General features: G+C 68.4%; 44 protein-coding genes and 1 tRNA gene (1 of these 45 running past the window's edge). 27 read left to right on the top strand and 18 right to left on the bottom strand.

The window, feature by feature from the left end:
• Positions 1 to 128 precede the first annotated feature (128 nt).
• The gene (locus AB0N61_RS08580) at positions 129 to 1,652 is read right to left on the bottom strand and encodes a DEAD/DEAH box helicase (RefSeq protein ID WP_363363140.1); all 1,524 of its coding nucleotides are present in this window, start codon (positions 1,650 to 1,652) and stop codon (positions 129 to 131) included.
• A 167-nt stretch (positions 1,653 to 1,819) separates the two neighbouring features.
• Here AB0N61_RS08580 and AB0N61_RS08575 point away from each other — a divergent pair, with 167 nt between their 5' ends.
• Positions 1,820 to 2,533, top strand: coding sequence for a ferritin-like fold-containing protein (locus AB0N61_RS08575; protein ID WP_167945032.1), 714 nt, complete (start codon positions 1,820 to 1,822; stop codon positions 2,531 to 2,533).
• 8 nt (positions 2,534 to 2,541) lie between these two features.
• Here AB0N61_RS08575 and AB0N61_RS08570 read toward each other — a convergent pair whose 3' ends face one another.
• Positions 2,542 to 2,829: a hypothetical protein gene (locus AB0N61_RS08570; RefSeq protein WP_363363138.1), complete on the bottom strand. Its 288-nt coding sequence runs from the start codon at positions 2,827 to 2,829 to the stop codon at positions 2,542 to 2,544.
• A 7-nt stretch (positions 2,830 to 2,836) separates the two neighbouring features.
• Positions 2,837 to 3,061, bottom strand: coding sequence for a DUF3107 domain-containing protein (locus AB0N61_RS08565; RefSeq protein WP_167945028.1), 225 nt, complete (start codon positions 3,059 to 3,061; stop codon positions 2,837 to 2,839).
• Between the two features lie 186 nt (positions 3,062 to 3,247).
• Between AB0N61_RS08565 and AB0N61_RS08560 the strand changes: the two genes are divergently transcribed.
• Both AB0N61_RS08560 and AB0N61_RS08555 read left to right on the top strand, forming a co-directional pair.
• Entirely contained in the window at positions 3,248 to 6,481 is a 3,234-nt protein-coding gene (locus tag AB0N61_RS08560; RefSeq protein WP_363363135.1) for an ATP-dependent DNA helicase, read from the top strand.
• Complete coding sequence (locus tag AB0N61_RS08555; RefSeq protein WP_363363133.1) at positions 6,445 to 9,924, top strand: ATP-dependent DNA helicase; 3,480 nt, start codon at positions 6,445 to 6,447, stop codon at positions 9,922 to 9,924. The genes AB0N61_RS08560 and AB0N61_RS08555 overlap by 37 nt, the downstream gene beginning before the upstream one ends.
• On the opposite strand, the gene AB0N61_RS08550 is transcribed toward AB0N61_RS08555, so the two are convergent.
• A complete protein-coding gene (locus AB0N61_RS08550; protein WP_363363132.1) occupies positions 9,870 to 11,207 on the bottom strand; it encodes a phosphotransferase in 1,338 nt (445 codons plus the stop codon). The two genes, AB0N61_RS08555 and AB0N61_RS08550, sit on opposite strands and share 55 nt — an antisense overlap.
• 64 nt (positions 11,208 to 11,271) lie before the next feature.
• Between AB0N61_RS08550 and nudC the strand changes: the two genes are divergently transcribed.
• On the top strand, positions 11,272 to 12,171 hold the full coding sequence (nudC, locus tag AB0N61_RS08545; protein ID WP_167945022.1) for an NAD(+) diphosphatase: 900 nt from the start codon (positions 11,272 to 11,274) through the stop codon (positions 12,169 to 12,171).
• Entirely contained in the window at positions 12,168 to 13,889 is a 1,722-nt protein-coding gene (locus tag AB0N61_RS08540; protein WP_167945020.1) for an ATP-dependent helicase, read from the top strand. The genes nudC and AB0N61_RS08540 overlap by 4 nt, the downstream gene beginning before the upstream one ends.
• An 803-nt stretch (positions 13,890 to 14,692) precedes the next feature.
• On the opposite strand, the gene AB0N61_RS08535 is transcribed toward AB0N61_RS08540, so the two are convergent.
• Positions 14,693 to 16,099, bottom strand: a complete 1,407-nt coding sequence (locus AB0N61_RS08535; RefSeq protein ID WP_363363129.1) for a zinc-dependent metalloprotease — start codon at positions 16,097 to 16,099, stop codon at positions 14,693 to 14,695.
• 117 nt (positions 16,100 to 16,216) lie between these two features.
• Here AB0N61_RS08535 and AB0N61_RS08530 point away from each other — a divergent pair, with 117 nt between their 5' ends.
• A complete protein-coding gene (locus AB0N61_RS08530) occupies positions 16,217 to 17,311 on the top strand; it encodes a PDZ domain-containing protein (RefSeq protein ID WP_363363128.1) in 1,095 nt (364 codons plus the stop codon).
• Between the two features lie 46 nt (positions 17,312 to 17,357).
• A complete protein-coding gene (locus tag AB0N61_RS08525; protein ID WP_167945014.1) occupies positions 17,358 to 20,255 on the top strand; it encodes a UPF0182 family protein in 2,898 nt (965 codons plus the stop codon).
• Positions 20,256 to 20,501: 246 nt separating this feature from the next.
• Here AB0N61_RS08525 and AB0N61_RS08520 read toward each other — a convergent pair.
• Positions 20,502 to 20,575: transfer RNA gene (locus AB0N61_RS08520), tRNA-Met, on the bottom strand.
• 79 nt (positions 20,576 to 20,654) lie between these two features.
• Between AB0N61_RS08520 and AB0N61_RS08515 the strand changes: the two genes are divergently transcribed.
• The gene (locus AB0N61_RS08515) at positions 20,655 to 21,476 is read left to right on the top strand and encodes a carbon-nitrogen hydrolase family protein (RefSeq protein WP_363363127.1); all 822 of its coding nucleotides are present in this window, start codon (positions 20,655 to 20,657) and stop codon (positions 21,474 to 21,476) included.
• 13 nt (positions 21,477 to 21,489) lie between these two features.
• Here the strand turns inward: AB0N61_RS08515 and AB0N61_RS08510 are convergent, their stop codons facing one another.
• A complete protein-coding gene (locus AB0N61_RS08510) occupies positions 21,490 to 22,689 on the bottom strand; it encodes an aminotransferase class I/II-fold pyridoxal phosphate-dependent enzyme (protein ID WP_363363125.1) in 1,200 nt (399 codons plus the stop codon).
• A gap of 100 nt (positions 22,690 to 22,789) precedes the next feature.
• Between AB0N61_RS08510 and AB0N61_RS08505 the strand changes: the two genes are divergently transcribed.
• From AB0N61_RS08505 to AB0N61_RS08495, 3 genes are read left to right on the top strand one after another with little or no spacing between them, the layout of a single operon-like run.
• Positions 22,790 to 24,373: a trypsin-like peptidase domain-containing protein gene (locus AB0N61_RS08505; protein ID WP_363363124.1), complete on the top strand. Its 1,584-nt coding sequence runs from the start codon at positions 22,790 to 22,792 to the stop codon at positions 24,371 to 24,373.
• A gap of 53 nt (positions 24,374 to 24,426) precedes the next feature.
• Positions 24,427 to 25,680, top strand: coding sequence for a CDP-glycerol glycerophosphotransferase family protein (locus AB0N61_RS08500; protein ID WP_363363122.1), 1,254 nt, complete (start codon positions 24,427 to 24,429; stop codon positions 25,678 to 25,680).
• Positions 25,677 to 27,113: a CDP-glycerol glycerophosphotransferase family protein gene (locus AB0N61_RS08495; RefSeq protein ID WP_363363120.1), complete on the top strand. Its 1,437-nt coding sequence runs from the start codon at positions 25,677 to 25,679 to the stop codon at positions 27,111 to 27,113. The genes AB0N61_RS08500 and AB0N61_RS08495 overlap by 4 nt, the downstream gene beginning before the upstream one ends.
• A 25-nt stretch (positions 27,114 to 27,138) precedes the next feature.
• Here the strand turns inward: AB0N61_RS08495 and AB0N61_RS08490 are convergent, their stop codons facing one another.
• On the bottom strand, positions 27,139 to 28,164 hold the full coding sequence (locus AB0N61_RS08490) for a glycosyltransferase (RefSeq protein ID WP_363363186.1): 1,026 nt from the start codon (positions 28,162 to 28,164) through the stop codon (positions 27,139 to 27,141).
• A 153-nt stretch (positions 28,165 to 28,317) separates the two neighbouring features.
• Here AB0N61_RS08490 and AB0N61_RS08485 point away from each other — a divergent pair, with 153 nt between their 5' ends.
• The 6 genes from AB0N61_RS08485 to AB0N61_RS08460 all read left to right on the top strand — a co-directional run bounded on the left by AB0N61_RS08485 (position 28,318) and on the right by AB0N61_RS08460 (position 34,220).
• Positions 28,318 to 29,601 carry a CDP-glycerol glycerophosphotransferase family protein gene (locus AB0N61_RS08485; protein WP_363363118.1) on the top strand — a complete coding sequence of 428 codons (1,284 nt, stop codon included), beginning with the start codon at positions 28,318 to 28,320 and terminating at the stop codon, positions 29,599 to 29,601.
• 1 nt (position 29,602) lies between these two features.
• On the top strand, positions 29,603 to 30,367 hold the full coding sequence (locus AB0N61_RS08480) for a biotin--[acetyl-CoA-carboxylase] ligase (RefSeq protein ID WP_363363116.1): 765 nt from the start codon (positions 29,603 to 29,605) through the stop codon (positions 30,365 to 30,367).
• A 57-nt stretch (positions 30,368 to 30,424) separates the two neighbouring features.
• Complete coding sequence (locus AB0N61_RS08475; protein WP_363363114.1) at positions 30,425 to 30,979, top strand: PH domain-containing protein; 555 nt, start codon at positions 30,425 to 30,427, stop codon at positions 30,977 to 30,979.
• An 88-nt stretch (positions 30,980 to 31,067) separates the two neighbouring features.
• Positions 31,068 to 32,192, top strand: a complete 1,125-nt coding sequence (locus AB0N61_RS08470) for a 5-(carboxyamino)imidazole ribonucleotide synthase (RefSeq protein ID WP_363363112.1) — start codon at positions 31,068 to 31,070, stop codon at positions 32,190 to 32,192.
• A gap of 109 nt (positions 32,193 to 32,301) precedes the next feature.
• Positions 32,302 to 32,769: a 5-(carboxyamino)imidazole ribonucleotide mutase gene (gene purE, locus AB0N61_RS08465; RefSeq protein WP_167945271.1), complete on the top strand. Its 468-nt coding sequence runs from the start codon at positions 32,302 to 32,304 to the stop codon at positions 32,767 to 32,769.
• Positions 32,770 to 32,849: 80 nt separating this feature from the next.
• Entirely contained in the window at positions 32,850 to 34,220 is a 1,371-nt protein-coding gene (locus tag AB0N61_RS08460) for an LCP family protein (protein ID WP_363363109.1), read from the top strand.
• Between the two features lie 180 nt (positions 34,221 to 34,400).
• Here AB0N61_RS08460 and AB0N61_RS08455 read toward each other — a convergent pair whose 3' ends face one another.
• Both AB0N61_RS08455 and AB0N61_RS08450 read right to left on the bottom strand, forming a co-directional pair.
• Positions 34,401 to 34,931, bottom strand: a complete 531-nt coding sequence (locus AB0N61_RS08455) for a hypothetical protein (RefSeq protein ID WP_363363107.1) — start codon at positions 34,929 to 34,931, stop codon at positions 34,401 to 34,403.
• Positions 34,932 to 35,124: 193 nt separating this feature from the next.
• Positions 35,125 to 36,885 carry a DUF4012 domain-containing protein gene (locus tag AB0N61_RS08450; protein WP_363363106.1) on the bottom strand — a complete coding sequence of 587 codons (1,761 nt, stop codon included), beginning with the start codon at positions 36,883 to 36,885 and terminating at the stop codon, positions 35,125 to 35,127.
• Positions 36,886 to 36,994: 109 nt separating this feature from the next.
• Here AB0N61_RS08450 and AB0N61_RS08445 point away from each other — a divergent pair, with 109 nt between their 5' ends.
• Positions 36,995 to 38,068, top strand: coding sequence for a glycosyltransferase (locus tag AB0N61_RS08445; protein WP_363363105.1), 1,074 nt, complete (start codon positions 36,995 to 36,997; stop codon positions 38,066 to 38,068).
• 41 nt (positions 38,069 to 38,109) lie between these two features.
• On the opposite strand, the gene AB0N61_RS08440 is transcribed toward AB0N61_RS08445, so the two are convergent.
• Positions 38,110 to 38,853 carry an ABC transporter ATP-binding protein gene (locus AB0N61_RS08440; RefSeq protein WP_363363104.1) on the bottom strand — a complete coding sequence of 248 codons (744 nt, stop codon included), beginning with the start codon at positions 38,851 to 38,853 and terminating at the stop codon, positions 38,110 to 38,112.
• Complete coding sequence (locus tag AB0N61_RS08435) at positions 38,837 to 39,670, bottom strand: ABC transporter permease (RefSeq protein WP_167945268.1); 834 nt, start codon at positions 39,668 to 39,670, stop codon at positions 38,837 to 38,839. Before AB0N61_RS08435 ends, AB0N61_RS08440 begins: the two co-directional genes overlap by 17 nt.
• Positions 39,671 to 39,901: 231 nt before the next feature.
• Here AB0N61_RS08435 and AB0N61_RS08430 point away from each other — a divergent pair, with 231 nt between their 5' ends.
• The 4 genes from AB0N61_RS08430 to AB0N61_RS08415 are packed head-to-tail and all read left to right on the top strand — an operon-like array spanning position 39,902 to position 45,307.
• The gene (locus AB0N61_RS08430) at positions 39,902 to 41,587 is read left to right on the top strand and encodes a glycosyltransferase (RefSeq protein WP_363363102.1); all 1,686 of its coding nucleotides are present in this window, start codon (positions 39,902 to 39,904) and stop codon (positions 41,585 to 41,587) included.
• A complete protein-coding gene (locus AB0N61_RS08425; protein ID WP_363363100.1) occupies positions 41,584 to 42,483 on the top strand; it encodes a glycosyltransferase family 2 protein in 900 nt (299 codons plus the stop codon). The genes AB0N61_RS08430 and AB0N61_RS08425 overlap by 4 nt, the downstream gene beginning before the upstream one ends.
• Positions 42,480 to 44,417 (top strand): DUF6541 family protein, encoded by a 1,938-nt coding sequence (locus AB0N61_RS08420; RefSeq protein WP_363363098.1) that lies wholly within the window; start codon positions 42,480 to 42,482, stop codon positions 44,415 to 44,417. Before AB0N61_RS08425 ends, AB0N61_RS08420 begins: the two co-directional genes overlap by 4 nt.
• Positions 44,417 to 45,307: a glycosyltransferase gene (locus AB0N61_RS08415; RefSeq protein WP_363363096.1), complete on the top strand. Its 891-nt coding sequence runs from the start codon at positions 44,417 to 44,419 to the stop codon at positions 45,305 to 45,307. Before AB0N61_RS08420 ends, AB0N61_RS08415 begins: the two co-directional genes overlap by 1 nt.
• 34 nt (positions 45,308 to 45,341) lie before the next feature.
• On the opposite strand, the gene AB0N61_RS08410 is transcribed toward AB0N61_RS08415, so the two are convergent.
• Both AB0N61_RS08410 and AB0N61_RS08405 read right to left on the bottom strand, forming a co-directional pair.
• Positions 45,342 to 46,109: a glycosyltransferase gene (locus tag AB0N61_RS08410; RefSeq protein WP_363363094.1), complete on the bottom strand. Its 768-nt coding sequence runs from the start codon at positions 46,107 to 46,109 to the stop codon at positions 45,342 to 45,344.
• On the bottom strand, positions 46,106 to 47,371 hold the full coding sequence (locus AB0N61_RS08405; protein ID WP_363363092.1) for a hypothetical protein: 1,266 nt from the start codon (positions 47,369 to 47,371) through the stop codon (positions 46,106 to 46,108). Before AB0N61_RS08405 ends, AB0N61_RS08410 begins: the two co-directional genes overlap by 4 nt.
• Before the next feature lie 110 nt (positions 47,372 to 47,481).
• On the opposite strand from AB0N61_RS08405, the gene AB0N61_RS08400 reads away from it, so the two are divergent.
• A complete protein-coding gene (locus AB0N61_RS08400) occupies positions 47,482 to 48,483 on the top strand; it encodes a glycosyltransferase (protein WP_363363091.1) in 1,002 nt (333 codons plus the stop codon).
• Between the two features lie 7 nt (positions 48,484 to 48,490).
• Here the strand turns inward: AB0N61_RS08400 and AB0N61_RS08395 are convergent, their stop codons facing one another.
• Genes AB0N61_RS08395 through AB0N61_RS08380 form a run of 4 tightly spaced genes read right to left on the bottom strand, consistent with a single transcriptional unit; the run spans position 48,491 to position 52,908 of the window.
• Positions 48,491 to 49,438: a glycosyltransferase gene (locus AB0N61_RS08395; RefSeq protein ID WP_363363089.1), complete on the bottom strand. Its 948-nt coding sequence runs from the start codon at positions 49,436 to 49,438 to the stop codon at positions 48,491 to 48,493.
• Positions 49,435 to 49,833, bottom strand: a complete 399-nt coding sequence (locus tag AB0N61_RS08390; protein ID WP_167944972.1) for a DUF2304 domain-containing protein — start codon at positions 49,831 to 49,833, stop codon at positions 49,435 to 49,437. Before AB0N61_RS08390 ends, AB0N61_RS08395 begins: the two co-directional genes overlap by 4 nt.
• Positions 49,830 to 50,585: a glycosyltransferase family 2 protein gene (locus AB0N61_RS08385; RefSeq protein WP_167944970.1), complete on the bottom strand. Its 756-nt coding sequence runs from the start codon at positions 50,583 to 50,585 to the stop codon at positions 49,830 to 49,832. Before AB0N61_RS08385 ends, AB0N61_RS08390 begins: the two co-directional genes overlap by 4 nt.
• A gap of 37 nt (positions 50,586 to 50,622) precedes the next feature.
• Positions 50,623 to 52,908: a hypothetical protein gene (locus AB0N61_RS08380; RefSeq protein ID WP_363363087.1), complete on the bottom strand. Its 2,286-nt coding sequence runs from the start codon at positions 52,906 to 52,908 to the stop codon at positions 50,623 to 50,625.
• A gap of 104 nt (positions 52,909 to 53,012) precedes the next feature.
• Here AB0N61_RS08380 and rfbA point away from each other — a divergent pair, with 104 nt between their 5' ends.
• The 4 genes in view from rfbA to AB0N61_RS08360 are tightly spaced (at most 4 nt apart) and all read left to right on the top strand, a layout consistent with a single transcriptional unit that may run on beyond the window.
• Positions 53,013 to 53,882, top strand: a complete 870-nt coding sequence (rfbA, locus tag AB0N61_RS08375) for a glucose-1-phosphate thymidylyltransferase RfbA (RefSeq protein WP_363363085.1) — start codon at positions 53,013 to 53,015, stop codon at positions 53,880 to 53,882.
• On the top strand, positions 53,882 to 54,880 hold the full coding sequence (gene rfbB / locus AB0N61_RS08370) for a dTDP-glucose 4,6-dehydratase (protein WP_363363083.1): 999 nt from the start codon (positions 53,882 to 53,884) through the stop codon (positions 54,878 to 54,880). The genes rfbA and rfbB overlap by 1 nt, the downstream gene beginning before the upstream one ends.
• 4 nt (positions 54,881 to 54,884) lie before the next feature.
• A complete protein-coding gene (gene rfbD, locus AB0N61_RS08365) occupies positions 54,885 to 56,300 on the top strand; it encodes a dTDP-4-dehydrorhamnose reductase (protein WP_363363081.1) in 1,416 nt (471 codons plus the stop codon).
• Positions 56,297 to 57,541, top strand: partial view of an acyltransferase family protein gene (locus AB0N61_RS08360; protein ID WP_363363079.1) — the 5' portion only. 900 nt of this gene lie beyond the right edge of the window; only the first 1,245 of its 2,145 coding nucleotides appear in the window; it begins with the start codon at positions 56,297 to 56,299; its stop codon lies beyond the right edge, outside the window. The genes rfbD and AB0N61_RS08360 overlap by 4 nt, the downstream gene beginning before the upstream one ends.

The raw sequence follows: 57,541 nt of genomic DNA, 5'->3' as shown, positions 1-57,541 counted from the left end.
GGGTCCGCCCGCCCACCGCCGTCCCGGGCCCCTCGCCCGCGGGGTTGGGGGGGGGGGGCCGACCGCCGTGGGGGTGCTGGGCCCGCTCCAGCACCCGCCCCTCTGAGCTGATGAGTCGAGAGAATCGATCAGGCGCCGACGACCGGAGCCGCTCCCGCCCCGCCCGAACCTCCGCGACGGCGACGGCGGCGACGGGCCGGGGCCGGCTTGCCGTCGTGGTGCTCCTTGCCTGCGCCGTCGTGCGTGCCGGCGCCCTCGGCGCTGCGGTCCGCTGACTGCGAGGACTGCGCGTCTGCGGAGGCAGCGTCGGCAGTGCCGTCGGCGAAGGTGGAGCCCACAGGGGTCGATCCTCCACGACGACGACGGCGACGGCGCGTGCCGCCTTCATCCGTGCCCTGCTCCGCGGCGTCAGCCGCACGCTCGGGACGCGGGGCGCGCGCGGTCTTGACCGCCTGGGTCTTCGGCGCCGAGACGAGACGGCCCTTCGTGCCCGCCGGGATGTCGAGATCGGTGAACAGGTGCGGGCTCGACGAGTAGGTCTCGACCGGTTCGGGCTGCCCGAACTCGAGGGCCCGGTTGATGAGCGCCCACTTGTGCAGGTCTTCCCAGTCGACGAAGGTCACGGCGGTGCCGGTCTTGCCGGCGCGTCCCGTGCGACCGGCGCGGTGCAGGTACGTCTTGTCCTCGTCGGGGATCGTGTGGTTGATGACGTGCGTGACATCGTCGACGTCGATACCGCGGGCGGCGACATCGGTCGCGACGAGCACGTCGCGCTTGCCGGCTTTGAACGCGGCCATCGACCGCTCACGCTGGTCCTGCCCCATGTCGCCGTGCACGCCGCCGACGTTGAAGCCGCGGTCGCTGAGCTCGTCGACGAGGCGCTGCGCCGCACGCTTGGTGCGGGTGAAGATCACCGTCTTGCCGCGACCCTCCGCCTGGAGGATGCGGGCGATGATCTCGTCCTTGTCGAGCGAGTGCGCGCGGTAGACGAGGTGCTTGATGTTCGCCTGCGTCAGGCCCTCGTCGGGGTCGCTCGCGCGGATGTGGATCGGGTTCGTCATGAACCGTCGAGCCAGCGCGACGATCGGTCCCGGCATGGTCGCCGAGAACAGCTGGGTGTGACGGACGGCGGGGACCTTCTGGAAGATCTTCTCGATATCCGCGAGGAATCCGAGGTCGAGCATCTTGTCGGCCTCGTCGAGCACGACCTCGGTCGCGTTCGAGAGGTCGAGCAGACGCTGACCGGCGAGGTCGATCAGACGACCGGGCGTGCCGACGACGATCTGCGCGCCGGCCTTGAGCTGGTCGATCTGGCCCTCGTAGGCCTTGCCGCCGTAGATCGCGACGACGCTGGTGGGACGGTTGCTCGTCAGCAGGTCGATGTCTTCGTACACCTGCACGGCGAGCTCGCGCGTCGGCACGACGATCAGCGCCTGGACGCCGGGCTCGGGGGTGAGGCCGAGCCGCTGCACGACGGGGATGCCGAAGCCGAAGGTCTTGCCCGTTCCGGTCTTGGCCTGGCCGATGATGTCCTGGCCCGGGAGGCCGAGGGGGATGGTCTGCTCCTGGATGGGGAACGCGTCGACGATGCCCTTGGCGGCGAGTGCGTCGACGATGTCCCGATCGATTCCGAGATCAGCGAAGGTTGTCAATGTTCAGATGCCTGTCCGGCGACCTGCGAGGATCGCCATGTTCACGGATCCACGCCGTCTCTTGTGCCACAGGCGCGGGCCCCGCTCCGACGGCGGGGACAGGGACAGCCTACCCGAGGGGGTGGCGGCGCCCGAGAATATCGCGTCTCCCCGGTAGTGTGAACCCCGTGGTGAACTGGTTCTGGAAGCGTAGGACGCCCCGGCGCACGATGACGTTGCGCAGTCGGGGGGATCAAGGCACAGCGACGCGGGTCGACTTCGCCGAACTCGCGCCGGAGCTGCCGCGATTCCTCGGGCAGGCGGCGTATCTGCAGCTGGGGTACTTCGAGACGCTCACTCGGCTGATCAGGGCGACCCCTGAGCTCTCCGAGAAGGAGGCTCTCTCGCGAGCGGCCGGTGCGGCGCTGACCAAGCATCGGGCGATCGTCGAACTCATCTCGGAGCGCGGCGACGATCCGACTCAGCTCATGCTCCCCTTCCGGGAGAACCTCGACGCCTTCCGCCGGAAGACCATCGGCGCGCGTCCGCGGGAGACGCTCCTGGCGGTCTACACCACGGCGGGGATGCTCGACGACTTCTACTTCGCGCTGGCCTCGAGCTACGGGGAGACGGGGGAGAGGGTCGCGGAGATCCTCGCGGAGGACGATGCGCGCCACGAGATCGTCGCCATCATCCAGGAGACGATCGACGGCGACGGGGAATGGCGGTCGCTGCTGTCGATGTGGGCGCGTCGGCTCGTGGGTGACACGATCCTCGTGTGCCGGTCGGCGCTGCGTCAGCCCGAGCTCGCGGCGATGAGCGAGGATCGCGTCGAACTGGTCTACACCGAGCTGATGGGCGCACATGCGCGTCGCATGGACGCGATGGGACTCGCCTCCTAGCCGACGGCTCAGATGCCGAGCGCTGCCTTTGCGGAGGCGTCATTGCGACGGCGAGCCGCTACGATCGCGACGGTGACAACTGCCGCGATGCCGACCGAGCCCACGATGCTCGCGAGCCACAGCCAGATGCTGTCCTCGCCGACGCCGAGCCACTGCAGAGCGGTGTAGATGATCGCCGCGAGAGCCGTGGCGACAGCGGGGGTGAGAGCGACTCCGCGCAGCTCGCGCCCGCCGATCATGTAGTGAGCCGCGATGCCGAGCGCGCACGCGCCCACGAGCGCGAGGAGGATGTACATCGTCGCGTCAGGCGAAGAAGCCGACGCGACGAGACTCCTCGGTGCCGAGCTCGATGTAGGCGAGGTTCGCGGTCGGAACCAGGTAGGAGTTGCCCTTCACATCGGCGAAGCTCAGGTGCGAGGCGCTCTGCTCGAGTGCCGAGGAGACCTGCGTGCGGATCTCGTCCGCGCTCGATGCGGTCTCGAAGCTGAGCTCGCGGCCGGTGTTGATGATGCCGATGCGGATTTCCACGCGTACTCCTGTTTTCCAGTCGACGATGCTGTGGTCGAGTCGACCTCGGAGGTCGACGACTGAGCCCAACTCTACCGGTCGGCGAGGCGACAGGATCCGCGGTTCGAGCCGGTTTCGCCCTGAGCGCACACCGTCGCGGGTCGCCGTCGCCCGGCGATGTCGGCGCACCGCAGTAGCGTGGAAGGCATGACAGAGGATGCCGCGCAGAACGCCGTGATCGGTGCGGACGTCGCGGCGTCAGGCGTCATCATCGGTGCACCCGGGACGGGCAAGACCCGCACCCTTACCGAGCGCGTCGTGCACCTGCTCGACACCGTGGGGATGCGTCCCGAGCAGGTCCTCGTCCTCACTCCGAGCAGGCAGGCGGCGACCGCGCTCCGCGACCGGATCGGAGTGAGGATCGGTCAGGCCACTCCCGGGCCGTTGGCCAGGTCGCTCGGCTCGTTCGCGTTCCAGGTGGTGCGCGGAGCGATGGTCCGCGCAGGGGCAGAGCCTCCCGCGCTGCTGACAGGCGCCGATCAGGACCGCCTGATCGCCGATCTCCTCGCGGGCGATTCCGAAGACGAGCACATCGACTGGCCGCAGGCGCTGAGCCCCGCCGTGCGGGCTTCGAAGGGCTTCCGGTCCGAGCTTCGAGCGTTCCTCGCGGAATGCGTCGAGCTCGGTGCGCAGCCCGATGAGCTGCGCGCGGCCGACGTCGCGGCGTGGTCCGCCGTCGCCGAGTTCCTCGTCGAGTACCGTGCCGTCCTCGATCTGGCGCGGGCCGCGCATCGAGATGCCGCCGATCTGCTCGCCGAGGCGAGCGCCATCCTTCAGAGCGCCGAGCCCAGCGCTCTCGGCGCTCTCGCCGACCTCCGGGTCGTGCTCATCGACGACGCCCAGGAACTTACGCGTGGCGGCATCGCGGTGGTCGAGGCGCTCCGGGCGCGAGGCACGGCGGTGCTCGCCTTCGGCGATCCCGACATCTCGTCCGGAGCGTTCCGCGGGGCGAGCCCCGAGCTGTTCGCCCAGCTCGCGACGGCGCTGGGGGAGGTCCACGTGCTGGACGCCCCTCATCGCCAGGTGCCCGCGCTCACCGGGCTGACCCGCACGGTCACACAGGCCATCGGGGTGTCAGGGCGCGTCGACCACCGACGCCCGCCCGAGCCGGTCGCAGCGCCGAGACCGGGCGCCACGAGTGACGTCAGCACTTTCATCGCCCCGTCGCCGCATGAAGAGCTCGACCGCATCGCCGGTGTCATGCGCGAGTGGCATCTGGTCGACGGCGTCCCCTGGGATCGCATCGCGGTGATCGCGCACGACACCAGACAGGTCACGCAGCTCGAAGCAGAGCTCGCGGTGCGCGAGATCCCGACGAGGGCCGCCGGCGTGCAGCGTCCGCTCGGATCCGAGCCGATCGTGCGCGACATAGTCGGCATCGTGCGTCTGGCCCTGACGCCGCCCGAGGAGAGAACCCCCCAGGACTGGGAGGAGGCGCTGCGCACGCCGTTCGGGGGCATGGACGCGATCGGGCTCCGCCGCCTTCGGGCCCGTCTGCGCCACATCGAGCTTGACCTCGGAGGATCCACCCCGGCGCGCGAGCTGCTGCGCCAGGCGCTGGCGTCGCCCGACCATTTCACCCTCATCGACGCCCACGAATCCCGCCTTGCGGCGCGCTTCGCCTCGACTGTCGCAGATGTCGCTGCCGCCGCGGCAGACGGCGAGACCATCCACGACCTGCTGTGGAGGGTCTGGGAACAGGCGAGAGCGGTCGACGGGCGCAGGCTCCAGATCGCCTGGCGAGAGATGTCTTCGCAGCCCAGCGGCGCCGAGACCGCGAGGGCCCTCGACGCTCTCGTCTCCCTGTTCGGCGCAGCGAAGCGATTCGTCGAGCGCACCCCGAACGAGAGGCCCGAGGTGTTCGTGCGCGACATCCTCGACAGCGAGGTGCCGGAAGACTCCCTGTCGAGTCCCGACCGGCCGGGGCGGGTGACCCTGCTCACACCGGCGACCGCACTCGGAACGGAGTTCGACGCTGTGGTGGTCGCCGGCGTGCAGGACGGCATCTGGCCGAACGTGCGTCTGCGCGGCGGGATGCTGCAGACCTGGCGTCTCGCCGACGCGCTGCTCGCTGCCCGCGCCGGAACCGTTGAGCACCCGCCCGAGGCTCTCGACAGGCGCCGCGCAGCCCTGCATGACGAGCTGCGTCTTTTCGTCCGAGCCATCTCCCGCTCGCGGCGCAGGCTGCTCATCACTGCGGTCGACGACGACGATATGACGCCGAGCGCGTTCTTCGGATTCCTCCCGCCCCCCGATCCGCCCGAGCTGCATGCCTCCGCAGAGCACCCGCTCACGCTGCGAGGACTCGTCGCGCGGCATCGCCGTGTCCTGACGACCTCGACGGCCCGTGCCGCCCGTGAGCATGCGTCCGCGCAGCTGGCCGTGCTCGCGCGCGAGGGCGTGCCCGGTGCCGACCCGGCCGAGTGGTACGGGGTGACGCCGCCGACGACCGACGCACCGCTGCACGATCTGGCAGCCGACGCCGCCCGGGTCTCGCCGTCGCGGATGGAGTCCTTCGAGGAGTGCGAGCTCAACTGGGCGGTGTCCGCCCTCGGCGGCGACTCCGTGATGCCACCGTCGGCCGGGATCGGGACGATCATCCACGAGGCGATGGAGCAGGTGCCCGACGGCGAGCTGGACCGACTGCGCGACGTCCTCGCCGCACATTGGCCCGAACTCGACTTCGAGACGGCCTGGATCGGTCGCAAGGAGAGGCGTCGCGCCGATCTGTACATCGATCGACTGCACAGCTACCTGTCGGACGTGGCAGACGAAGGCGGGAGGGTGATCGCCGGCGAGGTCGAGTTCCGATTCGCGGTCGACGTGCCCGAGCAGGGCGACGTCGCGCCCGGGGTGCGCCCCGCGAGGACCGATGGCGAGCCGCATCCGCACCACGCGGTCGTTCACGGCTTCATCGATCGCGTCGAGGCGTATACCGCGGGTGGCGGAGAGCACGCGAAGGCGCGGGGGCAGAAATGGACGCGCATGGCCGATATCCAGAGCGGGGAGCGCGTCGTGGTCGTGGATCTGAAGACCGGCAAGTACGAGCCCGAGAGTGAGCAGAAGGTGGCGGACCACGCCCAGCTCGCCGCGTATCAGGTGGCGGTGCAGGAGGGACTCGTCGCGGGAGTGGATCCGGCGGCGCTCGCCGGCGCACGGCTCGTCCTGGTGGCAAAGACACTGGCCGGAAGCGATTTCCGCGTCGCGCATCAGCACACCCTCGCCGGCGAGGAGCGAGTGCAGTTCCTGGGGAGGATCGTCGAAGCCGCTCGCGGAATGTCGGCGTCGAGCTTCACCGCGCATGTCGAGGCGCACTGCGCCGACACGCAATGGCGAGTCCAGCCGTGTCGCATCCACACCGTCGCCGCGGTGAGCGCGTGACGGCGTGGACGGGAGCGGGGAACGGGATCTCTGCGCTGGACGTCGCCGCTGCGCTGGGTCTGCCCGCCCCCACCGAGGCCCAGCAGCGGGTGATCGAGTCGCCCCCCGCGCCCGCCCTCGTGGTCGCGGGTGCGGGCAGCGGCAAGACCGAGACGATGGCCGGACGCGTCGTCTGGCTGGTCGCGAACGGGCACGTGCGTCGTGATCAGATCCTCGGGCTGACGTTCACGCGCAAGGCCGCTGGTGAGCTCGCGGAGCGCATCGGCGTCCGGCTGGCGCTCATCGACGAATACGGGAGGCGAGGCCTGCTTCCTCATCTGCCCGAGATTGTGGCGAGCGGCGCGCTCGATCGGGTGTCGAAAGCCGCTGTCGGCAGGCAGCGCGAGGTCGTCCGAACGCAGGTGCTCGACGAGCTCGCCGCGCATTTCGGCACCGGGGCGGACTCCACCCCGCTGTCGGCCGAAGATCTGCTGATCCGCCCGAAGGTGTCGACCTACAACGCGTTCGCCGATGGCATCGTGCGCGAGCACGCGGCGCGGATCGGGCGCGACTCCGACGTGGCCATGCTCAGCCAGGCGGCATCGTGGATGCTCGTGCGCGACGTCGTGCTGCGAGCCGACCTGCCGGAGTTGGAAGAGATCGACCGGTCGGTGGCGGGTGTGGTCGACGCGGTCCAGCGACTGGCCGGTGACTCGCTCGATCACCGGGTCGATCTCGACCGCGCGGATCGGATCGCCCTGCGTCAGGCCGAGGCGTTCGATCCCTATGTCAGCAACGCGGAGGTCGCGACTGCGGCTGCGAATCTGCGCGCTCTACCCGCACTGTCCGTCCTCGTGCGCGACTACATCGCCGAGAAGGAGCGTCGCGGCGTGCTCGACTTCGCTGACCAGGTCAGCGGCGCATACGACATCATCGAGTCGTCTCCTGACGTGCGCGAGGACCTGCGCCTGCAGCATCAGGTGGTGCTGCTCGACGAGTATCAGGACACCTCGGTGATCCAGACGCGATTCCTCGCCCGGCTCTTCCGCGACACCGCGGTGATGGCGGTCGGGGATCCGCATCAGTCGATCTACGGATGGCGAGGCGCCAGCGCAGACAACCTGCACGCCTTCGCGCGCACGTTCGCCGAGCGTGAGAGCGTCGGCAACTACAGCCTGATGACCAGTTGGCGCAACGACCGGACCATCCTCGATGTCGCCAATCGCATCCTCGGTCCTCTGCGCAGACCCGGTTTGGATGTGCCACCGCTCGAGGCTCGACCCGGTGCCGGACCCGGGACGGTCGAGATGAGCTTCCCCCTCACCGTCGATGAGGAGGCGCGCGCGGTCGCGGAGTGGTTCGCGGCGCGTCGTGCGGAGCACGACGACGACTCGAAGCCGCATACCGGAGCCGTGCTGTTCCGGTCGAAACGGCACATGCAGACGTTCGCGGCAGCCCTTGCCGCCCAGGGCATTCCGCACCGGATCCTGGGGCTCGGCGGGCTTCTGGCGACCCCCGAGGTCGTCGACGTCGTGTCGACACTGCGCGTGCTGCACGATCCGACAGCGGGGTCCGCGTTGATCAGGCTCCTCGTCGGTCCCCGATTCTCGGTCGGGGTGGCCGACATGGCCGCGCTGCAAGAGCTCGCGGGGGAGCTCTCGCGGCGGGACAGCGGGCTGCTGCCGCTGGACGACGAGCTCCGCAGACGCATCCGCGCATCGCGTGGGGCGGATGAGGCGCTGTCGATCGTCGACGCCGTCGACGTGCTCCGTGGTCTCAGCGACGACTATCGTCTCCTCGCGGGTATCACTCCGGAAGGGCGGTCTCGCATCCGTGCCGCAGGGGAGATGCTCGAACGGCTCCGACGCGCGTCGGCGCTTCCGCTTCCCGACCTTCTGCGGCTGATCGAGCTCGAGCTGCGTCTCGACATCGAGCTCGCCGCGAACGAGACCAGAGGGCCTGCCCGGATCGCCGCGACGCAGCTGCGCGCCTTCACGGACGAGGTCCGGTCGTTCCTCGCCGCCGACGAGCGTGGAACCGTCTCGAGCCTGCTCGCCTGGCTCGAGAAGGCAGAGAGCACCGACGAGCTGGTGCCGCGTCCCGAGCCGCCTGAGCCGGGGGTCGTACAGCTCCTGACCGTCCACGGATCCAAGGGGCTGGAATGGGATGCCGTCGCTGTCGTGCGCCTGGTCGAGGGCGAACTGCCCTCGCGACCGACGGATACGGCGGGATGGTTCGGGTTCGGAGTGCTGCCGTTCGCGCTGCGAGGCGACAGCGCGGCTCTGCCGACGTTCTCCTGGCTTCCTCCTTCCGACGAGGAGCCCGACGCCGCGAAGCGACTGAAGGCAGGGATCGCTTCTCTGACGAGCAGAAGCAAGACGGCGCCCGGCGCGATCACGGTCTTCAAAGATGCCTACCGCGAGTATCAGCAGGAGGAGGAGCGGCGCCTCGCCTACGTCGCCGTCACCAGGGCGCGTAGCCATCTGCTCCTCTCGGGGGCGCACTGGGCGGGGCAGAAGCAGCCGAAGAAGCCGAGTCCCTATCTGACAGAGGCGATGGAGGTGCTCGGACTCGCGCCGATCGCGTCCGTGGACCCTGACGAGAACCCCTACGACGGCCCGGGGGCCATGCTCACGTGGCCTCTCGACCCGCTCGGCGGCCGCCGAGATGTCGTCGAGGCTGCCGCCGCCGCCGTCCGCGCAGCGGCCGACGGCGACCCCGAGGCCGCTCCCGAGCTGGCGCGCCTGCTCGCCGAGCGCGCTGCGCGGTTGCGTGGCACCGACGCACAGCCTCCCACCCGCGTGCCGGCGTCTCGCTTCAAGGATTACGTCACCGACTTCACGGGCACCGTGTCGTCGATCGTCCGTCCGATGCCTGAGCGGCCCTATCGGCAGACGCGACTGGGCACGCTGTTCCATGCCTGGGTCGAGCGACGGAGCGAACTCGTCGGCGTCGGTCAGCGCGTCGATGAGGCTCTCTGGGAGGTCGACGAGGACGATCTCTCTTTCATCGAGACCGTCGGCGGAGCGGAGGTGTCATCCGCCGACGCCGCCGATCTCGCGACCCTGCAAGAGATCTTCGAGGCCAGCGAGTGGGGATCCCTCAAGCCCATCGCGGTCGAGATCGAGATCGACTTCGCCTTGGGCGGTGAGCTGCCGGGCGAGGAACGCCATATCGTCATCTGCAAACTCGACGCCGTCTATCAGCGCGAAGATCGCGGCGGGCGCATCGAGATCGTCGACTGGAAGACGGGCAAAGCCCCGCGCACCCCGCAGGAACGGGAAGAGCGGATGCTGCAGCTCGCGCTGTACCGTCTCGCGTACCACCGCCGCTTCCGAGTGCCGCTCGAAGAGATCGATGTCGCGCTGTACTACGTCGCAGACGACCTCGTCATCCGCGGTGACCGGGTCTACTCCGAGTCGGAGCTCTTCCAGCGCTGGAGCGCCGCTCGCGCCGCGCGCTGAGCTTCGTCCTCCGGCGATCCCTCGTCGGAGCCGTCGGCCCCCTCGTGCGAGGCGGACTGATCAGCCGCGCCGTCGCGTCGCTCGGAAGTGTGGTTCTCGCCGGCCTGGTCGCGCACGGCTGACAGGTCCTCGGTCTCGAGACCCCCGACCTGACGACGACGTGCCGCCTCTGCGGCGTCACTGAGATCGCTCGTGGTCTGCTCGTCGGCATCGCCGTCGTCGTCGCGCCACAGCTCGTTCGGGTTGTACGCGTCGGTCTGCATCGACGTGTCGACGCCCCCACTGGCGCTTGCCGGCACCCTGTCGAGCGCATCGAGCGCGGATTCCACACCCTCGTTGCGCGAAGCGATCACGCCGAGATCGTCGCTGTGCAGCCCCTCGGCGAGTGCCTCGAGCAGGGCTGCGGCATCATCGACGATGTCGGGTCGATGCAAGGAGTCGCCGTGCACGAGCCACCGGGCGAACTCGAGCTCCGCGAGCAGACGAGCGCGCACTTCGAGCGCACCGTCGGGGCCGCGGTCGGCGGCGCGAGCATATGAGGCGTGGACGTCGGCTGCCGCCTCCGGGGCGGTCGACAGCCACGACAGATCGATCGCGGGATCTCCGACGGCCAGCGAATGCCAGCCGATGAGACCGGTGACCTCGGGGCCGAGATCGGGGTCATCGCGGAAGATGAAGGAGGTCGACTGCACCCCGCCCAGCACGACGGTCGATTCGAAGCGCCAGAGATCGTCATCGGCCACCGCATCGCGCCACCGCACCGTGAGTCGCGCGGGCACGCGTCCTGTCGATGCGGCGACGTCGATCAGTCGAGCGAGTTCGTCGCGGCTCTCCTGCGCAGAGCGCGTCGTCAATCCGGCGCCGCGCACGACCGAGGTGGGGAGCGAGTGCACGGCTGCGATCGCCGCGCCCATCGATTCCGCGGCCCCACGGCCCGCCGGCACCATCGCCGCTTCGATCTGGAATCCGGGCAGCAGCTCGGTCACGAGAGCGTGTCCGTCTGCGAGGCGGGTCTCGCCGATGTACTCGGGGGCTCGGAAGGGGAGCATCGCCCGCGCACCGGCCGTCAGTGCTCGCAGTGCCAGCGCCTCGCCGGACAGCTCTCGCGAGGTCTCGTCGTCGTCGGCGACACGGATCGCGAGCTCGCGCCCGTCTGCGAGGGTGGCCACGGCGGAGTCGAAGCGGCCGTCGCCGTCAGCGCTGAGCGCGCGGGCCCCGATCACCTCGGCGCCGGGCAGTGCGGCAGTCACCGCCGCGGCTAGAGTGAATGGAGAGCGTCCCATGCCTCCAGGGTAGGTGGACGCGGGGGCGGTCCCGCCTCCGCCACGCCCGTGAGACAGGGAGACGATGATCGCCGGCAACAGCACATCCCTCGATCGCGCGGCGGAACTGCGGGTCGAACCCGGAATTCTCGATCGCCTGCGTGCCGAAGAGGCGACGCGGGTGATCGCCGTTCGGGACGGCCGAGTGCGCGTATCCGGCGCCGACCTCGACCCGGCCACCCTGTTGCGGGTCCCGGCCGCCGAGATCGGCGAGGCGACCTGGGCGCTTCTGGGTCGCGAAGGAGACGGAACCGTCGTGCTCCTCGCGGTTCTGCAGCCGGAGGGCGACACCGTCGACAGCGCCCCGGACGAGGTGTGGCTGGGGCTCCGCGACCTCGGCGCACGTCTGTCCCCAGGTGACACCGAGCTGCTCATCGAGGCGCTCGCGCTCGGCGGCTGGCTGCGAGACGCGCCGTTCTGCCCACGCTGCGGGGGTGGGACGGAGCTGCGTCAGGCCGGATGGTCTCGTCATTGCCTCGTCTGCGGCCGCGAGCACTTTCCCCGCACCGATCCCGCCGTCATCGTCGCGGTGGAGAGCTCTGACGGTGAGCGACTCCTGCTCGGAGCCAACGCGAATTGGGGAGGCCGGATGTACTCCTGCTTCGCGGGGTTCACCGAGGCGGGCGAGTCCCTGGAGTCCACCGTGCACCGGGAGCTCGAGGAAGAATCCGGCGTCCGGCTGGCCTCGTTGCGTTACGTCTCGTCGCAGCCCTGGCCCTTTCCGCGCTCGCTCATGCTGGGCTTCCGCGCCGTCGCTCTCGATGAGCACGAGCTGCGGCCGGACGGCGAGGAGATCATCGACGTGCGCTGGTTCACCCGTGACGAGATCGGGTCGGCTCTCGCCGGCGACGGACCCGTCGGACTGCCGGGGCCCGCGTCCATCGCGCGTGCGCTGATCCTCGACTGGTTCGAGGAGCGCGCGTGAGCGCTCTCGACGCCCTTGACGATCGACAGCGGGAGGCGGCATCCGTCCTTCGTGGTCCCGTCGCCGTGCTGGCCGGTGCGGGAACCGGAAAGACCCGGGTGATCACCCACCGGATCGCCCACGGCGTCGACACCGGCGCATACTCTCCGTCGCGAGTCATGGCGGTGACCTTCACGTCGAAGGCCGCGGGGGAGCTCCGGGGGCGCCTGCGGGAGCTCGGCGTCGAGGGTGTCGCTGCGCGGACGTTCCATGCGGCGGCGCTCGCGCAGCTGAACTTCTTCTGGCCCACGCTCGCGGGGTCGCCGGCTCCGTCGATCATCGACAACAAGGTCAGGCTGCTCGGTCAGGCTGCAGATGCGATGCGTCTGCGACCGAGCACCGCGACGCTTCGCGACCTCGCCTCGGAGATCGAATGGCGCAAGGTGTCGATGCTCTCGATCGAACAGCACGCGTCGCTCGGTCGCATGACGAGCGGCGTCGACTCCGCGCAGTTCGTCGAACTGCAGCAGCGCTATGAGGCGCTGAAGGATGAGCGACGCCAGCTCGACTTCGAGGACGTGCTGCTGGCCTGCGCGGGGATGCTGGAGGCCGAACCGCGCGTCGCGGCGTCCGTGCACGAGCAGTACCGGCACTTCACGGTCGACGAGTACCAGGACGTCTCTCCCCTCCAGAACCGCCTGCTCGAGCTCTGGCTGGGCGATCGCAAGGACATCTGCGTCGTCGGTGACGCGAGTCAGACCATCTACTCCTTCGCCGGCGCTGAACAGCGGTTCCTCCTCGAGTTCGAGCGGCGGCATCCCGATGCCACGGTCGTGCGCCTCGAGACCAACTACCGTTCGCAGGCGCCGATCCTCGAAGCCGCGAACGCCCTCATGAAGGGTCGGCCCGGTGCGCTCGAACTCGTCCCCGCGACGGAGACGTTCAACGCCGATTCGCCCACCGTCACGGCCTACGACTCTGAGCGCGACGAGGCTGAGGGCATCGCCGCAGCCGTGGCTGCGCGCATCGAGTCCGGGGCCTCGCCCTCGGAGATCGCGGTGCTCTACCGGGCGCACGCGCAGTCCGCAGTGCTGCAGCAGGCGCTCGCGGCCGAGGGCATAGCGACATCGGTGCTGGGCGGAACACGCTTCTTCGCCATGCCCGAGGTGCGACAGGCGATCCTGGCGTTGCGGGCCGCCGCAGTGGCGCCGACCGAGCACGGATTCGTTCCGGGGGTTCACCGGGTTCTCCGCGAGCTCGGTCTCTCTGACGAGCCCCCTGCGGCCGGCGGAGCGCAGCGCGACGGGTGGGAGGCTCGGCGGGCGATCCTGCGTCTCGCCGAGGATGCCGGTCCGGACGAGAACCTGCGCACCTTCAGCGACGCGCTCATGGCCCGGGCGAAGGATCAGCACGAACCCACGATGCGCACCGTGACGCTGTCGACCCTGCACGCCGCCAAGGGCCTCGAATGGCCGCACGTCTTCCTCGCCGGATGGGCGGAGGGAGCACTTCCGATCTCCTACGCCACCGGCTTCGAGGCGATCGATGAAGAGCGTCGCCTCGCATACGTCGGCGTCACGCGCGCCGCGCGTACCCTCGCGTTGTCGTGGTCCCGCTCGGCGGGACGAGGGGAACGGGCGCCGTCGCGGTTCCTCGCGGAGATGGGAACGACAGCGCGCGGCACCGGCATTCTTCGTGAAACCTCACCGAGCGCCACTCGCGGCGCCCCTCGCCGCTGACCTCGACGAACGAGCCGGGCGTCGCGCCATCGGCGAGCAGCTGCGCGGCGAGCCTCGCCGCCTCCGCGATCCGCGCGACACTGATCGGCCCTGATGCCCGCGCGATGAGCTGCGCGTGCATCCGGGGCCACGCCTCGTCCCGGTCGCGTTCGTGCTCGTCCCGACACGTCAGGCAGGGGGTTTCGCCGGGCACGACGAGCGGGCCGACCGTCGTCCGTCCTCGCTCGAGCGCGACCGGCAGGTGCGTGGTGTCGTCGCGGAGGTACCGTGCGAAATGCAGCGCGGCTGCTGCGCCTTCGACGAGCACGATGCCGATGTCGGCGGGATCGTCGCGGTCGCCGACGGCGATGCCCTCGTCGAGGAGTGCCTCACGAATGCGGTACTCGCATCGCGCGTCGGTGACGTCGATGCTCTCGACCCAGGCCGCCGGTGGAGCGGGGGAGTCGTCGACGAGCAGCGGTTCGAGCCGCGACAGGAGCATCCGCGCCTCTGCTCGCGGCGCGCCGGCGGCGTGCGCGACCACATCGAAGGCGGTGCGTCGGAACCCCGCCGCCATCCGCCCGACCAGACGCTCCACCCATGGCTCCGAGGCGGGGATGCGAAGCGTGCCCTCGATGCCGACCTGCAGCGTCTCGCCGTCGCGCCAGAGCAGCGGAATCGCGGGATCCAGGCGAGTGATGGTCTTGGGTGTCAGAGGAGACATCCCTCGATTCTGCGCAACGCCGAGCGTGCGGTGGGGGAGTCTCGGGCATCCGTGGAAAAGTCCTCGACGGCCCGTCGCCGGCCCGTCGCCACCCCGCCGCTCACACCGGGCGGTCGCCTCCCGGGCTGTCGTCGCCATCGGAATCCTGCTCGCCCGCGGGCTTCTCCGGCTGCTCGTCCGAGAAGTCGTCGCCGTCCAGCAGACGCGCCAGGGCTTCGTCGAACTCATCGGCGACGGGCTGCTCTCCTCGCGCGCTCGCCTGCAGTCGTGCCACCAGCGCCGACGGGTCATCGATGTCGTCCGAGGTCGGCATGAGGTCGGGGTAGTCCCACAGGGAGTCGCGTCCGGCAGTGCCCACCGCATCGGTCACCGCCTGCCACATGGCCGACGCCTCGCGCAGGCGGCGAGGCCGCAGCTTGAGACCGACCAGAGCGCCGAGAGCGTCCTCGGCGGGACCGCCCACCGCGCGGCGACGTCGAGCGGCCTCGGCGATGCGGGCGCCGTCGGGAAGTCGGGACGTGGCCTGCGCGGTCACGACGTCGACCCAGCCGTCGATCGTCGCGACGAGGTTCTCGAGCCGCGCGAGTGCCTCGCGCTGCGCGTCGGTCTGCGTGGGCAGCAGGGCGCCGCCCTCGATCGCGGCGCGGAGCTCCTCGGGGTTCGAGGGGTCGAGACGACTCGCGACGTCCTCGAGTGCATCGACGTCGACGGTGACTCCGCGGGCGAAATCGGTGATCTGCGCCATGACGTGCAGGTGCAGCCACTTCGAGTGGCGGTACAGCCGAGCATAGGCGAGCTCGCGGGTCGCCAGGTACAGGGTGATCTGGTCTTCCGGGATCTCGAGACCGTCGCCGAACGCCGTCAGATTCTGGGGGATGACAGCTGCCGTGCCGGCCGGAAGCACGGGGATCCCGACGTCTCCACCCGACACGACCTCGAGTGCGAGGTTGCCGAGCACTTGGCCGAACTGCGCAGCGAACACCGAGCCGCCGAGACCGCGCATGAGCTTGCCGGCGCCTTGCACGACGTCGCGCATCTCTTCGGGCACCTGCGTGTCCAGCGCACTGGTCAGCGCATCGGCGATGCTCGTCGAGACGGGCCCGGCGATCTCCTTCCACACGGGCAGCGTCGCTTCGACCCACTCGCCGCGCGTCATCGCCCGAGGCGATTCGGCGAGTTCGGAGATCGTGGTCGCCTCGCCGAGCCAGAGATCTGCGAGGGCGAAGGAGTCGACGAGCGAGGTCCGCGACCCGTCGCTGATGCCGAGGCCGTCACGGTTGGCGATGTGGAGCGCCTGGCGCAGCGCGTTCTCCCACGGATCTCCGCCGAACGCACCCTGCAGCTGCGACATGATGGTCTGCATCATCGCCGGGTCGATCTGGATCCCATCCATCCCACCGAGCGCGTTCTGCAGTGCCTCGGGGTCGATGTCTCCGGCACCCTGGCCGGACATCATGCGTCGGAGGAACTCCTGGAAGTCCTCGGGGGTCGGGTCGTTGTCTGCCATGTCGCTCGCCTCTCAGCACGCCTAAAGCCGTGGCATCTACGCTAGTCACAGGATCGGCCGCGAGACCCCGAAGCGGGCAGATCGCTGTACGCCGCCCGCGAACGACGGAGGAACCCTGTGGATCGAACCCGGTCTGTCAAGCTCGGACTGGGAGTCTGGGCGCTGGTCGTGGCGTTGGTCGCGCTCGTCGTGCTGACCTTCCTCCCGACGCCGTACGTCATCCAGCGACCAGGCCCGGTCTATGACACTCTCGGCACCGCGGCGGGAGCCGACGGCGAGCAGGTTCCGCTGATCCAGGTCGACGGCGCCGAGACGTTCGAGACCGGAGGCACGCTCGATCTCACGACCGTGCAGGTCGTCGGAAACCGCGAGCGCACCCCGAGCTGGTTCGAGCTCGCGCTGGCGTGGATGGACTCCTCGCGGGCGGTGGTGCCTCTCGACTCCGTCTTCCCCGAAGGCGTCACGACGGAGCAGCGAGACGAGCGGAACGCGACCCTGATGGTCGATTCGCAGCATGAGGCGACCGCCGCAGCCCTCAACGAGCTGGGCTATGACACCGGAGCAGAGGTGGTCGTTCAGGACGTCGTGGAGGACGCGCCAGCAGAGGGCGCTCTCGAGGCGGAGGACGTCATCACCGCTGTCGACGGCACCGCGGTGACGTCGGCGAAGCAGCTGCGACAGGCGATCCAGGACGCGGAGGGCGCGCCGGTCGCGCTCACCGTGCAGCGCTCCGGCGAGGAGCAGGTCGTCGAGGTGACGCCCGTCGAGCAAACGGACGGCGACGTGACGACCTGGCTCATCGGGGTGACCCTGCGCACGGACTACGACTTCGAGATCGATGTGACCCTTCAGCTCGACAACGTCGGCGGGCCCAGCGCCGGGATGATGTTCGCCCTGGGCATCATCGACACCCTCACCGAAGGGGAGCTGAACGGGGGCGAGAACGTCGCCGGCACCGGCACGATCGAGGCCGACGGGACCGTCGGGCCGATCGGCGGCATCCGCCAGAAGCTCTATGGAGCGCGCGATGCGGGTGCGGAGTACTTCCTCGCACCGACGACGAACTGCGACGAGGTCGTCGGGCATGTGCCGGACGGCCTCACCGTGATCAGCACGTCGACGCTCGAGGAGTCGCTCGCGGCGCTCGATGTGATCGCCGACGGCGGCGACGTCGATTCTCTCCCGTCCTGCGACGTCGTGACCTCCCCGTGACAGGGATGACAGCCGCAGCACAGTAAGGCGTGCCTAGGATGGGACGGTGACCTCGACTTCTGCACCGAACCCGGCCACTCCTCGAACCTCGCGACGAATCTTCGGCATCTCGTTGGCGATCATCGCCGCGCTGATCGCCGCCTTCTTCGTCTTCGCGTCGCTGTACACCGAATTCCTCTGGTTCGACCAGGTGGGCTTCGCAGGAGTGCTCACCACCCAATGGATCGCCACGGCGGTGATGTTCGTCGTCGGATTCCTGGGCATGGCCGTGCCGCTGTTCGTGGCCATTCAGCTCGCGTACCGCCTGCGCCCCGTCTACGTGCGGCTGAGCTCGCAGCTCGACAGGTACCAGGAGGTCATCGAGCCGCTCCGCCGCCTGGCGATGTGGGGGATGCCGATCTTCTTCGGCCTCTTCGCGGGCTTCTCTGCGGCGAGCCAGTGGAAGACCGTCTGGCTCTGGGCCAACGGCGTCGCCACCGACGTCACAGACCCGCAGTTCGGCGTCGACACCGGCTTCTACATGTTCGCGATGCCGTTCTACTCGATCCTGCTGGCCTTCGTGTCGGCGGTCCTGCTGCTCACCCTCATCGTCACCGCGCTGGTGTCATACCTCTACGGCTCGGTCCGCATCGGCCAGGGCGAGCTGCGCATCTCGAAGCCCGCACGCATCCAGCTCGCGGTGATCGCAGGTCTCTATCTGCTCGTGCAGGCGGCCAGCCTGTGGCTCGACCGTTACAAGACTCTCGTCGCACAGGACGACCGCATCGTGGGCCCGGCCTACACGGGCGTCAACGCCACGATCCCCGGTCTCGCGATCCTGACGATCATCGCCGCGCTCGTCGCCGTCCTCTTCTTCGTCACGGCCGTGATCGGCCGGTGGCGCTTCCCGCTCGCCGCGACGGCGCTGCTCATCGTCGCCTCGCTCGTGGTCGGCGTCGGCTTCCCGTGGGCCGTCACGACCTTCCAGGTGCGCCCGAACCAGAACGCCTATCAGGCGGAGTTCTACCAGAAGAACATCGACGGCACGAAGGAGGCGTACGGGGTCGCCGACCTCGAGACGACTCCGTTCGAGGCGGAGACCGACGCCGAGGCCGGCCAGCTGAGGGAGGACGCCGAGACGACGGCATCCATCCGCATCGTCGACCCCGCCGTGATCAGCCCGGCCGTGCGCCAGCTGGAGCAGTACCGCGGCTACTACCAGTTCCAGCAGAACCTCGATGTCGACCGCTACGAGATCGACGGCGCCATGCAGGACACGGTGGTCTCGGTGCGCGACCTCGACATGGAGGGCGTCGACGTCACCAACTGGAACAACCGCGCGGCTGTCTACACCCACGGCTACGGCCTGGTGGTCGCGGCGGGCAACCAGCGCACGAGCGACGGCGAGCCCGTCTTCCTCGAGCGCGGCATCCCCTCCTCGGGCTTCCTCACGGAGCAGGAGGAGTTCGAGCCTCGCATCTACTTCGGCGAGAACTCGCCGGAGTACTCGATCGTCGGATCCCCCGAGGGGACCGATCCCGTCGAGATCGACTACCCGCGAGGCAAGGACGGTTCGAACGAGACCAAGACGACCTTCGAGGGCGACGGCGGACCGCAGATCGGCAGCACGTTCACGAAGCTGCTGTACGCGCTCAAGTTCCAGTCCGAGCAGATCCTCTTCTCCAACCTCGTGAACGACGAGTCGCAGATCCTGTACGACCGCGACCCCAAGACCCGTGTGCAGAAGGTCGCTCCGTATCTCGAACTCGACAGCGACCCCTACCCGAGCGTGGTCGACGGGCGCGTCGTGTGGATCGTCGACGGATACACCACGAGTTCGACGTACCCGTACTCGACCAGCGTCAGCCTGTCGGACGCGATCGCCGATTCGAACGTCCCCTCGCCGACGCTCGCGATCGACGAGATCAACTACATCCGCAACTCGGTCAAGGCGACCGTGGACGCCTACGACGGCTCGGTGACGCTGTACGCCTGGGACGACGAGGATCCCGTGCTGCAGTCCTGGCAGAACATCTACCCGTCGACGCTGAAGCCCGTGAGCGACATGTCGGCAGATCTGATGAGCCACGTGCGATACCCGACCGACCTGTTCAAGGTGCAGCGCGACATCCTCGGGATCTACCACATCGACACCGCCGGCTCGTTCGCGCAGCAGGACAACCGGTGGCAGACGCCGAACGACCCGCGCAGCGACGCCGTGCTGCAGCCGCCGTACTACCTGACCATGCAGATGCCTGGTCAGGACTCGCCGCGGTTCTCCATGTTCTCGACGTTCATCCCGTCGGCGACCGGGAGCGGTGGGAACCGCGACGTCCTGATGGGATACCTGGCGGTCGACTCCGACGCAGGGTCAGAGGCCGGCGTCAAGGCCGAGGGCTATGGCCAGCTCCGGATGCTCGAGATCGACACGGACACGACGGTGCCGGGCCCGGGCCAGGTGCAGAACACCTACAACTCCGACACGGCCGTGGTGCCACAGCTCAACCTGCTGCAGCAGGGTGAATCGGAGGTCCTGTACGGAAACCTGCTGACGCTGCCCGTGGGTGGCGGCCTGCTTTACGTGCAGCCGGTGTACGTCCAGTCCTCGGAAGGCACCAAGCTTCCTCGTCTGCAGAAGGTCCTGGTGGCGTTCGGCGACAAGGTCGCGTTCGAGGACACCCTGACCGCCGCGCTCGACACCCTCTTCGGCGGCGACGCCGGTGCGACCGGTGGAGACGATCAGGTGGAGCCGACCGAGCCCGACCCGGATACGGGCGAGGTCCCGACCGAGCCGACGCAGCCGACCGACGCCGAGGCCGAGGCACTCGCCGCCGCGCAGCAGGCACTGACCGACCGCGAGGCCGCGCTCAAGGAGGGTGACCTCACCAAGTTCGCCGAGGCCGACAAGCGCCTCACGGATGCCGTGAACACGCTGCTCGGACTGGAAGCAGCCTCGGGGCAGTAACCGTCCGGCCGCACACGATGCCGTCTCTCGTTCGCGAGGGGCGGCATCGTTCGTCTCGGTCGACCCTCGCGCTCGCGGGCAGGGCATACTGCCGGCGGCGCTGTTCGGAAGGAGAACCTGTCGAGTGGATCCGCGCGCGCTGCCGTCGCGTGTGATCGTGCCCGGCGCAACCGCTCCCGGGAAAAAGCGAAAGGCCCCTGGTCGGAATCGCTTCCGATCAGGGGCCTTCTTTGTGTCGCATTCTCGTTGCGGGGACAGGATTTGAACCTGCGACCTCCGGGTTATGAGCCCGGCGAGCTACCGAACTGCTCCACCCCGCGGCACGATCAATAGCCTAACACGCGAATCTGGGACGCGCGAATCGAGGCCGCGTCTACGCGCGTACGAGAGGATGGGAGCATGCCAGAGACCCCCGCCGCGCCCATCGCCGTGCCCGTCGCCGTCTGTCAGTTCGCTCCGACGACCTCTCGCGAAGGCAACCTCGACCGGATCGCGGAGCTGACCGCCCAGGCCGCGGCGCGCGGCGCCACGCTGATCGTGTTCCCCGAGTACTCGAGCTACTTCGTGGATCCGATGGACGCCTCGCTGGCGGAGAACGCGGAGCCTCTCGACGGCGAGTTCGTGTCGACGCTGACCGCCCTGGCCGCCGACTACGGCGTGGTGATCGTCGCGGGGCTGGCGGAGCGCGCCTCGGATGCCGCGCATGTGCGCAACACGGTCGTCGCCGTGCGCGGTGACGGGATCCTCGCGACCTATCGCAAGCAGCACCTGTATGACGCCTTCGGTCAGACGGAGTCCGACTGGGTCGAAGCGGGCGAGGTCGGGGGAGCCGCGACGTTCGAGCTCGCCGGACTCCGTTTCGGGTTGATGACCTGCTACGACCTGCGCTTCCCCGAGGTGTCGCGCACACTGATCGACGCGGGTGCGGACGCACTGGTGGTGCCGGCCGAATGGGTGCGCGGTCCGCTCAAGGAGCATCACTGGACCACCCTGCTCGCAGCGCGCGCCATCGAGAACACCGCGTACGTGATCGCCGCCGACCACCCGACCCCCATCGGCGTCGGGCACTCGCAGATCCTCGATCCCCAGGGCGTGGTGCTCGCCGGGGCAGGAACGACCGAGGGCATCGCCGTCGCATCGGTCGAGCGCTCAGCGATCGACCGCGTCCGAGCGGTGAACCCATCGCTCCGGGTTCGCCGCTACGCCGTCAGGCCGCGCTGAGTCGGTCGCACGGTCAGAAGCTCGTCGCGAGCCTTGACGCCGCGTCTTCGAGGACCTCGACGCGTTTGCAGGCCGCGAAGCGCACGAGGCCGGCGTAGTCGTCCCGCCGCGCCTGCGACACGAAGGCGGTCAGCGGTATCGCCACCACTCCCGCACGGCGGGGGAGTGCGCGGCAGAACTCCGCGGCATCCGCTCCGCCGATCGCCGACGCATCGGCCACGGTGAAATAGCCGCCCTGAGGAGGGTGCACGGTGAATCCCGCGGCGCGCAGGCCCGCGCCCAGGATCTCGTGCTTGCGCGCCAGAGCCGACGCCGCATCCGCGAAGAACGCGTCTCCGAGTCGCAGCCCCACAGCGATCGCCGGCTGGAACGGCGAGCCGTTCACGTACGTCAGGTACTGCTTCACGGTCAAGACGGCGGTGATGAGCGGAGCCGGACCGTGCACCCAGCCGATCTTCCACCCCGTCGCGGAGAACGTCTTGCCGCCCGACGAGATCGTGAGCGTGCGCTCCGCGGCGCCCGGCAGGGTGGCGACGGGGGTGTGCGGGACGCCGAAGGCGAGATGCTCGTAGACCTCGTCCGTGACGATGATCGCGCCGTGCAGCTCGGCGAGACGGACGACCTCCGTCAGGACCTCCCGATCGAACACGGCCCCCGTGGGGTTATGGGGATCATTGATGAGGATGATGCGCGTGCGGTCGGAGACAGCTGCCGCGAGCATCGCGAGATCGGGCTGGAAGTGCGGCGCCCGCAACGGCACCGTGCGCAATCGTGCGCCGGCGAGCGCGACCGCGGCCGCGTAGGAGTCGTAGTACGGCTCGAAGACGACGACCTCGTCGTCAGGGCCGTCGATGAGGGCGAGCAGTGTCGCCGTCAGCGCCTCGGTGGCGCCGGCCGTCACGATCACCTCCGTCGAGGGGTCGACCTCCAGACCGTAGAAGCGCCGTTGATGCTCGCTGATCGCCTGGAGCAGATCGGGGTCGCCTCTGCCGGGCGGGTACTGGTTGAGACCTCGGGAGATCGCCTCTCTGGCGGCCTCGAGCACTTCGGCGGGGCCGTCCTCGTCGGGGAAGCCCTGGCCGAGATTGATCGCGCCGGTTCGGGCCGCGGCGGCTGACATCTCTGCGAAGATGGTGGGCGCGACGGTTCCGTCTGGTGCGAGCAGACCGGCTCCCGCTGCCGTGCGTCGCCATGCGCCGGGGATGACACTCATGAAGAACAGGCTAAGGCCATAGCTGAAACTCATCTTCGCCATACGAAACGCACAGATACAGGCGTCACTCTGAGAGGGCGTTGTTGAAGGAGCACACACCATGAACGAAGACAGCACCCAGGACCACTCGGCACCTGCGTCGAATGACGCAGCGCCGTCCACCGAGGCAGCAGAGGTCGTCGACCGTTCGACGACGGATGCCGCCGCAGAGGCACCCGGCACCGTCGCCGCTCCGGGGCCGTATCAGGGACACCATGTCCCCGCGACGTTCACATCGCCACCCGCGTCGGCGTTCGAGGCCCCGTCGGCCGCGGTGCCTTCCGAGGCTCAGACGGTTCCCCAGCCGTACTTCGGAGCTCCCGGGCATCAGGCCGCACCGCAGCAGGGCCCGGTGGGTGCGCCCACCGCGACGGCTCCCGGCGCCGCATTCGGTCTGCACACCGCGACACAGCCGGCTGGCGCCTCGGTGAAGACCAAGGATCAGAAGCCCCGCGCCGGAGTGAAGTTCGCTGCGATCGTCGTGGCGGCCGCACTCGTCGGAGGAGTCGCCGGCTTCGGCGGCGGAGCGATCCTCAACGGGATCTCCGATCAGGGGTCGACGGGAGTCGCCCAGGGCCCCGAGACCGTGACGGTCAACAACCCCGGGTCCGTGAACGAGACGACGGCCGTCGCAACCGCGGCGCTTCCGTCGGTCGTCACGATCGAGGTGGCCGGGTCTGATCAGGGCGGCAGCGGATCGGGCGTCATCATCAGCGACGACGGCTATGTGCTCACGAACACGCACGTCGTGACGCTCGGCGGCGCGGTCGCCGATCCCACGATCCGGGTCACGACATCGGACGGGCGCATCTTCTCGGCCACCGTCGTGGGAACGGATCCGATCTACGACCTCGCCGTCATCAAGCTCGAGGATGCGACGGATCTCACCCCGATCGACTTCGCCGATTCCTCCGAGCTCAACGTGGGAGACACGGCGGTGGCTCTGGGCGCGCCCCTCGGGCTGTCGAACTCCGTGACCACCGGTATCGTCAGCGCCCTCAACCGCAGCATCCAGATCGCGTCGTCGGCTCTGCCCGATTCGTCCTCGGAAGACGCTCCGCAGAACGAGCAGCAGACGCCGGAGGAGGGCGAGAGCCCCTTCCAGTTCGATCTGCCAGGCAACTCGTCGCAGCAGACCTCCGAGTCGATCTCGATCGCCGTGATCCAGACGGATGCCGCGATCAACCACGGCAACTCCGGCGGTGCCCTGGTCAACAGCAAGGGTGAGCTCATCGGCATCAACGTCGCGATCGCGAGCTCGGGCAGTTCCGAGGAGTCCGGTTCCATCGGGATCGGCTTCGCCATCCCGGCGAACATCGCACAGCGGGTGTCGGAGGAGATCATCTCGGACGGCGCAGCCAGCCACGGTCTGCTCGGTGCGTCCGTGCAGGATGCGGCGAGCGTCCAGGACGCCGACGTGTCGGGCGCCTACATCGCCGATGTCACCGGTGGCGGCGCTGCCGAAGCGGGCGGGCTGAAGGCCGATGACATCGTCACCGCGTTCAACGGCGTGCCCATCACGAGTGCCAGCGACCTCACGGCGCAGGTGCGCGCGGCAGCCGGCGGCAGCGATGCGAAGGTCACCTACATCCGCGGCGGCAAGGAATACGAGGCCGATGTGACCCTGGGCGAGCTCGCCGGCTGACTCAGGCGATCGCGCTCACCGAGAAGGGCGCCACCCCGCGATAGGCTCGCGGTGTGGCGTCCTTCTCTTTCGGCTCCGGCAATGCGGCCAAGCTGCTTCGGATACCGCTCTATCTGGCTGGACGTGCCGGCACCCTCGTCGTTCCGCGGGGGCGGCGATGGGTGTTCGGGTGCGGTGCCGGCGTCGGCGACGGGGCACTCGCCCTGCAGCGAGTCGCCGCCACCGAAGGGCACGACACCCTGTGGCTCACATCCTCCGATCGCGAGGACCGTGTCGCCGCGGCGCTCGGCCTTCGCGCGGTGCGCAAGGCCAGCCTGCGAGGATGGTGGGCGACCGCGCGCGCGGGCGTCGTCGTCGTCACGCACGGGCTCGGTGACGTGAACCGCTACGCCGTGTCCGGCGCCTTCGTCGTGCAGCTGTGGCACGGCATCCCTCTCAAGCGGATCGGCCTGGATTCACCCGCGACCACGCAGGTCCCCGATGTCCCGGGTGCGCCGGTGCTGCGGCGTGTCATCGGCGTCCTCTACCGTCGCGCCGCGCAGCGGATCCGCGTGTTCCCGGCCGCGTCCCACCGGTCGAGGGGCCGGCTCGAGTCGGCCTTCGCGCTCGGCGACGGCCGCGTCGTCGTCACCGGCGAGCCACGAGTCGACGTGCTGTCCGCAGGCGACCCGACCGAGCGACGGGCCACCGCGTCGGATGCGCTGGAGCGCGTGATCGGGGAGCTGCCGAACGGTGCCCGGACGATCCTCTATGCCCCCACGTGGCGTGACGGAGCCGACGACCCGGCGGTCCCGTCGGCCGCCCAGTGGGTGCGGATCATCCAGCTCCTCGAAGAGCAGGATGCTGTGCTGCTCATACGCTCCCACCCCCTCGGAGAGGGCGGTTATGCGCCCCCGCTGCCCAGCACGCGGGTGCGTTCGCTCGGATCGAGCGTGCTGACGGATGTCACACCGGTGCTGCCGGCGATCGATGTGCTCATCACGGACTACTCCTCGCTGGCCTACGACGTCGGGCTGCTCAGGATGCCGGTGCTGTTCCTCGCCCCCGACGCCGAGGACTACGCGCGGACGAGAGGGTTCTACGGTCGATTCCAGGACGTGGCGGGCGACGATGCCGCGACGGACTGGGACTCCCTGCTGCCGCAGCTGTCGGCGCTTCTCGCGCATGACGAGGCCTTCTCCGCCCGCGCCGAGCGTTCAGGTACGCTCAGCGCGCAGATGCACGCCTTCCGCGACGGCGGAAACACCCGACGCGTCTACGCGACAATCCGAGCGCGGGGCATTCCCGCGCCGAAGGGAGCAGCATGACCACGGCCCGGATCGATGAGGCGGCAGAGACGCTGGTCATCGCAGGCGCCGGCCAGCGCCCCGCCACCGCAGAGCTGATCGGGCCTCGTGCCCGCGTCGACGCGCGGATCAGCGGCGGTGGCAAGACCTGGAAGGCGACGTTCCCGCTGCGCGCATCGCGGTGGGGCGGCCCCGAGCTTCCCCTGCCGACGGGGGAGTACGAGCTGCACATCTCCGATGTCGAGATCGACGACCTCCTGATCGCGCCGTTGGTGCTGTCCGGAGTGCGCATCGCGGTCGACGGCACGACGGTTCGCATCGCGGCGCCGATCGATCCCGTCTACGAGACGAACGAGGGTCAGGCGACCCTCGAGCGCCGCTACATCGCGCACCCCGGGGGCACCGAGAACGCCGTCTTCTTCGAGAGCTTCTACGGGCGCGCGGTCGGCTGCAACCCCCAGGCGATCGACCGGGCGCTGTTCGCGCAGGCGCCGGACGTCGTGCGCTACTGGAGTGTCGTCGACCTGTCGGTGGCTGTTCCGGAGGGCGCGATCGCGGTCGTCGAGGGCAGCCCGGAGTGGTGGCGTGCCCGGGCGGCATCCCGGCTGCTGGTCGTGAACGACTGGCTGAGGCGTCGCTTCGCCCGTAAGCCCGGCCAGAAGGTGCTGCAGACCTGGCACGGCACTCCGCTGAAGCGGCTGGCCCTGCACCGGCCCGGCTTCGATCCTCGTCGCATGGCGGCGGTGGTGAAGGAGTCTCGCCGCTGGGATGTGCTCCTCGCGCAGAACACCTACTCCGAACGCATCCTCCGCAAGGCATACGCCTTCTTCGGGCGGCCGATCTGGGTCGAGGGCTATCCGCGGAACGACGCTCTCATCGTGGGCGACGCGGCTGCGGTCAGGGCCGACCTGGGCATCGCCGACGGCGAACGGGTGCTGCTTTATGCACCGACCTGGCGCGACGACCGGCCGGAGATGGTCGACTTCGTCGATGCTGAGGAGCTCGCCAGGCAGACGGACTCCGTCGTGCTCGTCCGCGGTCACTCGCGCACGATCGACACGGGGAGGGATCACGCGGGCGCCCGTGTGATCGACGTGACCGGCTACCCCGAGACCTCGAAGCTCCTGCTCGCCGCCGACGTGCTGATCACCGACTACTCCTCGGTGATGTTCGATTTCAGCGTCACGGGAAAGCCCATGTTCTTCCTGGTCCCCGACCTCGCTCACTATCGCGGAGAACTCCGAGGGTTCTACTTCGATCTCGAGACCCGCGCCCCCGGCCCTCTGGTCCACACGCAGGAAGAACTGGTCGCGGCTCTGGCCGACTCCGAGCACGAGTCCGCCTATGCCGAGCGATACGCGGCGTGGCGGGCGCAGTTCAACTCACGGGACGACGGAAACTCGGCCGAGCGCGTGGTCGCGCGCATCCTCGATCAGGGGTACGTCACCCGGTGAGTCGCCGCGCGCTGTGATCGGCGGCTCAGGGGAGCGGCGTATTGCGGGTGCCGAGTCGAGACGCATCGACGGTGTCGCGAGCGCCGCGCAGCACGCCCTCGAGGAAGCCGAGGCCCCAGGACAGGTGCATGGTGGGCAGAACGGCCAGCGTCCACAGCCTCTGACGCGGTCCGCCTCCGCCGGGCAGGCAGGCGACGCCGATCACAAGCAGCAGGTAGGCGACGAGCGGCAGATACACCAGGCCTCCGACGATGGCTGAGAGAACCCCGGAGAGGGCGCCGGTCAGCTGCAGGACGCCGGTCAGGAGAGCGAGTACGACGAGCACCACGAGGGCCGGGGGAGCGAAGTAGCGGATGCCGTTGCGGCGCCCGTAACGCCGAACCAGCTCGCCGCGCCACGCGCCCGTCGCCCGGAACTGTCGCGCGAGGCGCAGCCAGCTCTCGCGGGGCCAGTAGGTGACCGAGAGATGCGGGTCGAACCAGACGAGGTGCCCGGCCTGGCGGATGCGGAGGTTGAGCTCCCAGTCCTCGCCGCGACGGATCGACTCGTCGAAGAGGCCGACCTCGTCGAGCACGGCCCGGCGCATGACGCCGAGGTACGCGGACTCGGCTTCCCCCTCGTGGGTGCCGCCGTGATAGGCGCCGCCGCCGAGTCCGACCGGGGAGTTGTAGAGACGCGCGACCGAGGTCTGGAAGGGGGTGCGGCCGTCGGCACGCATCACGCCGCCGACGTTCGCGGCGCCCGTGCGCTCGAGAGTCTGCAGAGCGCGCGCCGCGTAGCCGGGCGCGAGCTCGGAGTGCGCATCGACCCGCACGATCGTCGCGAAACGGCTCGCCCTGATCGCGGCGTTCAACCCGACGGGGATGTGAGCCGCCGGATTGTCGACGAGCCGGATCCGTGGGTCACCCGCGGCCAGGCTCTGAGCGAGTTCCGTCGTGCCGTCGGTGGACGGTCCGAGCGCGAGCACGAGTTCGGCGGGCACAGTGAGCTCCTGCGCGAGCACGGAGGCGACCGCATGCTCGAGATAGGCGCGTTCGTTGAGCACGGGCATGACGAAAGACACTCCGTTCTCCGGGGCGGCGATGTCATTGTCAGGCACATGACGATCATGGCATGCGCTTCTCGCGCGTTCGCTGATTCGCGGGGTCGCCGGTCGCGGGAGGCGGCAGGCGGCCCGGCCCGGTGCACTCGGTATCCTGGAGGGATGGGTGCTGTGTCCGATTCGAAGAAGGCCTACCGGCTGCTGAAGCGGGCGCTCGCCTCGCGCACGGCTGTTCAGCGAGTGAGGCGGCGCCTCGCAGAGCGTGAGCCTCACCTCCCGGAGCACTATCAGGTGGCGGTGTACTTCGCGGACGGCGACGTGAACATGTACCAGATGAGGCAGTGGTACCGCCCTCTCGTCGAACTGTCGAAGCACTGGCCGGTGGTCGTGCTGTCCAGGTCGGCGACGGGGGCCGACAAGCTCCTCGACGAGAACGGGCCGCCCGTGGCCTTCGTCCCGACGATCCGAGATCTCGAGAGGTTCGTCACCACGCAGGACATCCGCGTCGTCCTCTACGTGAACCAGAACACCCGGAACTTCCAGATGTTCCGCTACGGCAGGCGCTGGCACGTGTTCATCAACCACGGTGAGTCCGACAAGATGTACATGACGACCAATCAGTACAAGGCATACGACTATGCGCTGGTCGCCGGTCAGGCCGCTCGCGACCGCCTGTCGCGCACCCTGTGGGACTACGACATCGATGAGCGGACGATCGAGATCGGTCGCCCGCAGGCCGATCACTACTCGGGCACGCTCCCGTATGTGCCCGACGAGCGCACGGTGGTGCTCTACGCCCCGACGTGGGAGGGCGATCGCCCGAGCGCCCACTACGGGTCGATCGCCACGCACGGCGAGACCCTCGTCACGACGCTGCTCGCATCGGACCGGCATCGGGTGATCTACCGACCGCACCCGCGCAGCGGAGTGATCGATGATGCGTACGGCGCCGCCCACCGGCGGATCATCGCCGCCATCGCCGCCGCGAACGCGGCGGACCCTGCCGCGCAGCACGTCTACGACGACGGCGCGGAACTCGGATGGCAGCTGGCCGCCGCGGACGTGGCGGTCGTCGACATCTCGGCGATGGTCTACGACCGACTCGCGGTCGGCAAGCCGTTGATGATCACCAGGCCGGCCGACGAGCGGGCATCGATCGACACCAACGGCTACCTGTCCGACTGCGAATGGCTCAGCACAGAAGCCGCGGGTGACATCGTCGCCGAGGTCGAGCGCGTGCGTGCCGACGAGGCTGCGATCGCCAGACTGCGCATGTGGGTGCAGCACTACTTCGGCGACACGGCTCCGGGAGTCGCGACGGAGAAGTTCCACGCCGCGATCGCAGAGCTCATGCAGAAATGGGATCGCTGGCAGGCGAACGAGATCGGGGCGGTCCGCGCCGACGAGGACGATGACGACGAAGAGGCTGACGAAGAGGAGGTCTGACGTGGACCTTCCACTCACGGCTGCGGTCGCCTCGCGTCTCGAGGTGCTGGCCGAAGCGGGCTCGACCAACGAGATGCTCGGCGAGCGAGCGCGCGAGTCGTCGTCGACCCCCCACCTGTCCGTTCTCGTGACCGACAACCAGACGGCCGGGCGGGGCCGACTCGGTCGCTCCTGGACGTCCGCGCCCGGCGCATCGCTCGCGGTCTCCGTGCTGCTGCGGACGCTGCCTTCGAGGGGTGAGACGCGAGGTTGGATACCCCTTGCGGCCGGGGTGGCGATGGCGGATGCGATCGCCGAGCAGCTTCCCGACCATGATGTGGCCGTCAAGTGGCCCAACGACATCCTGGTCGACGGTCGCAAGATCTGCGGCATCCTGGTTCAGGCGAGCCAGGATGCGGTCGTCGTGGGGACGGGTGTGAACACGGCGATGACGGCGTCGGAACTTCCGGTGCCGACCGCGACGTCCTTCGCCGTCCTGGGCGTCCCGGTCGATGCCGACCGGCTTCTCGCCACCTACCTGCACACGCTCGACCGGCTGGTCGCGGAGCTCGCCGAAGCGGGCGATGCCGTCGCGAGCGGGCTCCACGCCGCCTCCTCCGACCGGTGCGCCACGATCGGTCTGGAGGTCAGGGTGTCTCTTCCCGGCGACTCGGTCGTCGTCGGACGGGCCACACGACTCGACGTCGATGGTCGGCTGGTCGTGCTGAGCGCGGGCACGGAGACATCGATCTCTGCCGGAGACGTCGTGCACGTGCGGCCGGCCTGAGTCTGACACGCCCGGCGTGCGAGCGCCGATGTCCGAGGTAGCGGGCACAATGGAGGAGTGACTCAGCCCGTGACTCTCGGCGGAAGGCCGACGATGCCACCGCCGGGTGCGCCCGCCGAAGAGCTGCTCATCGCTCGGTTCCGCGCCCACGCGCGGAGGCTCTTCTGGTCGGCGCTGGTGCTGATCGCCGTGTTCGGCGCGACGTCCTTCTTCTACGACAATCTGCCGGCGCCGTTCGAGAACTGGATGCTGCTGAGCGCGGCCGCAATCATCGTCCTCCTCCTGGTCGTCGTGCCATGGATCATCTGGTATTCGCGCTCGGTCACCGTCACCACGCGGCGGGTCATCGTCAACCATGGTGTCGGCTCCCGCAACAGGCGCGAGATGTCGCATGCACGCGGGTACACGATCGGCGTCCGCCGCGGAGTGATCCAAAGGATGTGGGGCGTCGGCACCATCACGCTGTCGAACGGGGTGGATGCACCGCTGCGCCTCGCGAACGTCCCGAACGTGACCCTCGTGCACGAGACGCTGGCGGATCAGATCGAGGTCAGTCAGATCCTGGCGCACCGCGACGCGCAGTCGGGTCACGACGGCACCGCCGCACTCTGAGCGAGCACCGCGTCGGCCATCCGGGCGCCATGCGTCAACGGCGTCCCGCTGATGCGCGAGAATGGTCAGGACGAAATGGAGGCGGCTCATGGCGCTGCGCGTTGGTGTGATCGGTGGAGGCCAGCTGGCTCGGATGATGATCGCTCCGGCGGTCGAGCTCGGACTCGAGCTGAAAGTCCTCGCCGAGGACGAGGGCATGTCCGCGCAGCTCGCCGCGACGGCGGTCGGCGACTACCACGACCTCGAGGTCGTCCGGGCGTTCGTCCAGGACGTCGACGTCGTCACCTTCGACCATGAGCACGTGCCGCAGGAGGTGCTGCGGGCCCTGGTCGCCGAGGGAGTGGCGGTGCACCCGGGACCGGACGCTCTGCAGTTCGCGCAGGACAAGCTGCTGATGAGGGCGCGACTCGAGGAGCTCGGCGTGCCCCAGCCCGACTGGGCGCCGGTCCGCGACCTCTCCGAGCTGCAGGCGTTCCTCGACGAGCATGACGGCCAGGGGGTCGTGAAGACTCCGCGCGGCGGCTACGACGGCAAGGGAGTCCGCGTCGTGCGTGCGGCCGGCGAGGCGCGGGACTGGTTCGACGGCCTGGCCGACGGCGAGGCGCTTCTCGTCGAGGAGCTGGTCGGATTCGTCCGCGAGCTCGCGCAGCAGGTGGCTCGTCGCCCCGGTGGTCAGATCGTCGCCTATCCGGTGGTCGAGACGGTGCAGCGCGAGGGCGTGTGCGCCGAGGTGATCGCACCGGCGCCTCATGCTCCCGAACGTCTCGTGGAGGTCGCCGAGGAGATCGGTCGGTCGATCGCGGAAGGCCTCGGGGTCACCGGGATGCTCGCGGTCGAGCTCTTCGAGACTGACGACGAGAGGATCCTCGTGAACGAGCTCGCCATGCGGCCGCACAACAGCGGCCACTGGAGCCAGGACGGCGCCGTCACAGGGCAGTTCGAGCAGCACCTGCGCGCCGTCGCGGATCTCCCGCTCGGCGACACCGCGCCTCAGGCCGCATGGTCTGTGATGGTGAACATCCTCGGGGGGCCGAAGAGCGGCTCCCTCGGCGACCGTTTTGCCGCCGCGATGGCCGAGCACCCCTCGGCGAAGATCCATACCTACGGGAAGAGCCCGCGTCCGGGCCGCAAGGTCGGGCACGTCAACGTCACCGGCGACGACCTCGATGACGCCGTGTACGTCGCGCGCGCGGCAGCGGCTCACTTCGACTGAGGGTGCGTCAAGGGGTGTGCCGTTCGGGGTTTCTCCCAGCACCAGACCGTAGCCTGAGTGGGTGACTGAGCCTTTGCACTCCTCCAGCGCGCCCCTCGTCGGCGTCGTCATGGGATCCGATTCCGACTGGCGCGTGATGAACGATGCCTCCCAGTCGCTGACGGACTTCGGGATCCCGCACGAGGTGGAGGTCGTCTCGGCGCACCGCACCCCCGACAAGCTCATGCAATACGCACGCGACGCGCGCGGTCGCGGCATCCGCGTGATCATCGCCGGCGCAGGCGGGGCCGCACACCTTCCCGGGATGCTCGCTTCGATGACGGCGTTGCCGGTCATCGGAGTGCCCGTGCCGCTCGCTTATCTCGACGGGATGGACTCGCTGCTCTCCATCGTGCAGATGCCGGCCGGCATCCCGGTCGCGACGGTCTCGATCGCCGGCGCACGTAATGCGGGAATCCTCGCCGCACGGATCCTCGGCACCTCCGACGACGACCTCGCGGATCGGATCGAAGCGTACGCGCTCGATCTCGAAGCGCAGGTCGAGGAGAAGAACGATCGGCTGAAGGGGTCCCTGTGACCCTTGCGCCGCCGCGAGGTACGGCGCGACCACTGATAGAGAGCCGTCCGCTCCGGCATCCGAACACCGCGGATGCGGGGATGATGACCAAACGCGGCTGGTGGCTGGTGCTGCTGAACGTGCTGGTTCCCGGTTCCGCTCAGGTGCTCGCCGGCAATCGACGGCTCGGTCGCTTCGGTCTCGGGGTGACGCTCACCGCATGGCTGCTCGTGATCGTGGGAGCCGGACTGGCTCTGTTCGCGCGTCCGGTGCTGCTGTGGCTCACGGTCGGCGGCGGCTGGTTCTCCGCAGTCGTCCTCACTCTCGTCCAGGTCCTGCTGATCGCTTACCTCGTGCTGTGGGCGGTGCTCACCTTCGACGTGCTGCGGCTCGTCCGGCTGATCAGGATCCCCGGGCCGTCGAAGTTCGCCATCCCGCTCGTCGCCCTGCTGCTGCTGGGGCTCGTCGGGACGGGAACGGCCTATGCGGCGTCCTATGTCGGCACCGCCCGGGGGACGATCAGTACGATCTTCGGCCAGAGCGGACCGAGCCTGCCTCCGAGCGAGGGGTATTACAACATCCTGCTGCTCGGCGCGGACAGCGGCGAAGGCCGCGACTCGATGAGGTTCGACAGCATCTCGGTGGTATCGGTGAACGCGACCACGGGCGCCGTGACGATCACCGGCATCCCGCGCGAGCTCCCGAACGCCCCGTTCAGTGAGGGGAGCCCGATGCAGGCTCTGTACCCGAACGGGTTCGAAGGTCACAACTCGAGTTCGTGCGGGTGGAACGGCTGGATGAACCACGTGCGCAACGCGGCGGAGATCTGCCGCGACGACAACGGCACGGGCCTGTATCCGGACGCCGCCGCGCACGGTTCCGATCCCGGCATCGAGGCGACCAAGGATGCGGCAGAGGGCGTTCTCGGCATAGAGATCCCGTATTACGTCTTCGTCGACATGCACGGGTTCGCTGCCCTCGTCGATGCTCTCGGCGGCGTCGACATCGACGTGACGGAGCGGCTCCCCAAGGGCGGTCCGCCCGAGGGAACGGACCCGTACGACGTGGATGCGTGGGCTACCGGCTGGATCGAGGTCGGGCAGCAGCACATGGACGGAGACACGGCGCAGTGGTACGCGCGGTCACGCTACACGACCAGCGACTGGGATCGGATGAAGCGCCAGCGCGAGCTGCAGGAGGCGATCCTCGCACAGTTCACGCCGCAGACCGTGCTCACGCGGTTCAATGAGGTGGCTGCTGCGGGCACGGAGCTGATCAGCACCGATCTGCCCCAGGACAAGCTGCCCGAGTTCTTCGATCTGATGACCAAGGCTCGCGAGCAGCCCGTCACCACGACCGAGCTCACTCCGGAGAACGGCGTGGACGAGCACGCGCCGGACTACGCGTACATTCACGACCTGGTTCAGCAGACGCTGCATCCTCCGACGGAGACTCCGACCCCCACACCGTGAGCGGGCGGCTTGTCCCGCTCGGTCGACAGTCGGACATGAGTGAGCCCACGGCCACCACCCTGAGAGTGAAGGTGGCGGCCGTGGGCCTCCGGTTCAGGACCGGATTCACCAGACGACGGTGATCGGAGGGGGAGGGATCACCGTCGTCCAGTCGGTTCCCGCTGAGAGCGGGGACCTGACCTAGGCGCGCTTACGGCGCGCGACGCCTGTGGCGACGAGCACTCCACCAGCCACGAGAGCGGCTGCCCCACCTCCCAGAACCCACGGCGACACGCTGCCGCCGGTGAGAGCGAGCTCGAGTCCGCCGCCGGTGAGCGGGAGCTCCGTTCCTGCGGACGCGACCGCAGGATCGTGGTCGCAGCTCACGGCAGAATCGTGTCCGTGCGAGACGGTGATCGTCGCCGTGTACGACCGGGAGCCCCCGAAGGCGAGCGCATAGGAGCCCTCACCATCGGACGGCGGGCGGAAGGTGACGACGAGGCTGCCGTCGGCTGCAGCGGTGTTGCCCGAGATGGCGGCATCACCGGCATTGAGACCGGAGACCGATACGCCGACGTTCTCGGACGGCAGGAAGTACCCCGCGCCGAAGACGACGGTGGACACCTCGCAGATGTCGATGATCGGGTCATCGACGCTCACGCGTGGTGTGCCCGCATACGAGTCGGACTCGGCCGTGGCGACCGTTTGGGCGGAGGCGACAGCAGGTGCCATGAGCACGAGTGCGCCAGCGGTAAGGCTGATTGCAGCCAATTTCTTCAGCATGATTCTCCCCAGAAATACACGCGGAATCGCCTCGGATACACCCCTGCATCCGACTGCGTGAGCTCTTCCTGTCCCCACGACAGGAGTGCAGAACTCAGATATTCCCCAGTGGCATTGACACTACATCATCGAATCGGGAAAGTCACGGAGCGCAACGCAGTTGTTCTCGGGAGATCTCAGGGGCGGTGACCATGGGCGTGTGGTCGACCACGGTGAGGCGCTCACCCGCTCCCGTGCCCTGGTATTCGACGGTGATCGTCGACGACTCACCCGGTGCAAGGATGACTTCGTGCTGCACTGCGGAGCGCGACCCGAGCAGAGCGGTCTGCACGCTGTCCTCTTCTCCGTCGCGGTCGATGTGAGACGGAGTCGCACCCTCGGGGCCGTACACGGTGATCAGGGTCCTGGTGGATCCGGCGGGCACTCCATAGAACCCGTTGGCGGTCACGTACTCCGGCAGCGCCGTCGCGGCATCGGCCGGTGCGTCGTTCTTCCAGGTCACGGTCACCTGCGTCGTCGGCTCGCCGTCGCAGGTGCCGATCGACGTCGTGATGGCCGCGTCGGCGTAGAAGTCCATCTTCCCGCCGGTCGTGTCGTTGAACAGCACGCCGACGTGCGTCCGAGCGTCGTCGTCGGGCAGCGCCCCGCCGAGGGAGGACGCCGACAGGATCGCCTCCTCGTCCTCATGAGCGCTCCAGATTCGAATGCGATCCTCATCAGCGGAAGCGGCGAGGGCGGCGACGAGATCCTTCGGGGCGGCTTCGGTCAGCGCCGCGGACAGAAGTGCTCCGGCCGCCTGGGAGAAGATCTCATCCTGTGCCGCCGGATCCGGGACGCTGGCATAGATCTCCGAGATCAGCAGCCCCACGACCGTGTCCTTCGTGGCGGTGAAGGGGCCGAAGGTGAGCGGGCCCGTGGCCGCGACGAGGTTCTCGGTCATCACGGCGTCCACCGCGATGACCCCGTCGACCGGCTGCCCGAAGCGGTTCTGCCATCGTGCCGCGATCGCGGGGCCGGCTTCCGTGAAGTCGGGGATGCTCGTCAGGTTCTGCATGAAGCGACCGGGGCTGTCCTCGAAGAGGGCGACCGTCGACTCGCTCAGCGGCAGCGGTGTGTCGAGCGACGGGAAATCCGGCACCGAGGCCTGCTGCACCAGCGTGATCTGACCGTTCTCGGCGTGCAGCAGGGCGATCGCTCCGATGATGCCGCCGGATGATCGCAGCTCGGCATTGTTCTGCATCGCGAGCACGTAATTGCGGGGCCCCTCACCGCCGAGCATGGTCGGCAGCAGCGCCGACGCGCCATGCAGCGCCCCGACAGCCGTCGCCGCTTGGGTGACGGCTGAGCGCATCTCCCGTACGGCATCGGCCAGGGGCGGAAGGGTCGCATCCGCGTCGATGCCGAGTGCTCGCGTCTCGGCAGCCGTCAAGGTCGCACTCGCGTCAGCCAATGCGGGCTCGATCTGCGTGAAGGGTGTCAGATCTATCCGTCCACCCGAGAGTCCCAGGCTCCCCAGATCGAGTTCGTCGGCCACCGCCAGAACCGGCACGAGCGCGTCCGCGGCCACGTCGTCGGCGATCTCGGCCACCTCGCTCACCGCCGAGAAGTTCGGCCCGATCCACGGCAGCAGACCGAAGCCGAACCAGACCGGATCGGAGGTCAGGTCGTGAGCCGACCCCGCGTGGTGAGCGATGCTCGCCGAGAGCGACGCGGCCTTCTCGAGGTCGCCCTGCACGATCGCCTGCTTGAGCTTCGATGACGATGCCGAGACCTGCTGGAGATCGTTGACTGCGCCTATCCCACGGATGCCGACCCAGCCGATCGCGAGCACGACGAGGGTCACGATCACGCCGATGGTCCACCGCAACCACCGACGACGTACAGGCAGGCGTCCGTCACTCACCCCTGCATTCAAGCATGAAGCGGGATATCGGCGGCGGACGGGCTCGCAATCCCCGTCTCGCCCGGTGCTGCTCCCAGGTTCGCGGCGGGTGGGCGATTACTGTTGACGCATGGGTGCTCGGCTGCGTGTTGTTCTGGATCAGCTGACGCATGCCGTGCACGCGGACCACGCGTCTGCGGCGTCCGATCTCACGGTTGCCCTGATCGCGACCGCCCCCGCGGGGTGCGACGTCGAGGCCATCGTTCCGGCGGGGGTCGACGTGCGTATTCCGGGGCTGTCAGAGGTGCGCAGACTGTCGCTCGGGCGACGCGAGCTCGCCGCGTCGTGGCAGTTGGGCATCGTCCCCGGTGTGGGCGGAGGACTCATCCACTCGCCGACCCTCATGGCACCGCTGGTACGTCACGACCGCCTGCACGATCTGGATCAGACCACCGTCACGCTGTGGGATCTGCAGGCGTGGGAAGAGCCGGATTCCCTCCCCAAGGCCGTGGTCGCCTGGCAGCGGGCGATGGTGAAGAGAGCCGTCAAGCATGCGGATGCCGTCGTGGTTCCGTCCCACGCGGTCGGCGCAAGGCTGGCGGAGATCGCGAAGCTGAGCGGCCGGATCCGCGTCATTCCGGGAGCCGCTCCGTCGGGCCTGGTGATGCCGCTCGATGCGCGAGCGCGACGAGCCGCGCTGTCGTTGACGGAAGGGTATGTGGTGCTCACCGGCTCCGCGCACTCGCTGGAGCACGGGTTCCGGGCAGCTGTCGCGTCGGGCAGGGATGCCGTCGTGCTCGACGCTCCGGAAGGTTCGGAACCTCGACTGGCCGACGTCGCGGCGGCGGCGGGGCTGCCTCAAGCCAGGGCGCACATCCGTGGAACCCTGTCGACCGACGACCGGGCGGCGGTCTTCGCCGGTGCGTCGGCGATGGTCGCCACGAACCCGCACGCCGCCTGGCCATGGCGTGCTGTCGAGGCGATGACCCTTGGGGTGCCTGTCGTGGCGGTCGACAGCGGAGCCCATCATGACGTCATCGCCGACGGGGGAGCGGTCGTCGCGTCGACCGACATCGCCGAAGCCGTGGTCGACGCGGTCGGTGACGGTGCCCGACGCCTGAGCGTCCTCGGGGCCGATCGGTCGAGATCGTTCTCGTGGCTGGGTGCGGCGGAGCGCGTGTGGGGACTCCACGCGGATCTCTGATCCGCTGATCCGTGCGCGTGGCGCCCCGGTGCCGGACCGGTTCAGGAGCGCATGACCTCGACGGCCTCCGCGCTGGGACCCTCGAAGCGCACCTTGCCCTTCTGGAGCAGGATGCCGCGGTCGCACAGGTTCGAGACCATGTTGAGATCGTGGCTGACCACGACGAGCGTCTTGCCCTGAGCGTGCAGTTCACGGACACGGGCCAGGCACTTCTTCTGGAACGGCTCGTCGCCGACCGAGAGGATCTCGTCGATCAGCAGGACGTCCATCTCGGTGTGGATCGCGACCGAGAAGGCGAGCCGGAGGAACATGCCGGACGAATAGTGCTTCACCTCGGTGTCGATGAACTGCTCGATCTCGCTGAACGCGACGATCTCGTCGTATCGAGCCTCGGTCTCCTTCTTGCTCATGCCGAGGATCGCGGCATTGAGGAAGATGTTCTCGCGGCCGGAGAGATCCGGGTGGAACCCCGCGCCGACCTCGATGAGACCGGCGACACGACCGCGGGTGAGCACGGTGCCGGCATCCGGTTCGAGGACGCCGGAGATCAGCTTGAGCATCGTCGACTTGCCGGATCCGTTGAATCCGAGAAGAGCGACGGATTCGCCCTGCTGGATGTCGAAGGACACGCCGTCGAGGGCATGGAAGTCCGTCGTCAGCGGCTTGCGGCGGATCGCGGCGAGAGCGGTCTCCTTGATCGAGTGCGTGTGCCGGAGCTTGAAGGTCTTGTGGACGTCGTCGATGATGATCCGCGGGAGAGTCTGCGCATCAGAGATCTTGGGCAAAACGGCCCTCCAGTCGGCGGAAGACGAGCTGGCCGATGACCAGCGCGATGAGTGACGTCACGAGTGCGATGAGCCCGTACATCCACACGTCCGGAAGCGGGGAGGCATCCGGTCCGAGGGGGAACCAGACTCCGTAGTGGAAGAGCTCGACGGCGGCGGTGATGGGATTCAGTCGGTAGAGGACGAAGAGCCATTCGGGCACGACGTTGGCGACCTGGGTCCACTCGTACATCACGGGGGAGGCCCAGATCGCGACCATCACGATGATCTCGACGAAGCTCTGCGCGTCGCGGAACGTCACGTTGATCGAGCCGAAGAAGAGTCCGAGACCACTCGCGAGGACGGCGATGATGATGAGTGCGAGAAGGATGGCGCCGAGCGAGGCGAAGGTGGGCGCCCACCCGAAGAACAGCGAGATGGCGATCACGACGATGATCTGGGGCACGGTGTTCACGGCCGCGATCATCATGCTGGCGATCGGGAACATCTCGCGAGGCAGGTAGATCTTCTTGATGAGCGCCGCGTTGTCCACCAGCGACCTGGTGCCGTTGGAGAAGGCCTCGTTGAAGAAGGTCACCACGGTGATGCCCGAGAGCAGATAGATCGGGAAGTAGTCGACGCGGTCGTTCAGGCCGAGGAACACGCCGATCGCGACGAAGAAGACCACGAACTGCACGAGTGGCTTCACGTACGACCACAGCCAGCCGAAGATGGAGCCTCGGTACCGGATCTGGACTTCTTTGCGAACGATGAGGGAGAGGAGATGCCGTTGCCGGAAGACCTCGAAGAGACCTCGATTCGCGCCAGGAGTCGTCATTCTCTGGTCGTCGGCTGTGCGAGCCTGTTGCACCGCGATTCCACCTTCCGAGGCGCCGACGGTCTCGGGCGCACCGAGAGCAATCATACGATCCTCCGCGCCGTGTCCCTGGCAGATCGATGGGGATGCGTCCCCACGCACGGCTCAGGCGCAACCCAGGGTCGGAGGCTGTGCCGCTGATAGGATCGCGGAGGTCTCGTGCGTCCGTCGATCCGAAAGCAAACTGTATCCGTGACACCACTCAAAGCTCTCGATCAGCCTGCGCTCTTCCGCTTCGAGGACCCGCAGACGGGCGCCGATCTGTCGGAGCGTGAACGTCGCCTTCTCGTCGGTGCGCTGAACTTCCACGCGCTCATGGCGCCGCAGCGCAGGTTGCGGATCCACCTCTACGACGGCTCGGTCGAGACGACGCCTCGGCTGACCGACGACAGCACGTTCGACGGGCTGTCGAGGAACAATCGCCACCGCATCGACAGCTTCGAGATCGTCAGCTCCGTCGCCGTCGAGGATCGCGAGCCCGAGCACACGGAGGCCGCCTCTGCTCGACTCGTGGCGTCGCCGACCAGGCATCTGCACGTCTCATCCGACGACGTGCTCGACTCCGACCCCTACCGCCCGCAGCGCCCCGGGCTGATCGGACGGGTCGCTCGCGGTGTGAAGTCGCGTGCGCCTCTGCTCTACGACGACGCGCGCGACCTCTCGCTGCTGAGATTCCGTCGCAAGCTCACGACGGCCATCGAGCCCCGCGACTACGAGGCGGAATTCCGTCCGGGTGGCGCGCACGAGGACGACGTGATCGTCCCCGCGGGGCCGGTTCTCGACGGTGCGCAGAAGGCCGTGATCATCGGACTCCACTGGTTCGAGCTGGGCGGGGCTGAGCTCTGGGCCTTCGAGACGGTGCGTCTGGTGCGCGAGGCCGGCTTCCTCCCGATCGTGCTCACCAACCGCGACTCGCACCAGCCGTGGGTCACGCGGCCCGAGCTCGACGGCGCGATGCTGATCCCGTTCTCGGAGCCCACCGTCACCTCGCAGACCGCCGGCGTCGAGCCGCTGCTGCGTTCGCTGCTGCGCACGTTCGATGTGCGCGGCGTGGTGATCCACCACAATCAGTGGCTCTACGACCGGGTCGCATGGATCGCCGCATCGCGGCCGGGGATCCCCATCATCGACAGCACTCACATCGTCGAGTACACCGGCGGCGGTTACCCCCTGAGCAGTGCGATCGCGTCGCGATCGATCACGACGCATCACGTCATCTCGCCGAGTCTCGCCCGCTGGATGACCGATGTGCAGCACATCCCGGCCGACCGCGTGGTCATGGCGCCGCTCGGCGGCCTCACTGTGAAGCCGAAGGATGCGGTCTTCCGTGCGCGTACTCCCGGCGAGCCGTTCACTGTCGCCTTCGTCGGACGGATGGCGCGCCAGAAGGCGCCGGAGGTGTTCATCACGATGGCTCGTCGGTTGAAGAGCCAGGGGCACGCGCTGCGTTTCATCCTCCACGGCGGCGGCGAACTGTCGAGCTGGGTCGATGACATCATCAAGAACGAGGGGCTGGGGGAGGACATCATCCGCCGCACCTCGGACACCCCGGTCTCCGACACCCTCGACGAAGCTCACGTGCTGGTGGTCGCGTCCCACAACGAGGGACTCACGCTCACGACCCTCGAGGCGATCGCGCACGGAGTGCCGGTGATCTCGACGGACGTCGGCGCACAGGGCGACATCATCCCCGAGTCGGCTCTTGTTCCGCGATATGCGCGCCTCGCCGCGCGCCGGCTCGCCGACGCCGTGGCGCCGCTCGTCGATGACGAAGAGGCGAGGGAGGCGCTGTGGCGCACGGAGCGCAAAGCCGAGAAGAAGCTGCTGTCCCAGCAGTCCGCGAGTTCATGGTTCAAGAAAGAGGTGGGCTCGTGGTGAGTGTCGCTGCAGTGGTCGTCACGTTCAACAGGCTCGAGAAGCTCAAGACGGTGATCGCCTCGATCGAGGCGCAGACGCACCCTGTCGAGACGCTGTTCGTGATCGACAACGCGTCGAACGACGGCACGGCGGAGTACCTCGCGGCACTCGAGACCTCGGTTCCTCTCGACGTCGTGACCATGGCCACCAACTCGGGAGGAGCAGGCGGTTTCTCCGAGGGGATGCTGCGCGGCTACGCCTCGGGCGCGGACCACGTCTGGATCATGGACGACGACTGCTATCCGAAGCCTGACGCTCTGGCGAGCCTCATCGCCGGTTTCGACGGTGCGGTCCGGGAGCTCGGCGGCGACGTGCCGTTCGCGTGTTCGGTCGTGGAGTTCACCGACGGCAGCATCTGCGAGATGAACAACCCCGTGACCACCTGGGACTGGGGCCGTCTGCTCGTCAAGGGGCAGAAGAATGTCATGGTGACGGCGTGCTCGTTCGTCTCCGTGCTCATTCCGCGCTGGGCCATCGCAGAGTACGGACTGCCCTATTCCGAGTACTTCATCTGGTTCGACGACCGCGAGTACACGCTTCGCCTCACCGCTCGGTGCCCCGGCGTACAGGTGCTCGACAGTGTTGTCGTCCATGACATGGGCGACAACCGGGGCGTGAACTTCGCGATGGTCGATCGCAAGAGCCTGTGGAAGTTCGCGTATGGCGTGCGCAACGAGGCCTCCTGGCAGCTTCACCACCGCGGTGTGCTGTACTTCCTGGAGTTCGGAGCGCGGCTCTTCGTCAGCCTGCACCGCGGCCGCGTCCCCCTGGATCTGCGCGCGAAGCTGCTCGGCAAGTGGGTGAAGGGCATCACCTTCAATCCGAAGGTCCGCTACCCGGAGGCGGAGGCGGCGTGAGCTGGGTCTCCATCCTGCCCGCCCTGTTCGTCACCGGCGCACTTCTCTTCCTCCCGGGACTGCTGCTCGGCTTCCTCCTCCGCCTGCGCGGCCTGCGACTCCTCGCGCTGGCCCCCGCGCTCAGCGTCTCCCTGGTCGCGGTCGCCGCCATCGCCGCGCCGTTCGTGGGGATCCGGTGGAGCATCCTGCCCGTCCTCGTCCTCACCGCGGTCGCGTCGGTCGCCGCATTCTTCTGGTCGAGGCACGTCGGAGTCCCGGCGCGCCCGCGCTCGCGAGCAAACGCGAGGCAGCTGGTCGCGATCATCATCTCCATCGCGGTCCCCGCTGTGCTGATCGGGTTCGTGCTCGTCAGGAGCATGCACGACCCGGAGTTCTTCTCGCAGCGCTACGACAACTTCTTCCATCTGAACGCCGTGCAGTACGTCCTGGACACCGGGAACGCATCGCCGCTGTGGCTGGGCAGTATGACGTCTCCGGCCGGCGTCCCCTTCTACCCGTCCGGTTGGCACGCGCTCGTCTCGATCGTGGTCGCTGTCAGCGGAGCCTCCGTGCCTCTCGCGACCAACGCCATGATCATCGTCGTGGCCGCGATCGTCTGGCCCATCGGCGCGGTGTTCCTCGTGCGGGAGCTCCTGGGCCGCAACCAGATCATGACGGTGATCGCGGGCGCGCTGGCCGCCGCGTTCCCCGCCTTCCCCTTCCTGCTCCTTCACTACGGAGTGCTCTACCCGCTGTTCCTGGGCCTCGCCGTGGCACCCGCGGCGATCGTCGCCGCGTGGTGGCTGCTCAGGCCGGGGACGGTGTCGCGCCGCCAGGACTGGGCACTGCTGCTGGTGCTCGTCGTGCCGGGCCTGGGTGTCGCGCATCCCGGCGCTCTTATGGCGGTCGTCGCGCTCACGGTGCCCTTCGTCCTCGCCAGGCTCCTGCATCGGATGAGGACCCCCGGGCGCCCGCGCCTGGTCGCGATCGGGGTGCTGGTCGCCTATGCGGCCGTCGGCGTGATCCTCCTGCAGGTCGTGCGTCCCCCGGGGAGCCAGATTTACTGGCCGATAATCAACACCGTGCCCGACTCCGTCGGCGAGGTCGTGGCGGCAGGCGTGTACGGCTACCCGAGTTCCCTCGGGATCACCGCGCTGATGGCGATCGGCGCCTACAGCGTGATCCGCCGAGGCACCTACGCGCGGTGGTCGATCCTCGCGATGGCCGTCATCTCGGCTGTGCTCTACATCATCGTGTCGGCATCGCCGTACGAGACGCTGCGGTTCTGGTTCACGGCCCCGTGGTACAACAACCCGCCACGTATCGCCGCATTCTGGGCGATCGGAGTCCTTCCGCTCGCAGCGCTCGGCGGAATCGTGCTGGTCACGTGGCTGCTGCGGCAGCGACTGCTCGCGCCGGTGCGGCGGTTCTCCGAGCGTCTGCCGATCGTCCTGATCGCGGTCGTCGTGATCGCCCTCGTGGGGGTGACCCAGAACGCCGCGATCCGGCAGGCGGCCGCAGACATCGAGTTCACCTACGAGCTGCGACCGGGCGGTCCGATCGTCTCTCCGGACGAGCTCGATCTCATGGAGGATCTCGACGAGCTCGTGCCCGAGGACGCCGTCATCGCGGGAGACCCGTGGACGGGAGCGTCCTTCGCCTATGGCGTGAGCGGGCGGCGCGTCCTGATGCCGCATCTCCTGATGGACCTCACCGACGACGCCGAGACGATCAACACGAGGCTGAACACCGATGGCGACTCTGCGCAGGTGTGCGAGGCGCTCGAGGACACCGGGGTCGCCTACGTCCTCGACTTCAGTGCCGACGGTGACTTCCAGGAGAACGACGGCGACTACTCGGGTCTCGAGGACCTCGACAGCTCGCCCTACGTCGAGCTCGTCGAGCAGCGCGGCGATGCGAAGCTCTACAAGATCGTCTCGTGCGGACTCGGCTGATGACGTACGAGATCTTCGTGCCGTTCTGGGGCGACCCTGAACAGCTCTACGAGACCGTCGAATCGGTGCGCGCCCAGACGGACCCCGACTGGCGGCTGACCATCGTCGACGACTGCTATCCCGACGAGTCAGTCGCCGCGCACTTCCGTGAAGAGACCGACGAGCGGATCAGCTACACCCGGAACGAGCACAACGTCGGGATCACGGAGAACTTCCGGGAGTCCGTGCGGCGTGCGTCCGGGGACTTCGTCACGATCCTCGGCTGCGACGACCTCCTGCATCCGAATTATGTGGCGGTCGTCCGCGCGGCGGCGCACGCCGTTCCTCATGCCGACGTGATTCAGCCGGGGGTCCAGGTCATCGACGAACACGGCACGGTCGTGCTGCCCCTCGTCGATCGGATCAAGCAGCGCCTCCTCACCCCGAAGGGGCGGGACGTGACCGTGTTCAGCGGCCCCGACATGGCCACGACGCTGATCCGGGGCAACTGGCTGTACTGGCCGTCGCTGTCGCTGCGGGTCGAGACGCTCCGCCGGATCGACTTCACCGATGACCTCCCCGTCATCCAGGATCTCGCGCTGCTCATGGACATCGCCTTCGACGGGGGCACGCTGGCGTACACGCCGCCGCTGGCGTTCTCCTATCGCCGTCACCTGGCGAGCGCCTCTCAGAAGACCCTGCTCGACGGCAGCCGTTTCCTCGACGAGCGCCGGTACTACCGCGTCGCGCGTCGCTCGGCCGCTGAGCGAGGGTGGCGCCGCACCGCGCGAACCGCGCGGGTGCGTCTGATGTCACGCTTCCACGGCATCGCTGCGCTGCCCCTCGTCGTGAGGCACGGCACCGCGCGGGGCGTGAAGTCGGCCCTGGCCCACGTCTTCGATCCTCGCTGAGCGCCTCGAGGGGGCGAGCCGTCTCGGCAGGCGGCTAGGCCGCGGAGCCGGTGGCGCGTCGCACCGCCGCGATGCGACGCGTTGCCTCGCGCCAGGCGCGAAGGAGCATCCACCGCGACTGCAGGGCTTTGCGGAGACCCCGCGGTCTCGGCGCCGAGGCATTGGCCTCGTGCAGCCGACGTCGCAGCACAGGGCTCGGCACGTGTGCGAGTTCGCGAGCGGTGTTGCCGACCGTCGCGATCCACAGGTCATGGGACTCGACCAGGAAGTCCGGAAAAGGCAGGATCAGTTCCTTGGCTTCACGTCGGAGCGCCATGGCACAGCCGTAGTAGGGCGCATCGCCCGCAAGCAGACGCAGTTCGTTCGCGAGGGATCCGCCGGAGGGCAGCGGAGCGAGGTGCCAGGGGCGTCCCGTGAGCGGCGAGCGCAGTGGCGAGTCGTCAGGGAGCAGCACGAGGTCACCGGCGGCGATCGAGCGGTCGCGGAGAGCATTGACCAGCAGGTCACGGCGTCCGGGAACCCACTCGTCGTCCTGGTCGGAGAGGAAGACGACGTCGCGGTCGGCCAGCGTGAGTGCGCGTTCGAACGTCTTGACGTAACCGAGGTTCTGCGGGTTCCTGTGCACCGTCACGCGCGCATCGCGGTAGGTCTCGAGGAGGGCGACGGTGCCGTCTGTGCTCGCGTCGTCGACGATGACGACCTCGTCTTCGGGCCGCAGTTCCGCGAGGATCGAGTCGAGCTGCTCGCGCAGATATCCGGCGCCGTTGTACGTCGCCATGCACACGCTCACGGACTCACTCATGCGACCCCTCCCTCAGAAGTCGCGGAGGGTGCGACCAGGGCGAAGGCCGCACGCCTCTCCGCGAGCAGATGATGCGTTCCCGCCACTCCGACGACGGCGAGGATCACGAGCTCTGAGGCGGCGAGGCCGCCGATGATCCCGCTGAGACCCCACTGGGATGCCCAGATCATCAGCGGTACCCCGACGAGGGCGGCGCCGAGCGTGCCGTAGAGCACGTAGCGATTGAGGCCCGCCGGCACCAGAACGTTGCGGATGAAGGGGGTGGTCAGGCTCGTCAGAGCGAACGTGGCGCCGAAACCGAGGAAGACGGCGATCTCCGGCGTCGCCTCCGCGCCGAACAGCAATGCGGAGAACACCGGGCCGAGCAGCGTCAATGCTGTGCCGCCGATGAGGGCGAGCGCGGTGTGGAGCCCGAACGCCACGAGATGGCGGCGCCCGCGTCCGTGCTCATAGGAGACCTCCAGCACCCACTTCTGAAGAGTGTTCGACAGCACGGTGATGGCGAACAGCGCGATGCGGAAGAACTTGTCCGCCGAGGTTGCCTGACCACTGGCCGTGGCTCCGAGGAGCCCCTGCGCGAGCGGGATGGGCGCAGAGGTGTACGTTCCACCGATGGTCTCCGCCGCGGCGACCGAGACGTTCGCGCGGTATGCGCGCAGGATCCGCCTGCCGGCGAACGGCGGCACGGGCCGTCGATAGAGGCGGAGGTTCAGGAGCAGCGGACCGGCGAGGAAGCCGATCAGAGTCAGGACCGGGTACCACAGCAGCTGCTCCGTGAGCAGGAGGAGCGGTATCGCGAGGGCGACGCTGAGACTCACCGGGACGGTCTCGAACAGCAGGACCACCCGTGCATCCCCGACGCCCACCGCATACCAGACCACGGTCATGGCCGCAGCGGTGGTCGCCAGCGTGACCAGGGCTGCGACGAGCCGGAACTCTGCGGGGACCAGGGCCGAGCTGAGCGCAGCCCCGACGAGTCCGGCCGTGACGACGAGCAGGCCGCGGCACCAGAAGGAATCGCCATAGATCCGGCGTCGGGCGGCGTCGTCAGCGCTCAGCGCGATGCGCGCGCCGCCGGAGATGTTCCAGCCGAAGCCTGCGACGATCGCGCAGACGGTCCCCACGGCCTGAGCGGTGCCCACAGAGCCCCACGCGGCCAACCCGAAGACGTTCGGGATGATCGGCAGCAGGAACAGCGGGGCGATGAAGGAGATCAGAGGAACGGCGCTGAAGCCCGCGAAGCGTGACAACAGAACCTTCATCGATGGGACTCCTCGGACCATTGCGGCCCGACACCATTCGGGATGGCGCGGACGTGAACGCGTGCGAGCCTAGACTACTGGAGTCGGCGTGAACGGAAGGTCAGGGTCTCATGGTAGGTGTCATCGTGCTCGCCGCCTATCGACCCTCCAGAGAACTGTTCACCCGCCAACTGGCCTCCATACGCGACCAGACCGTGACCGACTGGGAGTGCATCATCTCCGTGGATGGAGAAGCCCAGACCGTCGAGGAGGTCGTGGCCGAGGTCGCCGCCGGAGACGAGCGCTTCCGCATCGTCGCAGACGGCAGTCGCCTCGGCTTCTATCTGAACTTCGAGCGCGGTCTCGCGGCGGTGCCCGCGGAGGCCGAGTGGGTCGCGCTGAGCGACCAGGACGACTTCTGGTACCCCGACAAGCTCGCGACGCTGCTTCCATACCTGACGGAATCCGCGATCGTCTCCGGACAGGCGCGGCTGGTCTCGCATCCCGGAGAGGACGTGCTCGGATTCACCGAGCGACGGCAGCTCGACCCCGCCTCCACGATGATCGTGAACCAGTTCACCGGCTCGCTGTGCGTCTTTCGCCGCGACCTGCTGACGACGGCGTTGCCGTTTCCGCGGCTCTCCTCCCACACCGTCGCGCATGACCACTGGCTCGCCGTCGTCGGGATGGCGCAGGGCGGCGGTCGTATCATCGACGACGTCGTTCAGGACTACGTGCAGCACTCGGCCAACGTGTTCGGCGATCCGAGCAGGTTGCGCCTCGGCCCGATCGCGACCCTGCGCAGGGCGTGGGGCAATGCCGTCTCCTTCGCCGTGCGATACGAGGGGGCTGCCTCACCGGCCGCAATGACGCGGATGCTGTTCTGGATCTACGTCGGATGGCGCCAGCTCATGGCGCAGACACTCGCTGAGCGGGATCCCCTCGCAGAAGGTGCGATCGAGATGGATCGACTCTTCGGCGCACGCAGACGGCTCCCCGCGACTCTGGGCATGCTGCGTCGAGTCCGCCGCGCGGGTGTCGTGCCGACGCCCTTCGTCATCGCCTACGTCGCGAGCTGGGCGGCGGGGTGGCTGATCCGGGGCCGTCGGCGCAGGCCGACCGTGGCACCCTAGGCGCCCGTCAGGCCGAGTGCGTGTCGGCCACGGGGCGCGCGCGCCACGCGACGCGGGCGGAGTCAGCCGCGAGCTCCGGGCTCATCCTGCCCAGGCGCTCGGCGCGTCCGTCGCGGAAACCGGCGACGAGCAGCTTCCGCATGGTCGAGCGAGGTCTCGCCAGCATCCACGCGATCAGGAAGTACGCGTAGTCGGCTCGCGCGTCACGGCGCAGCCGCGCACGATGCCGCGGATGACGTCGTCCCACGACGATTCGATTCCGCGCCCTGTAGTAGTACCGGAACGGCGTGCTCAGGGTGAGGGTGGGCAGCAGCGCACCCAGCGGGCCCGGGATGCGGTAGCGCGCACCCAGGCGGTGCGGCAGCCTCAGGCCGGGGGCGACGATGCACGGGAGAACGGCGTCGAGGCAGCGGAGCTCGAAGTCCGTGTCCACGAGGTCGATGAACAGTGACTCGTCCATCAGGCCGACTCGTTCGATCACCTCCGCCGGAAGGTACATGCCCGACTGGATCGCGTGCGCGGCCGAGACGACCCCGTGTGCGGTCGAAGGCCCGGCCTGCGAGACGTCGGCGAAGAATTCCGGAACGACGGGCCCGGCGGGCACACCGTTCTCGCGGGCATGATCGTGCGCGGCGACGAGAGCCGCGACGAAGCCGGAGGAGATCGTGGAGTCCTGGTCGAACGTCACGACGGCGCTCGCACCGGCGTCGAGGGCGCAGCGGATGCCATGATTCAGTGCGGCGCCGATGCCGCTGTTGCTCTCCAACGCGATGACGCGTGCTCCGGTCGATGCGATGTCCGCGCGGATCGCATCGAACTCCGGGCCGCTGCCGTCGTCGACCACGACGATCCCGGTCACCTGGGGTGCGAGCTGGGCGAGAAGCGGAGGCACCTGCGAGGGGCGATGCACCGTGACGACCGCCCAGACGACGCCGCTGCGGGCTCCGGACGTCATGCCGGGGGAGTGCTGTCGGCGTCGCGGCCGCGGTTCTGCGCTTCCAGAGCGGCGATGCGGCGGTCCAGTCTGTCGACTTCGGCGCGTGAGAGCGCTGCCTCCTCCGCGACGCGGCGGATCTCGTCCTCCGCCTGGGAGAGCTCCCACGAGAGGTGCAGCGCAACGCCGAGGAGAAGGGTGATCGCGAGGGCGAACAGCAGATTGGCGGGCACCTGCACGCCGAGGAGCGATGTCGCCCACAGCAGGAGCTGCGGGAAGATCCCGAGCAGCAGGACGCTCAGCGCGATGACGATCCACATCACCGCGTACTTCTCGCGGAGGCGTCGCGTCAGGAGCATCCAGAACACGAGAGCGAGGATGACGAGTGCGAGAGCGATCCCGACGATGACGATCATCGTGCCACCTCCGGTTCGCCGACAGGCGTCGATCGATTCGTCGAACCCGTGCGTCGCAGCATCGCCAGACCGAGGGTGAACACCGAACGCAGCAGATAGATCGATGCTCCGATCGGGCCCTGGCTCGGGGTTCCGTGCACGCGCGGCCGCATGGCCACCGGCACCTGCGTCACCGTCAATCCGGCGTGGCACGCGGCGACGAGGGAGTCGATCGTGTCGCCGAGGTACTCAGCGGGGTAATAGCGGACGTACTGGTCGATGGCTCTGCTGTTGGCGGCGCGGAAGCCACTCGTCACGTCGGTGAGACGGGTCTTGGCGACCCTGGACACGGTCTTCGCCAGGAACACCATCGCCCAGTGGCGCGGGCCGCGCACCGCATAGTCGCCGACGTCCGCGAAACGAGCGCCGATCGAGATGTCCGCGGTGTCGAGACCGCTGAGGACCCGAGCGATGTCCACCGGATTGTGCTGACCGTCGGCGTCCACCTGGATCGCGCGGGTGTAGCCGTGGCGCTTCGCGTAGGTGAAGCCGGTGCGCATGGCTCCGCCGACGCCGAGATTGAAGGGGAGCGAGACCACCGTCGCGCCCGCGTCTCGTGCGACGGCGCCCGTGTCATCGGTGGATCCGTCGTCGACGACGAGCAGATCGAAGTCGGCGCTCGCGGCCCGGATCTCGTGCACGGTGCGTCCGACGTTGCGGGCCTCGTTCCATGCGGGGACGATCACGAGGACACGGTCCGACGACAAGCTCATAGTCCACCGATCCTATCCGATCGGCTGAACGCGACGATCACGTGATCGGGGTGCCGATCGAGTAGTCGCCCTTGAATGCGGGGGCGAGCTGGAGCACAGCGGGTGCGCGCCCCCCGCCGAGTCGGAGCAGAACACCGATCGACGTCACATGCCTGAGCTTGCCGTTCTCGTAGAGGTAGATCTCCGGGGCGCCGGTGAACTGCACGAAGTCGGTTCCGCTGGTGAGCAGCGGCGACCCGATCTTGAACCGCGAGAGCTGTTCACCCGGGAGCACCTGTTCCCGCGGCGCAGTTCCGCCGTTCAGCTGGAGCAGAGTCTTGATGCTGCGAACGTGACGCAGCACCCCGTTCTCGTACCGGTAGATCTCGTCGCGCCCGGTGAAGCGCACGAAGGACTTGTCGGGGAGATTCGCAGCACCCGTGCCGAACCATCGGACGGTGGCCGGCGACCAGGGGAGCACCGTCAACGGCCTGGACCCGTTGAGGTCCAGCAGAGCGGCGGGGGACTGCACATGCCGAAGGGTGCCATCCGAGACGACATAGATCTCAGGTGCACCTTGGGGCTGCACGAACAGGGGTGCCGAGACGGTCGTATTCGCCCGGGGCATCGCGCCGCATTCTCCGGCGCCGAGCTTGATCGGCTTGATACCACCGAACTGGGTACCCGACACCGGATACGCCTTGCCGCCGGCGCCGAGCAGGTTGGTGCTGCCGCACGAGACGATCGGAGTGAGTGTCGACCCGACCTTGGGGTTCGCTGCGACCGAGCTGCGTGGCACGACGGTGAGACTCGTGGCGCCGAACTCACCGGCGAGCGCGGTGCTGGGCACGTGCAGCAGGCGGTCGCCGAGGAGGGTGAGGAAGATGTCGTTCGAGTCCGCGGCGCGGATGAGGCTGTTCGCCTTGATGACGAGGAGGCCGTTGCCGATCGCCGCAGCCGCGGAGGGCTTCATCGAGGCGACGTATCCCGACGTGCCCTTGGAGACCTCGAGCCACGTCTGCTGGTTCGCGACGTGCCTGCGCACACCGCTCTGATACAGGTAGACCTCGGGATCCGATCCCGAGCGGAAGAACGAGCCGACGGGGGCGCCCTCGGAGAACCGGTCCGCGGTGGCGCCGCTGAGGTTGACGTACGAGCTGAACGAGTAGCCGAACAGGGCGACCTGCGCCGCGTCGACGAAACGATGCCGGGTGCCGTCCGGTTCCAGGAGATACAGCGTTCCCGTCCGGGGGTCATGCACGTATCGCGTGACCGGCTTGCCCTCGGGCATCGGGTCGAGGTACGACGCCGACACGGACACCGCGCCGCCGAGCCTCGACCGCAGAGCGACGAGATCCTCCGCCGCGACGACATGGTGGCGCATGCCGGACTGCACGAGGTAGATCTCCGCGCGACCCGGAACCTGCGCGAGGGTGGCCGGAGCACCCCCCGTCGTCTGCGTGCTGCCGAACCAGTCGGTGAAGAGCTGGTAGAAGTTGCGGTTGCCGTAGCTGGAGCACCCGTCGCCGGTGCCGTATCCGGCGTTGAGCGCCGCGCGGTTCGGCTGGTAGGGCGTGTAGTAGTACAGAGCGGCGGTCGCCTTGTTCTCGACGCGGACAGGAGCCGATCCGCATGCCCGGTTGGGGTGGTAGAGGATGTTCCAGGTCTTCCCCGGCGCGTAGTAGGTGAACCACCGGCCCTCGGCGTAGATCTGCATCTGCCTGGCCGCACCGTAGATCTGGTAGAAGAAGCCTGCGTATGCCGGATCGCACGCCGCGGTGTCGGGGCAGCCCTGACCGAGAGCCATGTCGTAGCGCCAGGTGCTGGGCCACGTGTGCGTGACGAGGCTCTGCTCCTTCTCGAGCATCACGATGAGCACCCGCGGGTTGATGCCACAGGACTGTGCGACCCGAGCGATGATCGTCGCCGCCGATTCGTTCGGCGCTCCGGAATAGCCACGGCAATAGCTGTCCGCCGGGCGGTTGGGCGTGTTCTGGCGGTAGTCCTTGAGGCAGACGTATCCGCTGCGGCACGACGCCACCTTCCCGCGGAAGAACGAGTCGATCTGGCCGGCGGACATGGTGTCGCTCTGGAAGAACACGCTGTCGGAGATGATGTTGCCCGGCTTGAACTGCGCGAGGTTCGCCGTATCGCGGATGCTGGTGTCCGCTGACCCCGTCACGGCCGTCGAGGACGTCATCGCTGCCGCAGCAGTCGACACAGCGCCGCGGGAAGTTGACGAGACGGCGCTTGCCGGCGTCGCCACGAGCAGGGATGCGGCGAAGACGACAGCCGCTGCACTGGCGATGAGGCCGAGCAGATGGGGGGATTTTGAGCCGGTCACCTGCTCATTGTGACGGAAATGCACAGACGATGCCAGTGTGAACGATGTGACGTAAGTAAATCGTGCCTTTCTGAGTCCCAGCTGGGATGTGGCACGATATGGGGGTGAAAGGCATTATTCTCGCTGGCGGCTCCGGAACTCGACTGCACCCGATCACGATCGGCATCTCCAAGCAGCTCATTCCCGTGTACGACAAGCCGATGGTCTACTACCCGCTGTCGACGCTGATGCTCGCGGGGATCCGGGACATCCTGATCATCACCACGCCGCACGACGCCGAGCAGTTCGAGCGGCTGCTCGGAGACGGCTCGCAGTTCGGGGTGAACCTCACCTTCGCCCAGCAGCCCTCGCCGGACGGCCTGGCACAGGCCTTCGTCATCGGCGCGGACTTCATCGGCGACGACAAGGTCGCCCTCGTGCTCGGCGACAATCTGCTCTACGGTCCGGGCCTCGGTACGCAGCTCAAGCGGTATACCGACGTCGAAGGCGGCGCCGTGTTCGCGTACTGGGTGGCGGAGCCGAACGCCTATGGAGTCGTCGAGTTCGATGCCGACGGTCGTGCCGTCTCTCTCGAGGAGAAGCCCGCGCAGCCCAAGAGCAACTACGCCGTCCCCGGTCTCTACTTCTACGACAACGACGTCGTCGAGATCGCCCGGTCACTCGAGCCCAGCGCACGCGGCGAGTACGAGATCACCGACATCAACCGCGCCTATCTCGAACGGGGCGGACTCCAGGTCGAGGTCCTCCCGCGCGGTACGGCGTGGCTCGACACCGGGACCTTCGATCAGATGTCGGATGCCGGCGACTACGTGCGCACCATGGAGCGTCGCACGGGTCTGCGCATCGGCGTCCCCGAGGAGGTCGCCTGGCGACAGGGCTTCCTCTCCGACGACGAACTCCGAGACCGGGCCACGAAGCTCGTGAAGTCCGGCTACGGCACCTACCTGCTCGAGACCCTGGAAAGAGGTCGTTGATGTCGAACATCCTCGTCACCGGAGGCGCCGGTTTCATCGGATCCAACTTCGTCCACTATGCGGTCGACAACACCGATCACGCGGTCACGGTTCTCGACGCGTTGACGTACGCCGGCAACCGGGCCTCGCTTGCGGGGCTCCCCGAAGACCGCGTGCGGTTCGTGCACGGCGACATCACCGACGCCGAGCTCGTCGACACGCTGACCGCCGAGGCGGATGCGGTCGTGCACTATGCGGCGGAGTCGCACAACGACAACTCGCTGCACAGCCCGCGTCCGTTCCTGGACACGAACATCATCGGCACCTACACGCTGCTCGAAGCCGCGCGTCGCCATGAGACGCGGTTCCACCACATCTCGACCGACGAGGTCTACGGCGACCTCGAGCTCGACGATCCCGAGCGGTTCACCGAGCAGACCCCGTACAACCCGTCGTCGCCGTACTCGTCGACCAAGGCCGGCAGCGACCTGCTCGTGCGCGCCTGGGTGCGCTCGTTCGGCGTGCAGGCGACGATCTCGAACTGCTCCAACAACTACGGCCCGTACCAGCACGTCGAGAAGTTCATCCCGCGGCAGATCACCAACGTCATCCGCGGCATCCGTCCCAAGCTCTACGGTGCCGGCGAGAACGTCCGGGACTGGATCCACGCCAACGATCACTCGTCCGCCGTGCTCACGATCCTGGAGAAGGGGCGCATCGGCGAGACCTACCTGATCGGTGCCGACGGCGAGCGCAACAACAAGGACGTCGTCGAGCTCATCCTCGAAGAGATGGGCCAGCCGCGGGACGCGTACGACCACGTCACCGATCGCGCCGGTCACGACCTGCGCTACGCGATCGATTCCACCAAGCTGCGCACGGAGCTGGGCTGGAAGCCGGAGTTCGCGGACTTCGAGTCCGGACTCGCGGCGACCATCCAGTGGTACCGCGACAACGAGTCGTGGTGGGCGGCGTCGAAGGACCAGACCGAGGCCTTCTACGCCTCGAAGGGACAGTGACCCGGTGAGCGAGATCGACTTCGGCAAGCCCCTGAGTCGCACCGAGACGACGATCCCCGGGCTCGAGATCTACGATCTGCCCGTCCACGGCGATTCGCGGGGATGGTTCAAGGAGAACTGGCAGCGCGAGAAGATGACCGCACTCGGGCTCGCCGATTTCGGCCCGGTGCAGAACAACGTCTCGTTCAACGATGCCGTCGGCACGACCCGCGGGATCCATGCGGAGCCGTGGGACAAATGGGTGTCGATCGCGACGGGCCGGATCTTCGGGGCCTGGGTCGATCTGCGTGAGGGCCCGACCTTCGGGGCGGTCTTCACCGCGGAGCTCGACCCCTCGAAGGCGATCTTCGTCCCGCGGGGAGTCGGCAACTCGTATCAGACCCTTGAGCGCGATACCGCGTACACCTACCTCGTGAACGACCACTGGTCGCCGGATGCCACCTATTCGTTCCTGAACCTCGCAGACGAGACCGCCGCGATCGAGTGGCCGATCCCGCTCGCAGAGGCGGAGGTGTCTGCGAAGGACCTCGCGCATCCGCGTCTCGCGGAGGTCGAGCCCGTCGCCCCGAGGAAGACCCTGGTGGTCGGCGCGGGCGGCCAGCTCGGGACTGCACTGCGGGCCGAGTTCGAGGGCGTCCAGAGCGTCGAATTCACGACTCGCGCCGATTTCGACCTGGGGTCGGCGACTCTGGCGGATGCGCGCCGCTGGCGCGACTACGACACGATCATCAACGCGGCCGCGTACACGGCGGTCGATCGTGCCGAGACGCCCGAGGGCAGGCGCGATGCGTGGACCGTCAACGCTGCGGGGCCTGCGGCTCTGGCCCGCATCGCCGCCGAGCACGGGATAACCCTCGTGCACGTGTCGAGCGATTACGTCTTCGACGGGTCAGCCGACCGACCGTACACGGAGAGCGACGCGGTGAGCCCGCTCGGCGTCTATGGTCAGACGAAGGCGGCCGGCGATCTCGCGGTCTCCACGGCCCCTCGCCACTACATCATCCGCACCTCCTGGGTGATCGGGAGCGGTGGCAACTTCGTCAGCACCATGGCGTCTCTGGCCGCCAAGGGCGTCGACCCCCAGGTCGTCGACGACCAGCGGGGCAGGCTGACCTTCGCGACCGAGATCGCGCGTCTCATCCGCACCCTCGTCGAGACGCGTCCGGCGTTCGGGGTCTACAACCTCACATCCGAGGGCGACACCGTGACCTGGGCCGACATCGCCCGCCGGGTGTTCGAGCTCGTCGGCCATGATGCAGCCCGAGTCACGGGTGTCTCGACGGCCGAGTACTTCGCCGCGGCGACCACGCCCGTCGCTCCGCGCCCGGCCAACAGCGTGCTCGATCTGAGGCGAGTGCAGAGCATCGGCTTCACGCCTCGTGACGGCGACGAACTCCTCCGGGAGTATCTCGCGTCGTGACCGTGTCGTTGCGGAGCGTCGATGCTCCGACCGCGGCATCGAAGGCGCGGGTGTTCCGAACCGATATCCAGGCGCTTCGCGCCGTGGCGATCGGCCTCGTGGTCATCAACCACCTCTGGCCGGTGCGTCTTTCCGGCGGGTACGTGGGGGTCGATGTCTTCTTCGTGATCTCGGGCTTCCTGATCACGGGACACCTCGTCGGGGAGATGACACGGACCGGGGGAGTGCGGCTCGGCGCGTTCTACGCGCGAAGGATCCGACGGCTCCTCCCCGCGGCACTGCTCGTGCTGGCCGTGTCCCTCGCCCTGCTCGTCCTCTTCCTGCCGTACCCGAGGTGGGAACGGGGCGCGTGGGAGGTCGCTGCGAGTGCGGGATACGTCGAGAACTGGTTCCTGGCGTCGATGTCCGTCAACTACTCGGCGCTCAACGACGCGGCGAGCGTCGTTCAGCACTACTGGTCGCTGTCGGTCGAGGAGCAGTTCTACATCGTCTGGCCCGTGCTGCTCGTCGCCGCCCTCGCCGTGTCGCGGCGCACCGGACGACCGGACACGAGGCGCCGAGTCAGAACCCGGACCGCCACCGCACTCATCGCAGTCGTCGCGGCGGTCGGGGTCGCCTCCTTCATCGCCAGCATCGTCTATACGGTCGTGGCTCCGCCTCAGGCGTACTTCGCGACGTTCACGCGCGGATGGGAGTTCGCCGTCGGCGGGGCGGTCGCGCTGTGGGGCAGTCGGATCCCGCTCGGACGCGCCGCCGCCGACATCGTCAGCCTTCTCGGGTTCGGCCTCATCATCGCGGCCGCCTTCTTCTATGATCATGCGACCTCTTTTCCGGGGTACGCCGCGCTGGTACCGGTTCTCGGCACCGCAGCCGTGATCCTCGCCGGAAACGCGCATGCGTCTCTCTGGCATGCGAGGGCGACCGCTCTGAGACCCGTGCAGTGGGTCGGCGGGATCTCGTATTCGCTCTATCTGTGGCACTGGCCGCTCATCGTCGTGGCCCCGTTCATCATCGGCGGGGAAGCGACCACGCTCTCGAAGGTCGCGGTGCTCGCCATCTCGCTGGTGCTGGCCGCGTTGACGAAGCGGTTCGTCGAGGACGCAGGACAGACCTGGGGGTACTGGCGGGGTTCGTCGCGCCGTGCATTCGGGCTCATGGTCACCGGGATGCTGGTGATCGCGGCGCTCGTGGCCGGCGTCCTCGCGTCCTACTCCGCGCGCGTCGCCGCCGACAGCCCGCCC

Origin of the sequence: Microbacterium sp. NPDC089320 (assembly GCF_040684875.1) — a bacterium.
Taxonomy (GTDB): domain Bacteria; phylum Actinomycetota; class Actinomycetes; order Actinomycetales; family Microbacteriaceae; genus Microbacterium.
The sequence above is the reverse complement of the archived record's forward strand: the minus strand, read 5'-3'. Positions and strand labels throughout refer to the sequence as shown.

Coding starts and splice junctions, on each gene's coding strand:
- rfbB (WP_363363083.1), top strand. CDS start 53,882: ATGTCGAACATCCTCGTCACCGGAGGCGCCGGTTTCATCGGATCCAAC.
- AB0N61_RS08515 (WP_363363127.1), top strand. CDS start 20,655: ATGCCAGAGACCCCCGCCGCGCCCATCGCCGTGCCCGTCGCCGTCTGT.
- AB0N61_RS08550 (WP_363363132.1), bottom strand. CDS start 11,207: ATGGGACGCTCTCCATTCACTCTAGCCGCGGCGGTGACTGCCGCACTG.
- AB0N61_RS08410 (WP_363363094.1), bottom strand. CDS start 46,109: ATGAGTGAGTCCGTGAGCGTGTGCATGGCGACGTACAACGGCGCCGGA.
- AB0N61_RS08445 (WP_363363105.1), top strand. CDS start 36,995: ATGGGTGCTCGGCTGCGTGTTGTTCTGGATCAGCTGACGCATGCCGTG.
- AB0N61_RS08510 (WP_363363125.1), bottom strand. CDS start 22,689: ATGAGTGTCATCCCCGGCGCATGGCGACGCACGGCAGCGGGAGCCGGT.
- AB0N61_RS08535 (WP_363363129.1), bottom strand. CDS start 16,099: ATGGCAGACAACGACCCGACCCCCGAGGACTTCCAGGAGTTCCTCCGA.
- AB0N61_RS08505 (WP_363363124.1), top strand. CDS start 22,790: ATGAACGAAGACAGCACCCAGGACCACTCGGCACCTGCGTCGAATGAC.
- AB0N61_RS08385 (WP_167944970.1), bottom strand. CDS start 50,585: ATGAGCTTGTCGTCGGACCGTGTCCTCGTGATCGTCCCCGCATGGAAC.
- nudC (WP_167945022.1), top strand. CDS start 11,272: ATGATCGCCGGCAACAGCACATCCCTCGATCGCGCGGCGGAACTGCGG.
- AB0N61_RS08495 (WP_363363120.1), top strand. CDS start 25,677: ATGACCACGGCCCGGATCGATGAGGCGGCAGAGACGCTGGTCATCGCA.
- AB0N61_RS08390 (WP_167944972.1), bottom strand. CDS start 49,833: ATGATCGTCATCGTCGGGATCGCTCTCGCACTCGTCATCCTCGCTCTC.
- AB0N61_RS08405 (WP_363363092.1), bottom strand. CDS start 47,371: ATGAAGGTTCTGTTGTCACGCTTCGCGGGCTTCAGCGCCGTTCCTCTG.
- purE (WP_167945271.1), top strand. CDS start 32,302: ATGGGATCCGATTCCGACTGGCGCGTGATGAACGATGCCTCCCAGTCG.
- AB0N61_RS08455 (WP_363363107.1), bottom strand. CDS start 34,931: ATGGCACCTGCTGTCGCCTCCGCCCAAACGGTCGCCACGGCCGAGTCC.
- AB0N61_RS08435 (WP_167945268.1), bottom strand. CDS start 39,670: ATGACGACTCCTGGCGCGAATCGAGGTCTCTTCGAGGTCTTCCGGCAA.
- AB0N61_RS08470 (WP_363363112.1), top strand. CDS start 31,068: ATGGCGCTGCGCGTTGGTGTGATCGGTGGAGGCCAGCTGGCTCGGATG.
- AB0N61_RS08490 (WP_363363186.1), bottom strand. CDS start 28,164: ATGCCCGTGCTCAACGAACGCGCCTATCTCGAGCATGCGGTCGCCTCC.
- AB0N61_RS08460 (WP_363363109.1), top strand. CDS start 32,850: ATGATGACCAAACGCGGCTGGTGGCTGGTGCTGCTGAACGTGCTGGTT.
- AB0N61_RS08570 (WP_363363138.1), bottom strand. CDS start 2,829: ATGTACATCCTCCTCGCGCTCGTGGGCGCGTGCGCGCTCGGCATCGCG.
- AB0N61_RS08560 (WP_363363135.1), top strand. CDS start 3,248: ATGACAGAGGATGCCGCGCAGAACGCCGTGATCGGTGCGGACGTCGCG.
- AB0N61_RS08415 (WP_363363096.1), top strand. CDS start 44,417: ATGACGTACGAGATCTTCGTGCCGTTCTGGGGCGACCCTGAACAGCTC.
- AB0N61_RS08485 (WP_363363118.1), top strand. CDS start 28,318: ATGGGTGCTGTGTCCGATTCGAAGAAGGCCTACCGGCTGCTGAAGCGG.
- AB0N61_RS08395 (WP_363363089.1), bottom strand. CDS start 49,438: ATGACGTCCGGAGCCCGCAGCGGCGTCGTCTGGGCGGTCGTCACGGTG.
- AB0N61_RS08400 (WP_363363091.1), top strand. CDS start 47,482: ATGGTAGGTGTCATCGTGCTCGCCGCCTATCGACCCTCCAGAGAACTG.